General features: G+C 43.5%; 52 protein-coding genes, 3 tRNA genes and 2 pseudogenes (1 of these 57 running past the window's edge). 23 read left to right on the top strand and 34 right to left on the bottom strand.

The annotated features are described in order from the left end of the window. Window positions 1–690 (bottom strand): annotated as a pseudogene (katG, locus tag B3143_RS02325) (catalase/peroxidase HPI); it reaches 1,509 nt to the left of the window's first position. A gap of 298 nt (window positions 691–988) precedes the next feature. Here katG and B3143_RS02320 point away from each other — a divergent pair. Both B3143_RS02320 and B3143_RS02315 read left to right on the top strand, forming a co-directional pair. Beyond that, a pseudogene (locus B3143_RS02320) lies at window positions 989–1,431 on the top strand (thiol-disulfide oxidoreductase DCC family protein). A gap of 10 nt (window positions 1,432–1,441) precedes the next feature. Beyond that, complete coding sequence (locus tag B3143_RS02315; RefSeq protein ID WP_286739396.1) at window positions 1,442–1,831, top strand: DoxX-like family protein; 390 nt, start codon at window positions 1,442–1,444, stop codon at window positions 1,829–1,831. Here B3143_RS02315 and B3143_RS02310 read toward each other — a convergent pair. Further along, a complete protein-coding gene (locus B3143_RS02310) occupies window positions 1,821–2,876 on the bottom strand; it encodes an MBL fold metallo-hydrolase (protein WP_005232384.1) in 1,056 nt (351 codons plus the stop codon). The two genes, B3143_RS02315 and B3143_RS02310, sit on opposite strands and share 11 nt — an antisense overlap. 411 nt (window positions 2,877–3,287) lie before the next feature. Next, complete coding sequence (locus B3143_RS02305; RefSeq protein WP_034169853.1) at window positions 3,288–4,226, bottom strand: cation diffusion facilitator family transporter; 939 nt, start codon at window positions 4,224–4,226, stop codon at window positions 3,288–3,290. Window positions 4,227–4,357: 131 nt separating this feature from the next. Between B3143_RS02305 and B3143_RS02300 the strand changes: the two genes are divergently transcribed. Beyond that, entirely contained in the window at window positions 4,358–4,795 is a 438-nt protein-coding gene (locus B3143_RS02300) for a GNAT family N-acetyltransferase (RefSeq protein ID WP_261635050.1), read from the top strand. 52 nt (window positions 4,796–4,847) lie between these two features. On the opposite strand, the gene B3143_RS02295 is transcribed toward B3143_RS02300, so the two are convergent. The 7 genes from B3143_RS02295 to hcaE all read right to left on the bottom strand — a co-directional run bounded on the left by B3143_RS02295 (window position 4,848) and on the right by hcaE (window position 11,351). Beyond that, entirely contained in the window at window positions 4,848–5,756 is a 909-nt protein-coding gene (locus B3143_RS02295; protein WP_214001636.1) for a DMT family transporter, read from the bottom strand. 286 nt (window positions 5,757–6,042) lie between these two features. Continuing rightward, entirely contained in the window at window positions 6,043–7,284 is a 1,242-nt protein-coding gene (hcaD, locus tag B3143_RS02290) for a 3-phenylpropionate/cinnamic acid dioxygenase ferredoxin--NAD(+) reductase subunit (protein WP_286739354.1), read from the bottom strand. 4 nt (window positions 7,285–7,288) lie between these two features. After that, entirely contained in the window at window positions 7,289–8,254 is a 966-nt protein-coding gene (locus B3143_RS02285; protein WP_261635545.1) for a 3-carboxyethylcatechol 2,3-dioxygenase, read from the bottom strand. A 70-nt stretch (window positions 8,255–8,324) separates the two neighbouring features. Next, window positions 8,325–9,140, bottom strand: coding sequence for a 3-phenylpropionate-dihydrodiol/cinnamic acid-dihydrodiol dehydrogenase (hcaB, locus tag B3143_RS02280; RefSeq protein ID WP_261635052.1), 816 nt, complete (start codon window positions 9,138–9,140; stop codon window positions 8,325–8,327). A 2-nt stretch (window positions 9,141–9,142) separates the two neighbouring features. Next, the gene (hcaC, locus tag B3143_RS02275) at window positions 9,143–9,469 is read right to left on the bottom strand and encodes a 3-phenylpropionate/cinnamic acid dioxygenase ferredoxin subunit (RefSeq protein ID WP_004781817.1); all 327 of its coding nucleotides are present in this window, start codon (window positions 9,467–9,469) and stop codon (window positions 9,143–9,145) included. Continuing rightward, entirely contained in the window at window positions 9,469–9,987 is a 519-nt protein-coding gene (hcaF, locus tag B3143_RS02270) for a 3-phenylpropionate/cinnamic acid dioxygenase subunit beta (protein WP_261635053.1), read from the bottom strand. Before hcaF ends, hcaC begins: the two co-directional genes overlap by 1 nt. Next, the gene (gene hcaE / locus B3143_RS02265) at window positions 9,984–11,351 is read right to left on the bottom strand and encodes a 3-phenylpropionate/cinnamic acid dioxygenase subunit alpha (protein ID WP_286739351.1); all 1,368 of its coding nucleotides are present in this window, start codon (window positions 11,349–11,351) and stop codon (window positions 9,984–9,986) included. The genes hcaF and hcaE overlap by 4 nt, the downstream gene beginning before the upstream one ends. A gap of 280 nt (window positions 11,352–11,631) precedes the next feature. Between hcaE and hcaR the strand changes: the two genes are divergently transcribed. Continuing rightward, window positions 11,632–12,534 (top strand): DNA-binding transcriptional regulator HcaR, encoded by a 903-nt coding sequence (gene hcaR / locus B3143_RS02260; protein ID WP_261635055.1) that lies wholly within the window; start codon window positions 11,632–11,634, stop codon window positions 12,532–12,534. Window positions 12,535–12,928: 394 nt separating this feature from the next. Here hcaR and B3143_RS02255 read toward each other — a convergent pair whose 3' ends face one another. From B3143_RS02255 to B3143_RS02220, 8 genes are all read right to left on the bottom strand, one after another. After that, complete coding sequence (locus tag B3143_RS02255) at window positions 12,929–13,789, bottom strand: alpha/beta fold hydrolase (RefSeq protein ID WP_261635056.1); 861 nt, start codon at window positions 13,787–13,789, stop codon at window positions 12,929–12,931. Window positions 13,790–14,070: 281 nt separating this feature from the next. Beyond that, a complete protein-coding gene (locus tag B3143_RS02250; RefSeq protein ID WP_261635057.1) occupies window positions 14,071–15,342 on the bottom strand; it encodes an OprD family porin in 1,272 nt (423 codons plus the stop codon). A 430-nt stretch (window positions 15,343–15,772) separates the two neighbouring features. Further along, window positions 15,773–16,792: a 4-hydroxy-2-oxovalerate aldolase gene (gene dmpG, locus B3143_RS02245; protein ID WP_261635058.1), complete on the bottom strand. Its 1,020-nt coding sequence runs from the start codon at window positions 16,790–16,792 to the stop codon at window positions 15,773–15,775. Between the two features lie 11 nt (window positions 16,793–16,803). Beyond that, on the bottom strand, window positions 16,804–17,700 hold the full coding sequence (locus B3143_RS02240; protein ID WP_261635059.1) for an acetaldehyde dehydrogenase (acetylating): 897 nt from the start codon (window positions 17,698–17,700) through the stop codon (window positions 16,804–16,806). A 22-nt stretch (window positions 17,701–17,722) separates the two neighbouring features. Next, window positions 17,723–18,520, bottom strand: a complete 798-nt coding sequence (locus B3143_RS02235; RefSeq protein WP_261635061.1) for a 2-keto-4-pentenoate hydratase — start codon at window positions 18,518–18,520, stop codon at window positions 17,723–17,725. A gap of 408 nt (window positions 18,521–18,928) precedes the next feature. After that, window positions 18,929–19,597 (bottom strand): HAD-IIIA family hydrolase, encoded by a 669-nt coding sequence (locus B3143_RS02230; RefSeq protein ID WP_261635062.1) that lies wholly within the window; start codon window positions 19,595–19,597, stop codon window positions 18,929–18,931. 506 nt (window positions 19,598–20,103) lie between these two features. Further along, window positions 20,104–21,072, bottom strand: a complete 969-nt coding sequence (locus B3143_RS02225) for an RluA family pseudouridine synthase (RefSeq protein ID WP_261635063.1) — start codon at window positions 21,070–21,072, stop codon at window positions 20,104–20,106. 519 nt (window positions 21,073–21,591) lie between these two features. Beyond that, a complete protein-coding gene (locus B3143_RS02220; RefSeq protein ID WP_180018640.1) occupies window positions 21,592–21,741 on the bottom strand; it encodes a hypothetical protein in 150 nt (49 codons plus the stop codon). A 99-nt stretch (window positions 21,742–21,840) separates the two neighbouring features. Here B3143_RS02220 and B3143_RS02215 point away from each other — a divergent pair, with 99 nt between their 5' ends. The 5 genes from B3143_RS02215 to B3143_RS02195 all read left to right on the top strand — a co-directional run bounded on the left by B3143_RS02215 (window position 21,841) and on the right by B3143_RS02195 (window position 27,786). Next, the gene (locus B3143_RS02215; RefSeq protein ID WP_261635064.1) at window positions 21,841–25,266 is read left to right on the top strand and encodes an Rne/Rng family ribonuclease; all 3,426 of its coding nucleotides are present in this window, start codon (window positions 21,841–21,843) and stop codon (window positions 25,264–25,266) included. A 174-nt stretch (window positions 25,267–25,440) separates the two neighbouring features. Beyond that, window positions 25,441–27,282 carry a long-chain-acyl-CoA synthetase gene (locus B3143_RS02210; RefSeq protein ID WP_286739340.1) on the top strand — a complete coding sequence of 614 codons (1,842 nt, stop codon included), beginning with the start codon at window positions 25,441–25,443 and terminating at the stop codon, window positions 27,280–27,282. A 198-nt stretch (window positions 27,283–27,480) separates the two neighbouring features. Next, window positions 27,481–27,556: transfer RNA gene (locus B3143_RS02205), tRNA-Lys, on the top strand. A 21-nt stretch (window positions 27,557–27,577) separates the two neighbouring features. Then, window positions 27,578–27,653, top strand: a tRNA-Lys gene (locus tag B3143_RS02200). Between the two features lie 57 nt (window positions 27,654–27,710). After that, window positions 27,711–27,786 (top strand) — tRNA-Lys (locus B3143_RS02195). Window positions 27,787–27,944: 158 nt separating this feature from the next. Here B3143_RS02195 and B3143_RS02190 read toward each other — a convergent pair. Next, window positions 27,945–28,631 (bottom strand): hypothetical protein, encoded by a 687-nt coding sequence (locus tag B3143_RS02190; RefSeq protein ID WP_286739339.1) that lies wholly within the window; start codon window positions 28,629–28,631, stop codon window positions 27,945–27,947. A 251-nt stretch (window positions 28,632–28,882) separates the two neighbouring features. Here B3143_RS02190 and B3143_RS02185 point away from each other — a divergent pair, with 251 nt between their 5' ends. From B3143_RS02185 to B3143_RS02175, 3 genes are all read left to right on the top strand, one after another. Next, entirely contained in the window at window positions 28,883–29,155 is a 273-nt protein-coding gene (locus tag B3143_RS02185) for a PspC domain-containing protein (protein WP_034169835.1), read from the top strand. A gap of 181 nt (window positions 29,156–29,336) precedes the next feature. Continuing rightward, a complete protein-coding gene (locus B3143_RS02180; RefSeq protein ID WP_034169834.1) occupies window positions 29,337–30,119 on the top strand; it encodes a sulfite exporter TauE/SafE family protein in 783 nt (260 codons plus the stop codon). Between the two features lie 84 nt (window positions 30,120–30,203). Continuing rightward, window positions 30,204–31,613 carry an SLC13 family permease gene (locus B3143_RS02175; protein WP_286739337.1) on the top strand — a complete coding sequence of 470 codons (1,410 nt, stop codon included), beginning with the start codon at window positions 30,204–30,206 and terminating at the stop codon, window positions 31,611–31,613. A 74-nt stretch (window positions 31,614–31,687) separates the two neighbouring features. Here B3143_RS02175 and B3143_RS02170 read toward each other — a convergent pair whose 3' ends face one another. Together B3143_RS02170 and B3143_RS02165 are read right to left on the bottom strand one after the other, a co-directional pair. Next, window positions 31,688–32,797 (bottom strand): HPP family protein, encoded by a 1,110-nt coding sequence (locus B3143_RS02170; protein WP_104426653.1) that lies wholly within the window; start codon window positions 32,795–32,797, stop codon window positions 31,688–31,690. A gap of 198 nt (window positions 32,798–32,995) precedes the next feature. Next, window positions 32,996–33,823, bottom strand: coding sequence for a transglutaminase-like domain-containing protein (locus B3143_RS02165; RefSeq protein WP_104426654.1), 828 nt, complete (start codon window positions 33,821–33,823; stop codon window positions 32,996–32,998). A 314-nt stretch (window positions 33,824–34,137) separates the two neighbouring features. On the opposite strand from B3143_RS02165, the gene glyQ reads away from it, so the two are divergent. The 6 genes from glyQ (at window position 34,138) to B3143_RS02135 (ending at window position 39,645) form a co-directional block, all read left to right on the top strand. Then, on the top strand, window positions 34,138–35,127 hold the full coding sequence (gene glyQ, locus B3143_RS02160; RefSeq protein ID WP_005232423.1) for a glycine--tRNA ligase subunit alpha: 990 nt from the start codon (window positions 34,138–34,140) through the stop codon (window positions 35,125–35,127). Then, a complete protein-coding gene (glyS, locus tag B3143_RS02155; protein ID WP_104426655.1) occupies window positions 35,127–37,196 on the top strand; it encodes a glycine--tRNA ligase subunit beta in 2,070 nt (689 codons plus the stop codon). The genes glyQ and glyS overlap by 1 nt, the downstream gene beginning before the upstream one ends. A gap of 68 nt (window positions 37,197–37,264) precedes the next feature. Next, window positions 37,265–38,134, top strand: coding sequence for a hypothetical protein (locus tag B3143_RS02150; RefSeq protein ID WP_104426656.1), 870 nt, complete (start codon window positions 37,265–37,267; stop codon window positions 38,132–38,134). 88 nt (window positions 38,135–38,222) lie between these two features. Then, complete coding sequence (locus B3143_RS02145) at window positions 38,223–38,612, top strand: hypothetical protein (protein WP_104426657.1); 390 nt, start codon at window positions 38,223–38,225, stop codon at window positions 38,610–38,612. A gap of 232 nt (window positions 38,613–38,844) precedes the next feature. Further along, a complete protein-coding gene (locus B3143_RS02140; protein WP_104426658.1) occupies window positions 38,845–39,324 on the top strand; it encodes a hypothetical protein in 480 nt (159 codons plus the stop codon). Window positions 39,325–39,432: 108 nt separating this feature from the next. Next, on the top strand, window positions 39,433–39,645 hold the full coding sequence (locus B3143_RS02135) for a hypothetical protein (RefSeq protein WP_228203548.1): 213 nt from the start codon (window positions 39,433–39,435) through the stop codon (window positions 39,643–39,645). Between the two features lie 344 nt (window positions 39,646–39,989). Here the strand turns inward: B3143_RS02135 and B3143_RS02130 are convergent, their stop codons facing one another. The 3 genes from B3143_RS02130 to B3143_RS02120 all read right to left on the bottom strand — a co-directional run bounded on the left by B3143_RS02130 (window position 39,990) and on the right by B3143_RS02120 (window position 42,623). Next, on the bottom strand, window positions 39,990–40,943 hold the full coding sequence (locus tag B3143_RS02130; RefSeq protein WP_104426659.1) for a 2-hydroxyacid dehydrogenase: 954 nt from the start codon (window positions 40,941–40,943) through the stop codon (window positions 39,990–39,992). A 92-nt stretch (window positions 40,944–41,035) separates the two neighbouring features. Then, window positions 41,036–41,230, bottom strand: coding sequence for a hypothetical protein (locus B3143_RS02125; protein ID WP_034169824.1), 195 nt, complete (start codon window positions 41,228–41,230; stop codon window positions 41,036–41,038). Window positions 41,231–41,351: 121 nt separating this feature from the next. Next, the gene (locus B3143_RS02120; RefSeq protein ID WP_104426660.1) at window positions 41,352–42,623 is read right to left on the bottom strand and encodes a hypothetical protein; all 1,272 of its coding nucleotides are present in this window, start codon (window positions 42,621–42,623) and stop codon (window positions 41,352–41,354) included. 113 nt (window positions 42,624–42,736) lie between these two features. Here B3143_RS02120 and B3143_RS02115 point away from each other — a divergent pair, with 113 nt between their 5' ends. Both B3143_RS02115 and B3143_RS02110 read left to right on the top strand, forming a co-directional pair. Further along, the gene (locus tag B3143_RS02115; protein WP_104426661.1) at window positions 42,737–43,513 is read left to right on the top strand and encodes a class I SAM-dependent methyltransferase; all 777 of its coding nucleotides are present in this window, start codon (window positions 42,737–42,739) and stop codon (window positions 43,511–43,513) included. 15 nt (window positions 43,514–43,528) lie between these two features. Continuing rightward, window positions 43,529–44,107 carry a hypothetical protein gene (locus B3143_RS02110; protein ID WP_104426662.1) on the top strand — a complete coding sequence of 193 codons (579 nt, stop codon included), beginning with the start codon at window positions 43,529–43,531 and terminating at the stop codon, window positions 44,105–44,107. A gap of 83 nt (window positions 44,108–44,190) precedes the next feature. Here B3143_RS02110 and B3143_RS02105 read toward each other — a convergent pair whose 3' ends face one another. Both B3143_RS02105 and B3143_RS02100 read right to left on the bottom strand, forming a co-directional pair. Further along, on the bottom strand, window positions 44,191–45,393 hold the full coding sequence (locus B3143_RS02105) for a TIGR03862 family flavoprotein (RefSeq protein WP_104426663.1): 1,203 nt from the start codon (window positions 45,391–45,393) through the stop codon (window positions 44,191–44,193). Between the two features lie 3 nt (window positions 45,394–45,396). Continuing rightward, window positions 45,397–46,041 carry an SAM-dependent methyltransferase gene (locus tag B3143_RS02100; protein WP_286739394.1) on the bottom strand — a complete coding sequence of 215 codons (645 nt, stop codon included), beginning with the start codon at window positions 46,039–46,041 and terminating at the stop codon, window positions 45,397–45,399. Between the two features lie 84 nt (window positions 46,042–46,125). Here B3143_RS02100 and B3143_RS02095 point away from each other — a divergent pair, with 84 nt between their 5' ends. After that, a complete protein-coding gene (locus B3143_RS02095) occupies window positions 46,126–46,302 on the top strand; it encodes a DNA gyrase inhibitor YacG (RefSeq protein WP_104426665.1) in 177 nt (58 codons plus the stop codon). A gap of 154 nt (window positions 46,303–46,456) precedes the next feature. After that, window positions 46,457–46,639 carry a hypothetical protein gene (locus B3143_RS02090; RefSeq protein WP_104426666.1) on the top strand — a complete coding sequence of 61 codons (183 nt, stop codon included), beginning with the start codon at window positions 46,457–46,459 and terminating at the stop codon, window positions 46,637–46,639. 32 nt (window positions 46,640–46,671) lie between these two features. Here the strand turns inward: B3143_RS02090 and B3143_RS02085 are convergent, their stop codons facing one another. The 5 genes from B3143_RS02085 to B3143_RS02065 all read right to left on the bottom strand — a co-directional run bounded on the left by B3143_RS02085 (window position 46,672) and on the right by B3143_RS02065 (window position 51,100). Then, the gene (locus tag B3143_RS02085; RefSeq protein ID WP_208462492.1) at window positions 46,672–47,316 is read right to left on the bottom strand and encodes an MBL fold metallo-hydrolase; all 645 of its coding nucleotides are present in this window, start codon (window positions 47,314–47,316) and stop codon (window positions 46,672–46,674) included. 21 nt (window positions 47,317–47,337) lie between these two features. Continuing rightward, window positions 47,338–48,351 (bottom strand): ferrochelatase, encoded by a 1,014-nt coding sequence (gene hemH, locus B3143_RS02080; RefSeq protein WP_004781761.1) that lies wholly within the window; start codon window positions 48,349–48,351, stop codon window positions 47,338–47,340. Window positions 48,352–48,416: 65 nt separating this feature from the next. Next, window positions 48,417–49,445 carry a DUF4062 domain-containing protein gene (locus tag B3143_RS02075; protein WP_004781759.1) on the bottom strand — a complete coding sequence of 343 codons (1,029 nt, stop codon included), beginning with the start codon at window positions 49,443–49,445 and terminating at the stop codon, window positions 48,417–48,419. 115 nt (window positions 49,446–49,560) lie between these two features. Then, window positions 49,561–50,439, bottom strand: a complete 879-nt coding sequence (gene murI, locus B3143_RS02070; protein WP_034169818.1) for a glutamate racemase — start codon at window positions 50,437–50,439, stop codon at window positions 49,561–49,563. A 49-nt stretch (window positions 50,440–50,488) separates the two neighbouring features. Next, window positions 50,489–51,100 (bottom strand): DUF1285 domain-containing protein, encoded by a 612-nt coding sequence (locus B3143_RS02065; protein WP_004781755.1) that lies wholly within the window; start codon window positions 51,098–51,100, stop codon window positions 50,489–50,491. Window positions 51,101–51,287: 187 nt separating this feature from the next. Between B3143_RS02065 and B3143_RS02060 the strand changes: the two genes are divergently transcribed. After that, on the top strand, window positions 51,288–53,000 hold the full coding sequence (locus tag B3143_RS02060; RefSeq protein ID WP_004781753.1) for an electron transfer flavoprotein-ubiquinone oxidoreductase: 1,713 nt from the start codon (window positions 51,288–51,290) through the stop codon (window positions 52,998–53,000). A 111-nt stretch (window positions 53,001–53,111) separates the two neighbouring features. On the opposite strand, the gene B3143_RS02055 is transcribed toward B3143_RS02060, so the two are convergent. From B3143_RS02055 to B3143_RS02045, 3 genes are read right to left on the bottom strand one after another with little or no spacing between them, the layout of a single operon-like run. Further along, the gene (locus B3143_RS02055; protein WP_004781752.1) at window positions 53,112–53,540 is read right to left on the bottom strand and encodes a hypothetical protein; all 429 of its coding nucleotides are present in this window, start codon (window positions 53,538–53,540) and stop codon (window positions 53,112–53,114) included. An 18-nt stretch (window positions 53,541–53,558) separates the two neighbouring features. Next, window positions 53,559–54,677 (bottom strand): hypothetical protein, encoded by a 1,119-nt coding sequence (locus B3143_RS02050; RefSeq protein WP_286739318.1) that lies wholly within the window; start codon window positions 54,675–54,677, stop codon window positions 53,559–53,561. Further along, on the bottom strand, window positions 54,674–57,463 hold the full coding sequence (locus B3143_RS02045) for a type VI secretion system Vgr family protein (protein ID WP_286739316.1): 2,790 nt from the start codon (window positions 57,461–57,463) through the stop codon (window positions 54,674–54,676). The genes B3143_RS02050 and B3143_RS02045 overlap by 4 nt, the downstream gene beginning before the upstream one ends. Window positions 57,464–57,671 lie beyond the last annotated feature (208 nt).

Genomic DNA, 57,671 nt, shown 5'->3' with positions numbered 1-57,671 from the left:
GTCCACCCCTTCCGGATTGACATAAACCAGTCCCATTTGTACTACAGCAAGAGGATTTTCCAGCGTATTCCGGTCTTCTTCATTGTTATAACGTTCGCGGGTCGCATCCAGCCATTTATGCTCTGCACCCCAGTAAATATCTTTTTCTGGATGCCAGATATCTTCACGCCCACCGGCATAACCAAAGGTTTTTAACCCGGCAACTTCATATGCGACCGTACCAGCCAGAATAATCAAATCTCCCAGGAAATTTTATTGCCATATTTCTTTTTCACTGGCCATAACAGACGGCGGCCTCTGTCGGTATTGACGTTATCTGGCCAGCTATTCAATGGCGCAAAACGTTGATTACCGGTATTCGCACACCCACGTCCATCCTGCTTACGGTAGGTTCCGGCCAGATACCAGGCGGTACGCACCATCATGCCAATATAGCTGCCCCAGTCCGCGGGCCACCAGTCCTGACTGGAGGTTATCAGTTCCCTGTTTAACTGCTTCCAGATCTAGTTTGCTAAAGGCTTTAGCGTAGTCAAAATCAGGGTCCATGGGGTTCGTTTTGCGGTCATGCTGATGCAAAATATCCAGATTCAGTGCATTGGGCCACCAGTCTATATTCGAGCTACCTGCGGCAGTATGTGCGCCTTGATAAAAGGGGCATTTACCTGTGCCAGGTTGTGTAGGCTTATTCATGAGGGCTTCTCCAGCTTTATAGTTAACCTGCTTGTTTTTCCAAGCTATTTCCATTATGAGCTATTTCACCTTACTGGCTTTTTTACAGAGCTTAAAGATAGACTCACCAAACACTATAATCCTGATACCAAGCCATAATATTGTAGTAGCCATCCAATTAAGAAAAGTTGATCACTCCCATTTTTATTTTCAAATGAGCCAAAGAATTTAAAGTGACGAACATCCTTGTTAAGAAGTTTTATATTGATGCTTGTAGCACTACACTATCAAAGCTATATCACAAAAAAGAAGTATAACGATGAGCAAAAATATTGAAGATATCATTCAAAGCCATGACATCATTTTATTTGATCCAGTTTGTGTGATTTGTAATGGCTGGGCAAAATTTCTGATTAAATACGATAAAAAATCCAGTTTAAACTGGTCTCTGCACAATCGGAGCTGGGCACTGCCCTGCTTAAGTACTACCAGATGTCGACAGAGCATTACACCACCATGGTAGTCATTAAGGATGGCAAACTTTATACCGAATCTACTGCTTTACTGAAGGTGATGCAGCATCTCGGTTTTCCATTTTCTTTGATGAATGCTGGCTATTTCATTCCACGTTTTATTCGCGATTTTCTATATCGTCTGGTGGCTTTAAACCGCTATAAGCTATTTGGCAAAACTGATTCTTGTCTGATTCCTTCTCACGAAAATAAACGCCACTTTCTGGAAGAGGCTGTCCGTGAATTCTGATTCTGTATTAATGCAACCGCTGCGTACAATCCAGTTTGCCTTAGCTGCACTCTGGCTGTATCAGGGCTTGGTTCCAAAAATTCTGTTCCAATCTACTGCTGAACTGCAAATCTGGCAAAATATGGGGGTTAGCCTACTGCTCGCTAAAAGCTTAGTAGGCTTATCTGGGTTGTGTGAAATACTGTTTGGTTTGTGCTTTTTAAAATGGAACAGATCCCTTCTATTACATGGTTTGAATATTGCTGGACTGGGTGGATTATTACTGCTGATCGTACTCACCGACCCTTTACAGCTTATAGCCGCCTTTAATCCTGTAGTAATGAATATCGCGATGCTGATGCTTTTTGTTATCGCCATTCAAATAATTCAACAAGAACAAAGAGAAGCCCTTAGACAATAATCCGTTTGCCTTCACGAATACAGTAAAACGGGTTAATCAGCTTGGATGAATGCTGGATAATATGCTGCAGTTCATTTTCAGGCTGGTCACGTGCTTCATCGGTGAGCTGGAAGGTCCGATAATGGATCGCCATTGAACAACGTGCCATTAAGTCCTGATGGGCATGAAAAGCATCTTCCGGATTCATGTGAATATTGCGCATCAATTCACGTGGTTCATAGGCACCGATCGGCAACAGCGCAATTCGTGGTGGCCCAAGGCGTTTTCGAATTTCCTTGAAATGCGGCGCATAACCGCTATCCCCAGCAAAATAGCAATGATCCTTGCCATTCAATAAGGAAAAACCGCCCCATAATGCACAGTTCTGATCGCGCATTCCACGTCCTGAAGCGTGCTGTGCTGGCGAATAGACAATCTGGATATCTTCAAAAAATGCATTTTCCCACCAGTCCATTTCAATGACATTATAGTCTTTAGGCAGGTACCAGCCATTGCCAAGACCAGTATAGATCGGCATTTGATAGGTTTGATGCAGCCAGGCCAAGGTCGCCAGATCCATATGATCATAATGGTTATGGCTGAGCAATACGGCATCAATATGCGGCAGCTCATCCAGGGCAATGCCAGCAGGAATAACGCGCTGTGGCCCTCGGGATGCAAAAGGACTGGCATATTCACACCAGACTGGATCAGTCAGAAAATTATACGGCCCGATCTGGATCAGAGCGGTGGCATGCCCAATAAACCAGATTTGCCAGTCATCTAAAGTGGCTTCCGGCCGGTTTTGTGGCAAGGCACGCGGACGTGAAAAAAACTCGGCACGTTCCTGTTCCAGATTCACTTCCCAGGTGCTGGATTTTCTGGTGAATAACCATTTATACAAGTCAAAGCGACTCTGCTCGAGCGAATGATGCTCCAGGTTCTTAAACCGCTCACCATCAAAATGATCGGAATGTAGATAATCAAATACCGGCTTGGACCAGAGATGTTTCCAACTGGACTCAGTCTCAAGCTGAAATTTTTTAGTCTTGAAAAGATCTTGCATAAATATCCACTATTTATTATTTGTTATATGCAAGACAGCATCCACCTGGAATTTTCAAACGGAGCATCTCTTTAAATCGCATACAAACTTATATACTTCGGTATTCCAGCATAGTATGAAATACGTGCCTAAGATTCATTTATGTTTTTGTTATTTTTAGCAAAACATCGAGCCAATGGAAAGACCAAAACCGATGAAAATCTTCTAAAAAAATAAATACTGGTGATCAAGTTTGTGCCCATTCTGCTTTCTAAAAAGACAGGAGAATGATCGATATTCATCCGATAATTCTCACTCCATACCTGACTGTACATGATTTCATGACCTAAATTTTTATCCCGTATTCACGTAATCACGCTTGATGCCCTTCTGACTATCCGACGAAAGTTAACTGCTGAAAACTTCATTTCCTTAAATACGACCTTGAGTCCGTTCCAGCCATACCGCTTTGGTTTGAGGTTTCACAAATAGAGTAATAATTTCTGGGTGTAGCTGTTTGATTTGCGCTTCAATCCGGTTAACGCAAGCTTCAATTTCATCAGAAGTCAGATCGTCTTTGAATTCCAGACTTAAGGAGGCAATTACCTGATGTGCACCCATTTGCTCGGTTAATACACCATTGGCGCTATAGACCGCAGCATCCTGCTGGGCAATGTTAAGTACATTTTCACGCAGTCTAGGATCTGCTGTTTCACCCAGCAATAAGCCTTTGGTTTCACGTGCCAGTAACCAGGCTGATACCGCCAACACGACACCAATCAGAATAGAGGCAGCACCATCCAGTTCAGGAATATTCAGTTGATGAGCCAAGAAAATCCCGATCAGGGCAATAAAAAGACCTACTAGCGCAGCAGTATCTTCAAATAATACGGTAAAGGTGGTCGGATCTTTACTACGTCTAAAGGCTTCGAAATAGCCCATCTTGCCTTTCATTTTACGGAAGGTTCTTAAAGCCACTGTCCAGGAGAATCCTTCACACAGAATCGCAATACCCAAGACAATATAGTTGATCATCGGATCCTGCATTTCTTCAGGATGAATGATGTGCAGGATGCCTTGATAGATGGATACAATCGCACCCAGTGCAAAGACCATCAAGGCCACAATAAAGGCCCAGAAATACAGTTCACGGCCATAGCCAAAAGGATGGTGGGCATCTGGGCGCTGCTCTGCCTTTTTCATGCCGTAAAGAAGCAGAATTTCATTTAGAGTATCGACCACCGAGTGAATCGCTTCACTGAGCATCGCAGAACTATTGGTAATATAGGCTGCGACGAATTTAACCAGTGCAATAGCGAGGTTGCCAAATAACGCTGCATAGACCACAATTTTATTAGATTCAGATGACATTCAAAGTTGTCCTAGTTTTTCCTCAAACAGATGGATCTATTTGATTTTTCATTTTATCTCTTTGCATCTTAATAAACTGCTGACATAAATTGTTTATTGTTTTGTTGTTCTCATTTTTAGTCGGAAACTTAATGGCTGTGATTGTCCTTACTTCTGTCGATCGGCATCCTCAGCTCCTAGAACTGTGGGAGCAATCTGTCCGGGCTTCGCATCATTTTCTGAATGACGAGCAAATCCTGAAGATTCGCCAGCAGATTATCCAGCATGGTTATTTTGATCAGGTGCAACTGTTCCATGTGGAACATCAGCAGCAGATTCTGGGTTTTATGGGCATTGCAGGCAGCAAACTGGAAATGCTGTTTATTTTCCCTTTGGCCTTCCGGCAAGGTATTGGCAGCCAGTTATTGCAACATGCGCTTACTCTGAGTGTGAATGAAGTTGATGTGAATGAGCAGAACCCCAATGCGACTGCTTTCTATTTAAAACATGGCTTCGAGATGATCAGCCGATCAAAAACCGATAGCGAAGGGAATCCCTACCCGATTCTGCATCTACAGTTGAAAAACTAAAAAGGAAGCCATGGCTTCCTTTTATGTATGAATTTACCCTAAATAATTAATCTTAAGATTTAGAAAAATACTGCTCGCGCCATTCTTTCCAGAAGTACATCACGATCCCGAACATCACTACCGCAATACCGGCAAAGGCATGACTGCTGATGATTTCATTATTCAAGGTTGCGCCGAGAATCAGGGCAATGATTGGCGTCATCACATTACTGAGGGATACGGTGGATGCGGCTAAACGGCGAATCAGCCAGAAGTAACACAGCATCGCCACAATCGAAGACAGGATCATGGTAAAACCAAAGCCGAATAGCGCCTGCATACTTGGCATTTGTGTTGGGAAAGATTGCCAGATAAATGGAATGATTAGCAATGATCCCAATGAAGAAACAATCAAAGAACCGGTGGCTTGGGACATCAGTTTTAACGGCGCATTGATCTGTTTCACCCAGAAAATCGAGCTGATATAAGACACCATACTAATCAGCATCAGGATCACGCCCCACGGATTCACTTTACTATCTGCTGACTCCGCAAAGACAAAACTTAAACCACCGACGGCAACAGCTATACCGAGCCATTGCAACCAGATTAGGTGGTTAGTTTTCAGGATGACATGCCCAATCAGGCCAGCAACCAGTGGTGAGAAACCGAAAATTAAAGCCATTAATCCAGAGGTCAAATAATTCGCCGCCAGATAGATAAATAACTGTGCACCGATCAGGTTTAGACTGCCTGCTACATAACTCATCATTGAGGTTCGATCGAATGGCAATGGATTACGCATGGCAGCCAAGATCACCAAAGCCAGCACAGAAGCACCGAAATAACGAATGATCAGCACCCACATCGGATGAACTTCTGCAACGCTCCAGACGATCGCCAATGGCGTCGCTGCCCAGATCAGCACCAGCAAGGCATAAATACTTGCCGTCACCAGCATGGGAGATGAATTTGAATTCATAAAGGACTCAATTAAATTTTAATCAGAAAGAATTGAACTAACTTCTCGCTCAAATTCACAATCAACAATACTGATGGAGGCAGGGACGCCGCCGCTAAACTGGGATATAGGGATATATCCTCAGTTTAGCAAAAGATTTTTGTTACTTTTCATCTTTGAAAAGTAAGCCAAACCTACACAAAGCCATTTCAAATCACAATGGAATGTAAGGTCATGACAGCACAATCTGACAGACATAAAAAAGCAGACCCAGGTTGCCCGAGGTCTGCCCTTTTGTAAACTCAGATTACTTCACAAGTTTACGAAGATCCTGGCTGAGATCTAAATATTTATCTGCTTCAAACGCTGCATTCTTGCTGATCAGTTTTTTCAGGTGACGCATTTCTTTTGCCGCATTTACAGTGATACCGCCAACAATAACGCCATCAGTCACACCAAACATCACGAATGATGATTCAGCGCGAAGCTCTGGATTGACTTCACCACGAACTTGCCATTCAGCAGCCGCCATGTCACCCACGAACTGGTAGTTGATGTCCAACTGATCTGTCCAGAACCAAGCTGGATTAGGCGTCGGATGTTCAACGCCCATCACATGGCGCGCAAAGATCTCTGCTTGCAGGTTGGCATTTTCCCAAGTTTCTACACGACGGTGGTTACCACAGTTACGTAATTGAGTTGCTACGTCACCCGCTGCATAAATATCTGCATTTGAAGTCTGGCAGTTTTCATTCACTTTAATCGCGAAATCAACATCCAAGCCAGCTTCTACAGCCAATTGTGCATTTGGCACGATACCGATACCATAAACTACAGCATCAGCACGAAGCTCTTCACCACCCTCCAGGGTAATCACAACTTCTTCACCGTCTTGATCTTGTTCAAGTCGGCAGTCTGCAATCTTGGTTTCCAGACGAACATCGATACCTGCCAAACGTTGTTGTTCTAACAGGAACTCGCTCAGAATACGTGGTGAACAACGGCCCATGACCATAGGCCCCATTTCGATCACAGTTACTTGGCATTCTTTGAAACGTGCAGAACAAGCCAGTTCCAGACCGATCACGCCACCACCAATCAAGACAATACGACGGCCTGATTGCAATACAGGCACCAGTGCTTGCGAATCTTCCAGGTTACGCAGCGTATAAACGTGTTTACCCAGCGCATCGAAGTTTGGCAGACGACGTGCTGCGCCGCCAGTGGCAAGCAACAGTTTGTCATAAGCAACAACGTCCCCATTTTGAAGTTCAACCGTTTTCGCTTCAGCGTTGATTTTTGTCACGCCATTACCACGAATGGTTTCTACACCAAGTTCAGCCAGTTTTTCTTCTGACAGAATTTCAATCTTGGTTTCTTCAGGTTTTAGAATCATGTCTTTAGACAGTGGTGGACGCTCATAAGGAAGATGCGTTTCATCACCGATCAGAATGATTTTACCTTCGTATTTATTGCCACGAAGTTCTAAAATCGCGCTTGCACCTGCCTGGCCAGCACCTACAATTACGATGGTTTCGATGTTGCTCATGTCTTTAACCTTTTAACTCTGCAGATACGATGCCGAAGCCCGCAATCCATTCACTGATTTCTTCATAACAGTGCGTTGTCATTTCGTACTCGCCCATTTCGCTTAAGGCAGCAAAAGCAGCCATCCACGAACGGACTTCCTGACCACCACGACCACCATCTCGACGAATTTCAGCTTCGGTCATGGCTTCCATAGCTGCAAAGTCTGCCTGTTTGAATTTTTCAAGCAAGGCAATATCCCATTCAGGGCTGAGCGGCACAGCCACAGAGGTATCGCCTGCGGCAAGTTTCTGACCGACTGCAATCACTTTGGCCTGACGTGCATGACGTGCTTCAGGAGTCGGGTTACGACCCGCAATCAGGAATTCTTCCACTTCTGGTGGTATAGAACCCATTTGTGGTGTTGGTGGATCATGAGAAAGACCGCCTGTACCCAGGACAAGTACACGCCCATTTTCAAGGTTCAGAGATTTAATGAACTGGCCTACAGCACGACCTAAAGCGATGGTACGCTTGGTGGTCGGCATCGGTGCTGCAGCACCATTAATAAAAACTGGGATCGTTGGATAACGATCAAGTTTGCCGTTGCACAGGAAGTGCAATGGCTGAGTCACACCGTGGTCGGCTTGCATGCAATAAGAATATGCAACGTCCACACCCTCATCGAGTACACGGCGAACCAAAGCCAGTGCTTTGTCTTCAGGTACATCAATGTGGTCATTGTCTTTACCGTAGTCCCAGTCCCCTGCAGCTTTGGCGCGGATTCCCACACAGAAACTTGGCATCAGGTCATAGAAGAAACCATTGAAATGGTCAGGACCAAAAGTAATGATCAGGGTTGGGTCGTAAGCTTTTACTTCAGCAGACAATTTTTCAAAAGCATCACGAACTTTTTGTTCTTGTGCTTTGTCTTGCGGTGAAGCAAATTCCATTAAAGGACTGTGCGATGCACAAATAAGTTTAACGGCTATGAGAGACTCCTTAAAAGGAAGGCAGCCAAGAGGAGGCTGCCGGTAAGTCTATTTGATTTAGACTAGATTTTTATTCGTCAAAGAAACCGGCACGTGGTTGACGTAAACCACGAATCCCCAGACCACATTCTGCATTGATCAGAACACCAGTCAGTGGACGGTTATTTTGACGAGATGCCAAGAGCACATATGAACCCGTCATATCTTCCGGCTCAGGTAAGAAATTCAGTGGCATACCACGGGCGATTTTCTCAGGATCACGTGCATCAAGCAGACCAAGATTTTCCTGACCTAAAGATGCAGCACCTTTGATATTCACATTCATACCTGATGGCGCAACGGCGTTCACTCGTACTTTAGGCGCAAGCTCGTAGTCCAGTTCTTTCATAATACCTACCCCGGCATGCTTAGATGCAGTATACACAGGGCCTCCGCCAGCGGAGTACAGTGCCGAATTAGACAGTGTGAAAATGATTGAACCTTCAGATTTTACTAACTCCTCAAGCGCAGCTTTGGCACCTGAGATCAGAGATTTAGTGTTAATCCCCATAATCTCATCAAAGGCTTTTTCCAGCTGCTCGCCTGAAGTATTGACGATATCAGCGTAGTGATCCCAGATACCAGCATTACCCACGAAACAGTCGAGTTTACCGTAACGCTCTACAGTCGCTTTAACAGCACGGACGTTGTCTTCATAGCTGGCCACATCACCTGCGATTGCCAGCACGCGATCACCAAAATGCGCGTTCAGTGCATCGACTTTAGACTGTGAACGTTGAAGAACGGCCACTTGTGCGCCCTCTTCCAGGAAACGTTCTACCAGTGCCCAACCGAGACCTGAACCACCACCAGTGATCAGTGCAACTTCGCCTTGTAGCCAACCCATGATTACTCTCCTGCCATCTCTACGTATAACGCACCATCTTCAAGTACAACTGGGAATGTTTGAATCGGGTCAGTTGCTGGTAAGCAAAGTGCCTGACCTGTTTTCAAACAGAAGCGAGCTGCATGAAGTGGACATTCCACTGTACCGTCGTCTTCAAGGTAGCCTTCAGACATAGAAGCATTACCGTGTGAACAGCGGTCGTTCATTGCGAAGAATTCGCCACCGTTGTTGAATACTGCAAGCGCTTCGATACCGTTTACGCCGCAATCCACTTTTAACGCTTCGCCTTCGTCTAATTCGTCAACTTGGCAAACAAAAATCTTATTCATTAGAAGAACACACTCAAGTTATGTGAGTTATAGGTAACTTGGTCAAGCATGATCTTACGGTTGAAAATCTGGAAGCCTAGGCCACCTTCAACTTTACGGATCTTGTCATGACGTTTACCACAGTAGATAACCACGTCTTTCTCTTTTTGCGTACGGTACAATAAATATGTCACGTACACGTCGTATTCGCCTTCAACCCCAGTTGCTTCAACAATCACGTTAGACACCATGTGTGTTGTACGTGATGGAGGCTCTTCAGCCCAAGCCATACCGGTTTCCAGACGCGCTACACGACGCTCTAAAAGATCTTTCGTATCGTTGAACACCCAAGTTGTTGGTGGTTCAACTGAACGACGACGGTCACGAGTTTGTGCGTTTGGCGTGGTACGTAGCGTGTAAGAAATATCTTCAGCTAACGTGTCTAACCATTCGCGGAATTTCCAGTCATCAAGCAATTTCGCTTCACGATAGAGGAACTGACTAATCTGGTGATGAAGTTCTAAGCTGATTTGACTCATTTCATAAGCTCCTTCTCATATTCGTCAGCCGCTTTTTCCACGTCTTCCCATTTTTCATGAATCAATAAATCTGCCCAACGGCGGTACATACCACGTGCTGCAGTTTCAGAGAAAATGTAGTTGGTGATACCCGGGATACCATCTTCACGTACTTTTTCGTTGCCTTTACCCATCTCAACGATCAATTTGTTTTGACGTGCTTTGTAACCACGTAAAACTTTTTGGATTTCGATCCAGTTTTCAGAGTCATCTTGCTCCAGGAAGCCTGCAGGACCGAAGGCACGAGTTGCAGAACGTTCAAATGCTGCTTGTACATCTTCTGGTGCGTCCGCATCACAGATACAGAATGCCCAAACTTCAGTTTTGTTTGGACCACGTGGGTGCCATACACGAAGAGTCGCAGTACCGTTCAACCAAGACAATGTAGGGAACATGGTGTTGTGACCCGCTAAACGAAGCGCACGAGTTTCACCTAGGCGTTCTTTCACTTCTTCGTAAGTTTCACGGAAGTAGTTCGCTACTTCACCGTCCACCCATACGTTTGCGTCTGGTTTCTCTGTGAAGAAGAAGCCTGAACCGTGACCACGTGAACCGTATTGAAGTGCATCTTTCGCAGTTTCCCATACAGGACGAGCCGTTTGAGCAGCACCTAATTTCTTAGAAGATTCATCATCTGGTTTCTCGCCAAGCACCTGAATCGCAGAAGCGTGAGAGAACAGTGCGTGGTATTGGTCAGATGCGAACTGTTCCGCTGCAAATTTCCAGTTACACTCGATTTCCCACTTGTGTACACCACCGATGATTTCAGTACCACCCGGACGACGGTCAACAACACCATCGAGGTACCAAGCGATATCGCCCATGTATTCTTCTAGGTCAGGAGTCGTTTCATCCCAGCAACCGAAGATCAGGCCTTTGTATGATTTAACACGATTAACTTCAACCAGACCCCATTGCTCTTTACATGCACCATGTGGGTAAGCACGCTCTTCAAGCGGAATGTCTTTTAGAAAACCGTCAATACCGTATGACCAGCCGTGGTACGGGCAAGTGAATGCACGTGTATTACCACAGTCAGCGAAACTCACACGCATAGAACGGTGACGGCACTGGTTTAAGAATGCTTTGATTGAGCCGTCTTTTTGGCGTGCCACGATGATTGGATCTTCACCCATATAGGTATTGAAGAAGTCACCGGCCTTAGGAATCTGGCTTTCATGGCAAAGGAATAACCATGTACGACCGAAGACACGTTCAAGTTCTAATTCGTAAATGTCAGGATCTGTATAGATAGATGGCGTGATACGTCCATTTTGTGCATCGACTAAAGCGTCGATTTCGCGCACATCAATTTTTCCACTCATGAAAAGCTCTCCTGTGACCAGATATGGCACAAAGTAATAGACTCAACTTTTCAACGATGATGGATTTTTGAGTGAATTTGCGGAAATATTTTTTTTTGTTTTGATTAATAGATTTCACCAATTAATCACTTGGCGATATTCTCCATTAAAACACTTTTTTGATGACACATTCGTTTACTTTGTGAATGGTAAAATAAGCTTCACCATATAGTTGCTTATGCACTATACTGCCTGAAAATTATAGTAATACATTTTTTGGATTACTCGGCGGGCTAGTTTTATGGAATTACGACATCTTCGTTACTTTATTACCGTTGCTGAAGAACTGAACTTTAGTAAGGCGGCACTTAAACTTTATACGGCACAGCCTTCTTTGAGTCAGCAAATCAAAGATTTGGAAGAAGATGTCGGTGTCAAACTGCTACACCGTACCAAGCGTAAAGTCGAACTGACCGAAGAAGGAGCTGTATTCCTTGAACAGGCCCGCCTAACGCTGGCACAAGCCGACAAGGCGATTGCCATGGCGCGTCAGGTCTCACAAGCCAAGCAGCAGATGTTGCGCATCGGTTTCGTCCCTGTCGCGGAGATGAAAATCTTCCCGTATATTTTGCCGAATTTGCGCGTGCAAAACCCTGATTTAAAAATTGAATTGCTCAGTCTGAATAATAATGAGCAAATGCGATTATTGAAGAAAGGAGAACTGGATCTGACCTTTACTCGTCACAATTTCCATAGTGATGAAATCGAAAGCCAGTTTGTGATTCGTGAGCCATTGATCTTCATTCTTCCGAAAGATCATCCACTTGCGAAATATGACCGTATTCCGGTGAAAGCCCTTAATGGCATTGATTTTATTATTCCTTCAGCAGAGCAGTCATTGACCCTGCACAATGCTATCCTGGACTTCGCTAAAACCAATGGTATTGAATTTAATATTGTGCAGAAAGCAGACAATATTCTGTTTAACATCAACTCGATCGGGATTGGTTTAGGTTGTACCATTCTGCCCGGCTATATTGCGCCACTGACCATGAACAATACAGTGATTCGCCCCTTAGACGTGGAGCTACCTTATCTGGGCCTGTATGTCAGCTATCGTAAAGATGGCAACTCGGTTGCAGTAAAGAAATTCCTTGAATTACTGACACGTGTATTCTATCTCGATATTAATCGCGATCAGTAACAATAAGTCTTTAACTGAGTCCTGACGCGCTTACTGACCAGCTCAGAGGCGCGTTTTTTATTTCCCTCAATTCAAGTGTGTATTTTTCCATCAAACAAAAATATCTGTATTTAACGTTTTAATCTATATTTCAGCCAGCTGCTGTATTAAGAAAATCTATCAAAATCTCCAAATTGATCATTTAACATTCAATCCACCCCCTACTTTTACAACTTAAGTCTAATGCGATTTTAAGGGGAAGAAAAAAGAATTTAGACGCCAAAGATATTGTGAAAATTATGTTTAAATCTAAATCGGCAATGAATGAGAATCATCCTCATTGAAAGCCTTTAAGTTCATTTTTGCAGGTATAAAAAAAGATGGCTTCAGCCATCCTTTTTCACCGAGCTACGACTTATTTTACGCCGTGAACAGCCAGGTAGTTTTTAATTACAGTATTGAATTCATCAGCTTTTTCAACTTGAGACCAGTGGCCACATTGACTGAAAATGTGTGCATCAGCATTTGGAACAACGTTCAAAATATCCCAAGTACGTGATACTGGAATCACCACGTCTTGAGTACCGTGAATCAAAAGTACAGGAACAGTGATGTCTTTCATTTTGTCGAAGTCTAACGGGAATTCGAAACGGTCACGGTCACGTGCGCCCACTACATCCATCAAACGGTTTGATGCATAGTCATTTGCAGCAGAAGCAAAACGTACTTTAACCAGTTCGTCAGTGATCAGGTCTTTGTTCACCACGAACATAGACAGGGTTTTCTTGATACCTTCTTCAGTCAGAACAGGGTTTGCGTGTGCTTTCAGTGCAGCAGTCTGTTTTGCACCGCCCGTACCCATAGACACGATACCCAAAATGCGATCTGGATAATCCAATGCCATCTGGAATGCTAACCAGCCACCCAGAGAGTTACCGACCAACCAGGTTTTTTCGATACCCAAAGCGTCTAGTGTACGAATCGCATGATCTACCCAGGCACGGATACCATATTCAGTACCCGGTGCAACCACAGTTTGGCCATAACCAATGGTATCAATCGCGATACAACGTGCCTGCTCACCAATTTGTGGCAGGTTTAACCACCAGTTTGCCGCAGCCGATACACCCGTACCTGAACCGTGTAAAAATAGAATAGGCGTACCTTCACCAATTTCGTGGTAATGGGTCAACTCGCCTTCAGCGGTTTCAATCCATTTGTCTTCTAAGCCAAAGAATGGATCTGTTTGATAGTCAGGGATTTGAACAGTGCTCATATTGCTTCCTCTTACAGTCTTTCGCTTGCGTGTCCCTCTATTTTCAAGAATTCGACGTCAAGTTGACTCATTCAACATTACTTTTACAGGCTTATATTACCTGTTCACACGGCATCAACTGATACAAATTTACGATCACAACCTACAAAAAAACGATTAAACAACTCTTTGAATTTTATAAATTTAATAAAATAAAAGTCTTAATTTATATAAGGTATTTATTCAGTAAATATTAAAAAAAAAGAGCGATTATAAAAAGCCGCTCTAATTTTTATCTAGCTTTAGACTTTATAAGTGTAAGTCGTGGCGATACGGTGTTCTTCTAAGTCATTCGCAAAGTTAAAATTGGTATCGATGAACATATAATTAAAGCCTAAACCTTTAAGCTTACCTTCTGGCACAACATAGTTCACAATGACGTTATTTTCGTTTTCTTTACCTTCTGGCTTGCCTGCGCCCAAATCGATATTGTCACCGCGGAAATGACGTACTGTCGCTGTTAAACCAGGAGCACCCACATCAGCAAAATTATAGGTATAACCCAAACTCCAAGAACGCTCATCTTTACGAATGAAGCTCGCCACAGACCAGTTGTCTAAGTAAGGCTGCGGCACCCACCCGCACAAGGTCGGGAACATTGGGGCTTTTGTACCGTGCTCACCAAACATTTGTTGATAACCTAACTGTACAGTGTGCATCCCATGATTCACTTTTGCACCAGCAGACACGGCTTGGCTGTCAATATTGCCATACAGCTTGTCACCCGATTCGCTGTTGTCAAAATAGCGTACATGGGTATCCAGCTTAGTTTTTTCAGCCAAAGTCGTTTTATAGTTTGCAGCGACATAATGTTGTTGATAGATGTTGGTTACATCCGCATACCAATAACTTCCACCTACTTTAGGGGTAAATTGATGATCTACTCCCACAAGATACATACCATCATCTGTGCTTAATTTATTCGCTTCTGCAACAGAAAAATTATTTTGAGGGAACAACGTAAAATCTTGGTATTGGTTATCATAACGTGCATTAATACCATCAATATAAGCCAAGGTCAGTTTAGTGTCTTTGATATCTTTAGATTCTAACCATGCACCGCTATAAGTCGTTAACAATTGACGCGATGGGTCAAAGAACACCACAGGTGACATTGGCAATAAGTCACCTACTTTTAATTCAGTTTCAGAAAATTTAACTTTTAGAGTTGCACCGACCTTACCAAAATGATCTTTTGACTCTTTACCATCATGCGGCAAAACCCAGTCTGCATTTTTATCACGACCATTGAGTTTTACTGCGTGTTGAACCAGAAGATCAGCACCCACCTGAATTACGCCTAAATCGTGATAACCCGATTTAGCATCCAAGGTGACTGCTTGTGACCATGAACCAAAGTTCCCCGCAGGGTTGTCTTTAATTTGACGATCTAAATAAAAATTCTTAAATTTAAGTTGAACATTGCTGTCGTCAATAAAATCTGCCTGAGTTGCAGTTGTCCCTATAGTTGCTGTCGCAGCAAAAAGTGCTATCCATAAATTGTGACGATGCATGCGTTTTTCCTATTCATCCAATAAGCGAATCTGGGCATCATGCAAAACTCTTGTCATGAAAAAAATCCGACCACAGTATTAAGCTTTTCTACAAATTCAGCACTTTCTGTATCGAGCAGCTTTTTTCCAAGTTTTTTAATTCTTTTTAACGATAAAAAAATTACGCCCTAAATCCTCACCAGATGAATTTTTATTTGAATTCACTTCTTAATTTAGGCGAAAAACGCTGTTATTTTTTGCACCATGTGAAGGATTAATCTTTTTTAACTTTAAACCCATGTGTTAGCGTTATTTTTTATAAAGCCAATTTATAAGAAAAACATTTTAATTCAGCACAAATTTCAGTATGTTTTTACATCTTTCACAGCATAAAAAAAGCACCCCAAACGCATTTGAAGTGCTTAATTCAAGCCTGCTTTATATTAAAAACTTAGGCTTGCATTTCACGTGCTTTAGACATGGTCAATGCCAAGTCTTCAATCATATCTTCCTGACCACCAACGGTACCACGACGACCAAGCTCAAGCAGAATTTCACGAGCAGATACGCCATATTTTGCTTCAGCACGTTTAGCAAACAGCAGGAATGAAGAGTAAACACCCGCATAACCTAAAGTTGCAGCATCACGGTCAGCACGGATCTGATGAGTCATCATTGGGATGATCAGATCTTCTGCAACGTCTTGTACTTTAAACAGGTCAACACCAGTTTCCATTTGCATACGGTTTGCAACCGCAACAAACAGTTCAAGTGGAGTATTACCCGCACCAGCCCCTAGACCAGCTGATGCCAAGTCAACACGTGTTGCACCTGCTTGTACAGCAGAAACAGAGTTTGCAACGCCCATGCCCAAGTTATGGTGACCATGGAAACCAATTTCGATGTCTGAACCGAGGTTGGCACGTAAAATACCTACGCGATCAGTCACGTCTTGCGGAAGCATGTAACCAGCAGAGTCAGTGACATAGATACAGTTAGCACCGTAAGACACCATTTTTTGTGCTTCTTCAAGTAATTTTTCTGGAGAAGCCATGTGCGCCATCATCAGGAAGCCCACAGTGTCCATACCCAGTTTACGAGCAGCAGTAATGTGCTGTTCAGACACGTCTGCTTCAGTAGAGTGAGTTGCAACACGGATAGTTGCTACACCTACATCATGCGCCATTTTCAGGTGATCAACAGTACCAATACCAGGAAGTAAAAGTGCAGAAACTTTGGCTTGTTTCAGGTTTGGAATCACTGCTTTCAGGTATTCTTCATCAGTTGCAGCTGCGAAACCGTAGTTTACAGAGTTACCGCCAAGGCCGTCACCGTGTGTGACTTCGATTAAAGGTACACCTGCACCATCCAAAGCAGTTGCAATCGCAACCATTTGCTCAGGTGTAGTTTGATGGCGCATTGGATGCATACCATCACGTAAAGTCATATCATTAATAATAATCTTAGACATGAAGGTGCTCCTTAAGCTTCAACTGTATTTAAAACACGTTCTGCGAACATTTCTGCGGTACGTGCAGCTGCTGCAGTCATAATGTCGAGGTTACCTGCATATTTAGGCAGGAAGTCCCCCAGACCTTCAACTTCAAGGAAGATCGATACGCGGTTGCCATCAAATACTGGACCATTCACCAGTTTGTAACTTGGTACGTATTTCTGAACTTCTTTGATCATCGCGTGTACAGATTCAGTGATTGCCGCTTGATCTGGTTCACCTTCAACTAGACAGTGAACAGTGTCGCGCATCATCAGTGGTGGCTCAGCAGGGTTAATGATGATGATCGCTTTACCTTGTTTTGCACCACCCACTTTTTCAATCGCACCAGCAGTAGTACGCGTGAATTCGTCGATGTTTTTACGTGTACCTGGACCTACTGATTTAGTAGATACAGTCGCGATGATTTCACCATAGTTCACAGGCTGAACGCGAGAAATCGCTGCAACCATAGGAATAGTAGCCTGACCACCACAAGTTACCATGTTTACGTTTGGTACTTCACCTTGTTCAAGTAAAGCTTCAAGGTTTACTGGTGGTACACAGTAAGGGCCGATTGCAGCAGGAGTCAAGTCAATCATTAACACGCCAAGCTCGTTCAGCTTACGGCTGTTTTCAGCATGTACATAAGCAGAAGTTGCATCAAATGCAATTTTGATATCGTCTTCAACAACATGAGGAAGCAGACCGTCTACACCTTCAGCCGTAGTTTTTAAACCCATTTTCGCTGCACGTGCCAGACCTCCAGAAGTCGGGTCGTTCCCCACCATCCATACTGGTTCTAACCATTCGCTGCGTTGCAGTTTATAAAGCAAGTCAGTACCAATGTTACCTGGACCGATCAATGCACATTTAATCTTTTTCATGAATGTACTCTCTTGTATTCCCTTATTCAGCAGCAAAAGCAGCTGTTACTGAACCAAAGCCTTCAATTTCAACTTTGAATTCATCGCCCGGCTGAGCCACGACCATTGGACCTAAAGCACCAGTCAAAATAATGTCGCCTTTTAATAATGGACGGCCACGGCGTACCATTTCGTCTGCCAGCCATACCGCAGCATTTAATGGATTTGCCAGACATGCTTTACCCACGCCTTGAGAAACCACTTCGTCGCCACGTGTCATGACCATCTTGCAGTTCACAAGATCAAGGTTTTCCAGTTTGACAGGCTTAGAGCCCAGAACGAATGCAGCAGAAGATGCGTTATCAGCCACAGTATCGATCAGGCTGATTTTCCAGTTTTCGATACGGCTATCGACCACTTCTACAGCAGGAAGTGCATAGTCAGTTGCACTAATGATGTCTGCATAGGTGTGTTTTGCTTTAGTCAGATCTTCTTTGATGACCAATGCGATTTCAGCTTCAACTTTCGGTTGAATCAGCAAACCTACAGAGATTGCTTCACCATCGCCATAGGCCATGTCGGCAAACAGCATACCGAAGTCAGGCTGATCTACGCCAAGCTGTGCTTGAACCACTTTCGATGTCAAACCAATTTTACGACCTACCAGACGGCGACCTTCCGCCAGAGCACGCTCGGTATTTACTTCCTGAACGGCATAGGCAATATCTACGTCAGCACTTTCACCACCAAGTTCCGGGCGAATCGGTGCGATCGCAGTTTTTGAGAGGTCAGCAGTACGTAATGCTTGTGCAACTGATTCAACAACAGCAGAATTCGACATCAATGTTTCCTTAAACTGCAAAAATGAGGCTTATGCCGAGAACTAAGACAGGCAAAATGTTCTGGTCTGATCATTTCGATCATTCCAATAAACAATTGCGCCTAGTATGGGCATATGAATAAACAGTTTTAGGATGAGAAAAATACGACGTGAATGCCAATAGTTATTTTATTTTTTGCAATAGCTATTATCTATAAATTAAATTTATAAAAATCAATTAAAAACATAATCTTATAATTATGAATTAAGTTATATCCAACTAAATAGCTCAACAATCATGACAGAACAAAACCACTGTAATCACAACTTTAGACTAAAAGATAAGACCAGTTGTTCAAATCTACAGCATTGATCCGCATCTTCTATTTCAGAAAATGCCGGATCTTGAATAATGACTAAGATACTGAATTAAATGGCTTCTTTCCATTGGACTTTAGCCAATAAAAAGTCATGCAAACTGCTGACATCGTTGACAATCGATAGCGGATTAAACTGCGCCAAGGTTTCCGGTGTATGCACGCCATAAGTCACACCCACACTTGGCATGGCAATATTCATCGCCATTTCCAGATCATAAGAAGTGTCACCGACCATAATCGCTTCATGCGCACTAATACCAGTTTCAGACAGGATTTCAGCCAGCATTAAAGGATCAGGTTTAGAGCGGGTTTCACTGGCAGCACGAGTGGCATGAAACAGATCCATACTCTTGGTTTGCTTTAATACACGATCTAAACCTTTACGACTTTTACCGGTAGCGACTGCTAATTTAATGCCTTCATCCTTTAATGCATAGAGCATTTCAGACACGCCATCGAACCAGGCATCTTCAACAGAGTTCGCCACATAATGATCTGAATAAGCCTGCAAAATATCGGCATGTAATTCTGGTACAGTTGGGAATAGTCGCTGTGCGACTTCTGGCAAACCTAATCCGATAATGCTTTTGGCGTCGGCATCGGTCAACGGTTGCTGAAACTGCTGTGCGGCAAACTGCAGGCTCGACACGATCTGCCCCACTGAATCAAATAAAGTGCCATCCCAATCAAAAATGACCAGTTTTAGAGGTGAATTCATATAAGGTTCCTAGTATTTGATTCAGTGTTAATCCACCCCGACCCTCCTTTTTCAAAGGAGGGAGAGTTTCATCACAAAATAACTTTTATTGTGATATCACAACAGCTATTGGCTATCCAATAGCGACATGGATGTCGCCGTTGATCTGTGGCATAGGGAGGTGCAATCAGATCAACAGAAGGGGTTTTGTTACTTTTGCCCCCTCAAAAGTAAAACACTGCCTACGCGATAAAATTTGATTTTATAACTACAAAACTCGGCTGTGCTTTACTTTTACCTCACCCCAGCCCTCTCCTAAAAGGAGAGGGAGAATTCATTACTGAACAACGTACAGTAACTAAATAATAAAGATAAATTCTTAGCTATTTTGACTTATCACTAGCACATGCGAACTCAACGTTCCCTCTCCTGAGCGAATTTTAAAGCATTGCTTTTAAAATTCGTGCAAGAAAGGAGACTTGCGCAGCAGTGCTGCTCAGGGAGAGGGTTAACTTAAAAGCTAAAAATTACTCGTCATCTTCCGCAGGCGTTACCACCTTATCTGCCTTTTGCGCACGAAGCTGAGCCACAAGACTCTGCATATCTTCAGGCAAAGGCGCTTCAATGGTCGGATAACCTGGAATTTCCAGACGCATCGCATGCAGACATAAGCGGCGTGGCTTTGGCCCACGATATTCAGTCTCGTGACCATATTTCTCATCACCTACCAGCGGATGACCGATGCTGAGACCATGTACACGAATCTGATGGGTACGACCAGACAATGGAGAAGCATACACCAGTGTCGCATGCATAAAACGCTCTGCTACATTCCACTGGGTTTTAGACTCTTTGCCTTCTTTAGAGACACGTACACGACGCTCACCATTAGAAAGTTCATAACGGTGTAAAGGCGCGTCAATGAGTTGTTTATCTAGCGTTACATGTCCTTTCACGACAGCGGCATAAGTTTTTTTAATCTTATGTTCACGTAATAAATCTTGTAGCGTTTTTAAGGTACTACGCTTTTTCGAGATCATCACCAAACCAGAGGTGTCACGGTCAATACGGTGAATCAGTTCCAGGTATTTTTTACCTGTTGCAGCACGCAGGCCCTCAATTAGGCCATACGCCACACCGCTACCGCCATGCACGGCAATACCCGATGGTTTATTGACGACCATCAAGCCTTCATCTTCATATACCACACGGGACAGAAGACCTTGGGCCACCTTGTCCGAAATCGGCGCTTCTGATTCATCTTTTTGCTCATAACGAATCGGTGCCACACGAATCTGGTCGCCAATCGCCAGTTTGGTTTCGGCCTTAATGCGTTTTTTATTGACGCGAACCTGTCCTTCACGAATCAGACGATAAATCCGACTTTTAGGCACCCCTTTCAGACGACTGAACAGGAAATTATCGATTCGCTGTCCATCTTGATGTTCATCCACTTCAAACCAAGTGACGCTTTGCCATTGTTGTGTAGAATTCATACAGTTACTATGACCCAAAAATACTAAAATTGATTAAAAACTGATCACTTAGGTTATGCTTTACACAAGAAACATAAGCTTAGCCCATAGGCAGATGATGCAAGGTTTGGTATAGTCAGCGCACGGAAACCATCGTTTGTGAGTAAAAGTTGAAGCATTTCAGATTTCTCTGAACTTGATTATTCAATTAAAGACTCACATGATACGGGAAGGTCCCAAAAGAATTATGCCGACGCCGAAGGCTTATTATATCGGCAAACAAAGCAAACTGTTGCGTTTAATTGTACCTCAGGTACATAAATCAGTTTGTCTGAAAAAATATGTCGCCAACCTAGTTGGTTTTTAAACGTAAACTGATACACATCAGATTAGTCGCACCCTGAAGACGACTTCAGGCTACAGCGTTTGATGCATTGGATCTGCACAGTTTGTAAAGATACGACGACAATTCCGTATCAAGACACTTTCTATAAAGAAGGGATGATCTTCGAGCAATGTGACAGTGAAAGTTACTCACATCTAATGCACCGCTTGTCCGCCAGTGAAACGTTCAGGTGACTTTAATCGTTTAAAGATTGAAGCCGTATTGCCATCATCAATACGTGAATCAAAATACCGAAGCTGATCTATATTCAAGTAGACGCCGGGAATAAAAGACTCAGACCACAATGAAACTCATTGGAGATCTGGGCCATTGATCCGTGATGTGTGATGTTCGCTACGTGAATAGCGATTTTTTGCTGTGTATCACTATAAGGTGTTACACCCATGAAACGTATGTTGATTAATGCAACACATGCCGAAGAAATTCGCGTTGCACTTGTCACTGGTCAGCGTCTTTACGATTTCGATTTAGAGAATCGTACCCGTGAACAAAAAAAATCGAATATCTATAAAGGTCACGTGACTCGCGTTGAACCTTCTTTAGAAGCTGTATTCGTTGAATACGGCGCAGGTCGCCAAGGCTTCCTGTCTATGCGTGAAATCGCAAACTCTTACTACAAAGCCGATCCTCGTCAAACTTCAAATATCCGTGAACTGATTACTGAAGGCACTGAACTTCTGGTTCAGGTGGAAAAAGAAGAGCGCGGCAATAAAGGCGCTGCCCTTTCAACTTTCATCTCTTTAGCTGGTCGTTATCTGGTTCTGATGCCAAACAACCCGAAAGGTGGCGGTATCAGCCGTCAGATTTCCGGTTCAGTACGTGAAGAACTGAAAGAAATGCTGGCTTCTTTAAATGTGCCACGTGGTATGAGCGTCATTGTTCGTACAGCAGGCATTGGCCGTTCTCAAGAAGAACTACAGCTTGATCTGCAACATTTACTAGACCTTTGGGCACAAATCCAAAGCACTGCAAATTCAGGCCCATCGCCTATGCTGGTCCATCAGGAAGCAGGTGTAGTAACTCGTGCGATCCGTGATTACCTGCGTGATGATGTAGCAGAAATCCTGATTGATTCTGAGCAAGCCTATAACGAAGCATATAACTTTGTTAAAGCAGTAATGCCGCTTCAGTTAGACAAACTGAAAACTTATACATTGAATGAGCCTTTGTTTGCGCATTTCGGTATCGAAAGCCAAATCCAAACTGCTTATGAACGTGAAGTGAAACTGCCTTCAGGCGGTTCGATCGTGATCGACCAAACTGAAGCTTTAGTTTCAATCGATATTAACTCAGCAAAATCAACTCGTGGTCAGGACGTTGAAGATACAGCGTTAAATACCAACCTTGAAGCTGCTGAAGAAATTGCTCGTCAATTACGTTTACGTGATATCGGTGGCTTAGTTGTTATCGACTTCATCGACATGACCAAAGACCGCAACCAGCGTATGGTAGAAGCGAAACTACGTGAAGCGACTCAAAGCGACCGCGCACGTATCCAGTTTGGCCAACTGTCTCGTTTCGGCCTGATGGAAATGAGTCGTCAACGTCTGCGTCCATCATTAGAAGAAGCGACTGGTTATGTCTGCCCACGCTGTCATGGTACCGGTATGGTGCGTGACTTACGTTCTCTCTCACTTTCAATTATGCGTAAAGTGGAAGAAATCGCGCTACGTGAACGTCATGGTGAAGTTCAGGTTGAAGTACCAGTAGAAATTGCAGCATTCATGCTGAATGAAAAACGTCACAGCCTGGTATATCTGGAACAAACTTCAAATACACGTGTGACTGTACTTCCACATCCACACCTGGAAACGCCTCACTACGAAATTTCGTATAACCCTGAAGGTTTCGCACCAACCAGTTACGAGCGTACTGAAGCAACCCGTTCAAGCGAAAAAGAACTGGGTTATGAGTCTTCTGAGTGGCATTTAGAAGAAGAACATACGCATACTGCTGCACCAGCACCTGCTCAGCAGCAAAACAACGGCAAAAACAATAAACGCCGCAATAACCAAAATCAGCAAAACGTACAGCAAGCACCTGTTGCACAACAGGCACCTGCTCAAGTTGCAGCACCTGCAGCCAGCCCATGTGCATGGTTAGAAAACCTGTTTGTACAAAAACAGGCAACTACTGTTGATCAGTCTCGCACAGCGAACAATGCTGCTGCTGCCATCGAACAGATGGTGAATGGCGGGGCAGTGAGTCGTGGTCAGTTCGGCCAGGTTGCTCCTGTAACACCAGCAGTATCTGCACAGCCAGCAGCTGTTGTAGCACCGGCAACTACCGGCAATGCTTATCTGGCGCCTTCGACTGTGGCACATAAACCAGAGCGTGATCAGTCTGAAAAAACTGAACGTGAAGAGAAATCACAGCGTCATAACAAAAAAGCACGTAGCAACAAGCACAAAGAGCCACGTGAACAGGCGCAGTCTGATAATGTATCACAACATCAGATGCATGAAGAAGTGGTTCAGGTTTCTCGTCAGGAAGCGCGTGAAAACAAACGCAACTCTCGCCGTCAGCACCACAACGAGTCTGCACAGCAAAGCGATACTCACGGCAATGAGCAACAGCAAAACGTGCCACGTCGTGACCGTCGCAACCAGCAACGTCCAGAACGTCCAAATCGCCACCGCGATCCAAGTGTTCTGAATGAGCAAGGTGTACCTCAAGCACCTGCTGCCGTTGAAGCTCCAGCAGTCAATGAAAAGCAAGTGCGTGTAGAACTGGTCGATGCTCCTCGTAAAGAAGTGATGCCAACAGCAATGGTGGTGAATATTGACGAGGCGAAAAGCGAAATTGTGGCATTGAATGACACTGCTCCAGTCGCAAAACCTGCTGTTGAAGTGACTGCCCCTGCCGATGCTCCTGTAGAAGCACCAGCTGCGGAAGAGTTCCTGGCTGAAGTGACTGCATCTGCTCCTGCAGAGAAAGCACCGGAAGCTCAGTCATCATCAAAACAGCGTGCCAGCAATGACCCACGTCAACGTCGTCGTGACCGCCGTCGTGCTGCACAAGGCCAACAGGCGAAAACTCAGCAATTGACACCATCACAGGTGCCAACACTTGGCCAATACACCATTGGCAGTCTGATTCGCCATGTTTATGGCGAAGACTGTTCAGTCCTGATTGAACAGTTTGGTCTGTTGCCAACGTTTAACCGCGCATTGCAAAAGTTCACGCAGGAATATAATGCGACTTTAGCAACGGTTTCCACCGCGACCACAGAGAAAAAACCTGTAACTCGTGATGTAGAAGTCAGCAAAGCACAACCTGAAGCAGAACCTGCACCTGTGCTGGATTTAACTCCGCCTGCACCGGTTTCAGAGAAACGTGTGGCGAATGATCCACGTGAGCGTCGTCGTCTCGCTAAACTGGCTGCCGAGCAAGCATTACAGCAGGCTAAACAGCAAGCACAAGCTGAAGCAGAATCTACTGCAGCTGAACCTGCTGCAGAAGCAACGGCTCCAGCGGAAGAGGCGAAAGCTGAAAATACTGAAGCTGCACCTGCTGAAGCTCCGGTAGCCGCAGTAGAAAGTGCTGATACAACTGAAGCGACTCAAACTCCTGAGCCAGCTGCTGAAGCGCCTGTAGAAACTGCGAACGCTGAACAGATTCCAGCTGAAGAAGTCACTGAAACGGCTACAGCTGAAGCAACTCCAGCAGAAAACGAAGCTGCGCCTACTGAAACTCCGGAAGCCGATAAAGCTGAAGAAACTGTAACAAAAGCTGAAAAACCGGCTGCCCGCCCACGTCGTCCACGTGGCCGTCCACCGAAAAAAACTAATACTGCAACTGAGTCATAATTCACCCAATTGCAGTTAACTAAAAAAACCTAGTCATTTCGGTGGCTAGGTTTTTTTTGCTAGATTTTGTCAGAATAGGTTGATTACTCTAGTTTCAACACGCTAAAAGATGGCTATCATCCGTTTATTGCATATAAATTAAACGCATTGGATACGAAAAATGATAGGACGCCCATGACCCAGACGAACCAACCCGATCTTATTGGCATTGCAGATGTCGCAGCCAAAATCCCTGCCTTCATCAGTAAGGTCCCTAATCTGCTGAACGGACTGCGACAGGCTTATTTACGTACTCCCAATACGCCCGCAGGCCTGGGTTTAGCTTTTGAAAAAGCAACACAGCGTAATCCTGAAGGTATTGCATTACGTTTTGAGGATCAGTCCTATACCTATGCTCACCTAAATGGCTGGGCGAACCAGATCGCACATTTCTACCTCTCTCTCGGTGCACAGAAAGGTGATGTGGTGGCCGTGATGGTCGAGAACCGTCCGGAGTTTATTGCCAGTGTGATTGGTCTAGCCAAGCTGGGCATCACAATTGCGCTGGTGAATACTTCTCAGGTCGGCAAAGTCCTGACACATAGTATTAATCTGGTGAAACCGATTGCAGTCATTGTCGGTGAAGAGTGCCGTGCTGCCGTTGATGAAATCCGCAATAATCTCAATATTGCCGCTGACCGTTTCCACTGGTTTGCCGATCAGAACATACAAGAAAATACCGGACAAGCACCTGAAGGGTTTATCAACCTAGCAGAGCAGATTGACCAGTTCCCGAAATTCAATACACCGACTACGCATTCGGTACAAGGCAAAGACGGCCTGTTCTATATCTATACTTCAGGTACTACCGGCTTACCTAAAGCGGTGATCTTTACCAATAGCCGCTGGACACTCGCCTATGGCACCTATGGCCATGTCCTGAACCTGAATAAAGATGACGTGATGTACTGCACCCTGCCGCTTTATCATGCGACAGGTATTGTGGTGTGCTGGTGTGGGGTGATTGCCGGAAGCAGTACTTTTGCCATCCGCCGTAAATTCTCCACCTCTTCCTTCTGGAAAGATGTCAAAAAATTTGATGCTTCAGCGATTGGTTATGTCGGTGAACTTTGCCGCTACCTGATGGATGCCCCACCGTCTGAACTGGAAAAAGGCCATCGTGTCACCAAGATGATTGGTAATGGCATGCGCCCGAATATCTGGGATAAATTCAAATCCCGTTTTGGCATCAAGGAAGTACTGGAACTGTATGCCTCAAGTGAAGGTAATGCCGGTTTCAGCAATGTCTTTAACTTTGACAATACTGTCGGTTTCTCACCAACACCTTATGCCATTATCGAATTTGATAAAGATAAAAATGAGCCTGTGCGTGATGCCAAAGGTCGCTGCAAACGGGTAAAAAAAGGTGAAACCGGTTTATTGATTGGTAAAATTACCCGCCGCTCCCCTTTCGATGGCTATACCGATCCGGAAAAGAACAAGGCAGTCATCATGCATGACGTGTTCGGCAAAGGTGATTCCTACTTCAATACCGGCGATCTGGTACGTAATATCGGTTTCCGTCATGCCCAGTTTGTTGACCGTCTCGGCGATACCTTCCGCTGGAAAGGTGAAAATGTTTCAACGACTGAAGTCGAAAACATGCTGACCGAGTATGACAAAATTATCGAAGCTGTGGTTTATGGCGTAGAAATTCCGAATACTAATGGCCGTGCTGGCATGGCTGCAATTACCCTGCAACCGGGAAGCACCCTGGATGAGCAAGACCTAAAAAATATGGTCAGCACCTTTAAACGCTGTCTGCCTGCATATGCAGTTCCGGTTTTTCTGCGCATTCAAGAGCAGGTAGAAACGACCGGTACCTTCAAATATCAGAAAAACAAACTGAAAGAACAGGCTTTTGATCCAAATAAAACCGATGAACGCCTGCTGGTTTTATTGCCAGGGAGCGATGCGTATTGTGAGCTGACTCAAGAAATTTTTGAGAACATTCAAGCCTATCAATATCGTTTCTAAGTGCTGAAGTTGCCTATTTTTTGTTTAGATAAAGCAGAATTGTTGTATTTATAATCAAACATAGGCAACTTTGTTATTTTTTACTTGCGCTGCAATGAGATCTTGCTACAATACGCTCCATCAAACAAAGTGGTGCTTTTAGAACTTTTTTAGTTTCTCTTGCACTGCACAATTAAGTCTTGCTTAATTGTTGGTTCAGGGCCGTTAGCTCAGTTGGTAGAGCAGTGGACTTTTAATCCATTGGTCCCGCGTTCGAGTCGCGGACGGCCCACCATTAAATTTGATATCCCCTGATGGGCCGTTAGCTCAGTTGGTAGAGCAGTGGACTTTTAATCCATTGGTCCCGCGTTCGAGTCGCGGACGGCCCACCATCATTTCTAAAATCTCTTTTTAGAAAATTCAATCAAAGCTACTTTGATTACCCGAATGGGCCGTTAGCTCAGTTGGTAGAGCAGTGGACTTTTAATCCATTGGTCCCGCGTTCGAGTCGCGGACGGCCCACCATTCTCCCCTCTATATTCATTTTCTTCTTTCAATATTCTTATAATATTTCCTATATTATTCAGTTCATTCTTTTTATTTAAGCACAGTTCATCCTGACAATTTTAAAATCGCCATTTTCATTTATGCTGTTTTTAAATTCTTTAGAGACTTTATCGCTTTTATTCAGTGATTTTAAATTCAGAATCTTTGACCAGCTCATACGCTTTAGAAGGTGCAGGATAACCCTGATCAAATAATTGCTGGTTTGCCCGTTCTTTTTCGTCATAAATTTTTTCCAGATTCATGACCAGATGCGTTGGGCTTTTAATCATATAGTAGAACTTTGCTCCTTCTTTATGGTCCACGATCAGTTCAGTTTGTTCTGGATTAATCGTCCAGCGGTCCTTACGATAGGTCACATTGCTTTCAGTCTGAACCCGTCTGGAATTATTCACAAAGACTTTGCCATAATGCACAATACTGCGATGCACTGTACCATCTGGCAATAAAGTCAAAATAAATACCGACTTCCCTTCCGTACAAGGCGCAAACCGCCCGTCACAATCAATCTGGGTAAGATAACGCCCGACATAGCTTTTGGCATAATCCGGTACAGGTTTAGGATCGACATTTGGTTCTACAGGCAATGCATTATAGGTTGCAGTCTGGGTGAGCGATTTAGCATTACGGGTGTCATAACTTTCATTGGCGGCGGAGATGACTACGCCATCTTGTGCCAAAGTTTTCGTAGTATCAGGTAAGGGTTTGCTTTGATGATCATCACAGGCAATCAGTCCTGCAACACTTCCCAGCACAAATCCAAGCCGGCATAAACCACTTAAATGATGCGATACATTCGATTTCATTTTAAAAATATACCTGAAGGGGTGCACATCTATATAGGCAGACGACTCACTGAAAACTTATAAGTTTTAATAATGAATTCAATGGAATTTTTATGATCTTAGTGATTTTTTAAGGATTATTTAATCTCCCGTAACATTACTTAACGAATTTATTTTCAATAGATACTTTAAAAATTCAGATAAAACTCCATTCTTATAAATATGAGTCATTTTTTAGACTCAATCTTATTTTTTTCTATCAGGAGACTTGGATGGCCAATGTTGGTTTATATCGCTCTAACCGCTCAAACATGATTGCAGGTGTAATGGGTGGTATTGCTGAACGTTTTGGTTGGAACGCAAATTTATTACGCTTGATCTTCGTGATTATTTCGGTCATGAGTGCTGCTTTCCCGGGTATCTTAGTTTATCTGGTTCTATGGTTAGTGATGCCAAAAAAGAATTCTATGCCTGATTATGCTGCGAGCAGAACTGATTATGAACGTCCTGTGCGTACCGTGAATCAGGATAAAGACTACCGATAAAATCGTTTCCTCTTTCACCTAAATATTCATATGGTGAAATTTTTATGCCACGGTCCTTCCCCCAAAAGATCGTGGTTTTTTTTTGCCTGATTTTTAGGTTTTGGTCTTATTACTATTTTACGCTTTACCCTGCTCGCCTATTCAGGATAAGTTGATACTTTCTACTTGAAATGGATTTCAGATGACGCAGGCAGAATGGGTTGTACTTTGGCTGTGTGCGATCGCGGCATTACTGCATGGGGTCAGTGGTTTTGGCTTTCCTATGCTAAGTACGGCTGCCTTATCCAGTGAATATGCCTTAAGTACAGCAGTCACCTTGGTGATTCTCCCCTGCCTGTTACTGAACCTTTGGATGCTCAATAGCGATCCAAAATATAGCCTGTTGCAGAGCATTCGCTATTATGTCTCACGCTATTGGCCACTTATGCTCAGCAGTCTGGTCGGTAGTGTGCTGGGGGTCAAATTACTCATTTGGATCAATGAAGGCTATCTTAAATTATTACTGGGTCTGGTGATTATTTTCTATGTACTGGATCAGTTACGCTCTACTCCGCTTCGAGTCAGTAGCAGTCAGCTTAGTATGCTGGGATTCGGTTTACTGGCCGGCATGATTGGAGGTGCAACCAATGCCATGGCACCCTTCCTGATGATGTATCTGCTTAGCTGTCAGCTCTCCAAAACTGATATCGTCATCATCAGTAATCTTAACTTTATTGCCAGCAAACTGGTGCAGTTGACCTTACTCTTCCCGATTCTCATTTCTTTGCAAACCCATCAGCGACATATCCTGCTTGGAATCACGTTATTTGCTCTCATCGGTGTCTGGTTAGGGGGGAAAATACGTCATCGACTTTCCCAGCAACATTTCAAATATCTAGTGCTGTTTTTTCTATTTGGACTGGGGATTTACGCACTTTGGCAAAGTGTGGGATTATTACAACACTCTACTATACTGTTTAAATAACATCTTTTTTAATCAAACCACATATTTACTTTTATAAGAATTTCAAAAACGCCTTTAAATAAAAAAGTTGAGCAAGGAGGTTGTATGAACGACCCTTTACGCACCCCGACTGATGCCATGCCAAAAGGAATTCGAAAGGGCTGGATTTTAATTGTGATCGCTGCAGTGGTCTCTTATGGCTTGTATCATATTTTGCCTTATGACGAAAATGCCAATAAGGGATTGGCCTTACTGACCTTTATCGCCATTTTATGGCTGACCGAAGCGATTCATATCACCATTACTGCCCTGCTGATACCTATACTGGCCGTCGTCCTCGCCATGCCCATGGCCAAAGGCGATGAACTGGAACCAATTACCACACAAGCAGCACTCACCACTTTCGCAGATCCCACCATCTTCTTGTTTTTTGGTGGTTTTGCCCTGGCCTCGGCGTTGCATATCCAGAAACTGGACAAGAAAATTGCCACGTGGATTATCTCGCTTTCCGGTGGACATCTCGGTGCGTCAGTACTGGCTATCTTTTTAGTGACTGCTGCACTGTCGATGTGGATTTCCAATACCGCCACCGCAGCCATGATGTTGCCCCTAGCGCTGGGTTTACTTTCGCATCTGGATGTTGAAAAAGATCGTAAAACCTTTGTGTTTATTCTGCTTGGGATTGCCTATTCGGCCAGTATTGGTGGCTTGGGCACTATCGTTGGTTCTCCACCAAATGCGATTGCAGCCAAAGCCCTCGGTTATGACTTTGCTGACTGGATGAAAGTCGGCCTGCCAATGATGTTCATTATCCTGCCAGCAATGTTGATCAGTCTGTATCTGGTGTTGCGTCCAAAACTAAATCATAAGGTGAATTTTGTCACCGAAAATATTCCCTGGACCACGACCCGTATTGCCACCATGATTTTATTCCTTTGTACCGCGACTGCCTGGATTTTCAGCAAAAAATTGACTGAAAATTTCGGCATTTCACAGCCCGATACTTGGATCGCGATTCTGGCGGCCTGCATGGTAGTGATTCTGGGTACGGCTACATGGAAACAGGTTGCTGAAAATACCGATTGGGGTGTGCTCTACCTGTTTGGTGGCGGCTTGACCTTAAGTGCTGTCTTGAAGGATTCAGGGAGTTCTCTGGTCTTAGGTCAGACGCTGGCGAATGCTTTCGGTGACTCCTCTCCTCTCGTGATTATCTTTGTGGTGGCAACCTTCATCATCTTCCTGACTGAATTTACCAGTAATACTGCCTCGGCTGCCTTACTGGTTCCGGTCTTTGCCGCCATTGCCGACCAGATGGGTATGCCTAAAGAGATTCTGGTGATTGTGATCGGGATCGGTGCTTCTTGTGCCTTTATGCTACCTGTGGCGACACCACCGAATGCCATTGTATTTGGGACTGGTCATATTCAGCAAAGTGAAATGATGAAAGTCGGCTTTGTCCTGAATATCATGTGTATTTTCTTGGTTTCCCTGTTTATTTACTGGTTCTTTATCTAAGTTGAGATAAATCCAGATTCCAAATAAAAAAGCACCCAAGGGTGCTTTTTTCAGAATTATTTATATAAGAGTTCTTAAGTTCTCATTTTAAAATGGTTCAGTTCCTGATTCAGGGCAGCGATGATATCTGCGCGGCTAATAATTCCGACCAGACGCTGTTCACTCACCACCGGAATATAGTTAAAGGAACGCTCCACAAAATAGGGCACCAGATCCTGAATCGGCTGTAATGGCTGCACAGTAACTACCTTGCGGGTCATAATATGTTTGACCTGATGTTCCCAGCTGCTGCGCACATCTGCAGCACGTTTAAACCATTCTACCACCTGATACATGGCCAGCGTCCCCACCAGCTTGCCTTCCGCATTAACCACTGGCAGGCTCATCAGGTTCATTTGCTTAAACTTGTCCAGTGCATGCTGAATATCATCATTGGCATGCAGGGTCACCACGTCTTTGGTCATAATGTCCTGACAGGTAAACTGGTTGACCGCACGGGCATTGGCTCGGTCCTGCGCTTCCAGAATAATCTTTTGCAGGTCATATTCACTAATGTCCAGCAGCTCGGTTTGCTGATCCAGTACTTCCTGAATATCCTGTGGCTGAATGGTGACTTTCTGGGTCGGGGTCGGATCTTTGGAACGGGTATTTAATTGCGCCTGCTGCGGATAATGCTTGCCAATCATTCGGTTAAAGACGATAGCAATCACCATCAATAAAATCGAATTCAGCAGCACCGGATAGAAAACAAAAGCATAGCCGAGTTCATGCACCGCATTGCCGCCGAGTACCGCTGTAATAGCCACAGCACCACTCGGTGGATGCAGGGAATCTGTGGTCATCATTAAAATGATTGCTAATGCCACTGCCAGACTAAAAGCTTCGGTCGGACTGGCAATAAACAAGGCACAGGTCACACCCACCACAGCAGCAATAGTATTACCTACCAGAATATTCCAGGGCTGTGCCAAGGGACTGGCCGGAACCGCAAACAGCAGCACAGATGACGCCCCCATCGGCGCGATATACCAGGCTTCAAAATCCCCCAGAATCCATAAACTCAGTAATGACGATACCGTGAGACCCAGTAGTGCCCCAATACCGCAGAGTAAACGGTCTTTGAGTGGAAGAACTTTAAAATTCGGTTTTAAGGTATTGAGCCAGTCGAGATTGGAATGGAACACGGCGCGCCTGATTTTAATGTTTACAGATTTTGCGCATTATAAAACTAGTCGCTTTAAAGATGTATTCATTTTATATCTTTTAATTACACTTAAATGGATGCTGTTTAAAAATCTAAATCTCTCTCTAGGCGACAGCCATCCATCTAGTCCTCTTTTACGGTTCAATCCCTCATAGAATTTTCAATGAGATAATTCATGTCAGGTGATTTTAGCCTTAGCTTCGCTATGAGAATCAGGTTTAATCAGAGGTTCGATTTTGAGCAGTTCGACCTGACCATAATAGGTTGAGAAGGCCACATCTCCGGCATCTACCCCGGTGCCAATGCGAATCAGCTCGTCAACCGGAGCCAAACGGGTCGGATCAAACTGCACCCATCCTCCTTCCAGATAGGCTTCAAAAATGGCATGAAAATCGGGTAAAAATTTTTCAATTTCCACATAACCGACCACCATGCGTGCCGGAATTCCTAAAGCACGGCATAGTGCAATACCTAAATGGGCAAAGTCACGGCATACCCCTGCCCGGTGGACCAGTACATCTGTTGCAGTCGTAAACTGGTCAGAGCAGCCAGAGACATAAAAAATATTGTTATAAATCCACTGTTCAATGGCTTTTACACGCGTATAGCCGGGTGTCATCCAGCCAAATGAACGTTTCGCCATTTCAAGTATTAAATCTGAATTGCAATAGCGGCTGGCCAGCAAATAAGGTAGTACTTCATCCGGCAGGTCTGGAATTTTGACTTCATTCAGATTTTGCCTCAGATCAACCGGAATGCACGGCTGACGGGTAACTGTCGCGCTATAATTCAGTTCAAATGCTTCACAGGGCTCGAGTTGCAACCGGATATGGCGGTTTTGATGCTGAGCATCCCGAAATTGATGCCACTTGACCGGCATATTCATGGTGAGCTGTTCTTCGAGAATATTCTGATCGGGATGATGGGCGACCTGAACCATAAAAATAAATTCGGTAGGTTGCACAATCTTGTATTTTAAATGGCACTGAATTTGGTAAGTGGCCATGAAGTTCCTTATTATTAGGCATTATTATATTGTGTGAAGATTAAACTAATTCTAAGACCCCAATCGTATGAGATCAGTTTAACTTTATTGCGCTTCAGTGACCAGGATGCTATACATCTGATTTATTCCTGATTTTTAGATCTCACCCCATTGCTATTCCAGCATAAAATTGCAGCAAAGCCGCGCAAAATCTGGCATGAATGAAGACCATTTTAATTTTTTCCAAAATATTTTCAGCGTATTAACCCTTTGCCACTCCCCTGTAAAATCCTTATAATCAAGCACAATTTTTCTCTAATTTTAAGTGGATGACCATGAGTCGCGCCATATCGCATATTGATACCTTCCAAGGCTTAATTCTTGCCTTACAAAACTACTGGGCGGAGCAAGGCTGCGTCGTGTTACAGCCTTACGACATGGAAATGGGTGCAGGGACATTCCACACTGCAACATTCCTTCGTGCACTAGGTCCTGAAACCTGGAATGCCGCTTATGTTCAGCCATCACGCCGTCCGAAAGATGGCCGTTATGGTGAGAACCCGAACCGTCTGCAACACTACTACCAGTTCCAGGTTGTGCTTAAGCCAAACCCGGACAATATCCAGCAGTTGTACCTGGATTCCTTAAAGGCAATCGGTATTGATCCTTTAGTTCACGACATCCGTTTCGTGGAAGATAACTGGGAATCTCCAACACTGGGCGCGTGGGGTCTAGGCTGGGAAGTTTGGCTAAACGGTATGGAAGTGACTCAGTTCACTTACTTCCAGCAAGTCGGTGGTGTTGAATGCTACCCAGTTACTGGTGAAATCACTTACGGTCTGGAACGTCTGGCCATGTACCTGCAAGGTGTAGACTCGGTTTATGACTTGGTTTGGACCAAAGGTCAGTTCGGTACTGTGACTTATGGCGATGTGTTCCATCAAAATGAAGTAGAACAATCGACTTATAACTTCGAATATGCACCAGTAGAAAAAATGTTCGAACTGTTCGACTTCTACGAAGCTGAAGCAACGCGTTTAATCGAAGCTGAACTGCCATTGCCTGCTTATGAGCAAGTAATTAAAGCATCACACAGCTTTAACCTGCTGGATGCGCGTGGTGCGATCTCTGTGACTGAACGTCAGCGTTATATCCTGCGTGTTCGTACTCTGGCACGTTCAATCGCGACTAGCTATGTGGCTGCACGTGCGAAACTTGGTTTCCCAATGGCAGAACCTCACCTACGTGACGAAGTCCTGGCTCAGCTTAAAGCACAAGTTGAAGCAGAAGCGGCTCAAGCAGAAAAATCAGCGGAGAACAAATAATGTCTAAACATACAGTTTTATTTGAACTTGGCTGTGAAGAACTTCCACCAAAAAGCCTGAAAAAATTACGTGACGCTTTAAAAGCTGAAACTGAAAAAGGCTTAAAAGATGCCGGTCTTGCTTTCGACGCAATCGAAGCTTATGCAGCACCGCGTCGTCTGGCACTAAAAATCATCAACGTTGATGCTGCTCAAGCAGATACGCAAAAACGTTTTGACGGCCCTGCTGTTCAAGCTGCTTATGATGCTGAAGGTAAACCGACTAAAGCGCTTGAAGGCTTTATGCGCGGTCAAGGCATTACGGTTGATCAGGTTTCTACTTTCCAAGCCGGTAAAGTTGAAAAAGTCTGCTACCTGAAAGATGTCAAAGGCCAAAGTCTGGACGTTTTACTGCCACAAATCCTGCAACATGCTCTGGATCAATTGCCAATCGCAAAACGCATGCGTTCTGCTGCTAGCCGTACCGAATTTGTTCGTCCGGTGAAATGGGTTGTGTTGTTAAAAGACAGCAATGTGATTGATGCAAACATTCAGGATCACAAAGCAGGTAACGTGACTTATGGTCACCGTTTCCATGCGCCTGAAGCGATTATCCTGACCAATGCAGATGCGTATCTGGATGCCCTTCGCGCTGCGAAAGTGATTGCATCTTTTGAGGAGCGTCAAGCGATCATTGATCAGCAAGTAAAAGCATTAGCAGATGAAGTGAATGCGATTGCGATTGTTCCTGCTGATCTTCGCGACGAGGTCACTGCTCTGGTTGAATGGCCGGTAGCTTTACGTGCCAGCTTTGAAGAACGCTTCCTTACCGTTCCTCAAGAAGCCCTGATCACTACCATGCAGGATAACCAGAAGTATTTCTGTCTGGTGAATGCTGAAAACAAATTACAGCCTTACTTCATTACCGTTTCAAACATTGAGTCTAAAGATCCGACTCAAATTATTGAAGGTAACGAGAAAGTGGTTCGTCCGCGTCTGTCAGATGCTGAGTTCTTCTTCCTGCAAGACCAGAAACAGCCATTAGCTTCTCGTAAAGAGAAACTGGCAAACATGGTATTCCAGGCACAACTGGGTACTTTGTGGAACAAGTCTGAACGTATTGCCAAACTGGCTGTCGCACTTGCTCCGATTACGGGAGCAAAAGATGAAGATGCTAAAAAAGCGGCTCTTCTCGCTAAATGTGACTTAACTTCTGAGCTGGTGGGTGAATTCCCAGAACTTCAAGGCATCGCGGGTACTTACTACGCACGTCTTGAAGGCGAAAATGATGAAGTGGCTGAATCTTTAGGTGAGCAATACTTACCTAAATTCGCAGGTGACGTTCTGCCTAAAACCAAAACTGGTACAACGATTGCGCTTGCGGATCGTCTAGATACTTTAACTGGTATTTTCGGTATTGGTCAGGCACCTACAGGTTCTAAAGACCCGTTTGCGCTACGTCGTTCTGCGATTGGTATCCTGCGTCTGGTCACTGAAAACGAACTTGATGTATCAATTGAAGATCTAATTAAGCTTGCTCTAGCTGCGTATGGCGATGTATTGAAAGACCACGACAAGACTCTGGCAGATGCGGTTACCTTCCTTGAAGGTCGTTACCGTGCGAAATACGAAGACCAAGGCGTTGATGTTGACGTGATTCAAGCAGTTCAAGCGTTATCACCAAAATCTCCACTTGATTTTGACAAACGTGTAAATGCGGTAAATCACTTCCGTGCATTGCCTGAAGCTGCTGCACTTGCTGCTGCGAATAAGCGTGTGGCGAATATTCTTGCAAAAGAAGCTGCACCTGAAGGTGCTGTGGTTGAAGCCAATCTGGTGGAAGATGCTGAAAAAGCATTGTTCGCTGAACTGCAAAAAATCACACCGGTGGTTGAGCCGCTGTTTGCTTCTAAAGATTACACTGCTGCGCTGTCTGCATTGGCTGCCCTGCGTGCGCCAGTAGATGCATTCTTTGACGGCGTAATGGTGATGGCTGATGATGCTGAACTAAAAGTAAACCGTTTACGTCTACTTGCTCAGTTGCGTGATCTGTTCACTAAAGTTGCAGATATTTCAGTGTTACAGCACTAAGTTATAACTTCTTGTAAGTTAATGAAAACCTCGCTATAAATTAGTGGGGTTTTCTTTTTAAAAATCATATGAAAAAAATTAATAAATCTTGCCTAATATGTTTCTCAAATAACAACAATATACGACAGGCTATTACAAACTTAAGGTTTGTCCTTGAATCTATCGAAGAATTAGAACATATAGCTCTTTGGTCAAGGCTAGCCTCAGCATTAACAGATATCAAATTTGACAGTTATGAACATCAAGAACTAGAAACTTATCTATGCGATCTATATGAATTCAACAGAGAAGATGATAAATATTATGAAAAGTATATGCTGGAACTTACGCGCTTCATGTATTTATATAACATTCTAGAATACATAGCTCCTAAAAAAGAAAATCAATATCAACCTGACATACCTAAGTTCAGAAACAATATAGAAAAATACTCAATAGATAGCTATCCAATATATACGGAAAAATATTGTGAAAAATACATAGCTGTTATAAAAAGAGGATTACAGCTAAATTACTTAAACGATCAAAAGATTGAAAAATTTATTAATAATAAGGAAGCCTCAAATCATGTATCAACATCTTTTTATCTTTTGACAAATATTAGAAACTTATTAGCTCATGGTAAAATAAAAGTAGTTCCCAATCCGGATTTTACAGGAGATCATGAAGAAGCCTTATACTTTTCAACTCTCTTTAGAGCCTCCACAATTATTGTAGTCATTTATATTCAATTATATATTTTAAATAATTATAAAAAATTTAATTCAGAGCATATTAATGCTTACCGCTCTGATTATGACATTTTTCCATTAGATGAAAAATTTATAAGTCTGATTAAGACTAATCATTTACTATCAAATTCTCCCCTAATAAGTTTAGGGATTCTTGAAGAAGAAAATACTTTTGACGAAGTGAATCACTATTTAGTAACTCAGTAATGAATCTAATACTAGAATCAATTGCTATAGGCATATCCCTATATATTTCATATACTCACCCTAACAACACTCAACAAGAAAGAAGCGCATGAAATTTCAAACACTCATTATGACGACTCTTGCGGGTATCGCACTTACAGCATGTACATCTCAACCCACCATTCCACAACTGGAACTGGGTGTATTACAGGAAGTACAAAATCTCGAAGTTATTCCAGAAACAACCAACAATAAGGCGAAACTGACCAAATTCCTCGACAAATGCGTGATTGAATTTACTGGCGACATCGGCAACAACCGTTCAGTTGAACAATGGTCATTTAAAGGACTGACCCTGATTGATGCCGGTTCAGCCACTTTCCAACGCGACGGAACCAGCACAGCACAAAAATTTGACCTGCATGATGCGGCGGTACAAAAGAACTTTGTGACTCTGCGCAATCATTTTGCTAAAGATGCCCTGACACAATGTGACTAAATAGATCGCCCTGTTTTTTTGAAAATGGGGCTATTTATTTGAATGAATAGAAATTTAATCTTTCTTCTGATTTGACCTATTTCTTCTTCCCCTTAAAAATTATAAAATCCTCGCATCATACTACGCTGAACCTATACTCTCTTCACAGCTTATTCATTGTTTTTGGCTGATTATCCGTTACACTGAAAACCAAACTCAGACCGCTCTTTGACGAATTCGAGGTCGATCCATAATGAATATCAAAACCCCAATTATTTTAACGACAGCTTTAATGTTCTGCGCACCTGTATTTGCACAGACCGAAACCACTCAGACCACCAAACCGATTGCGCCTTATGGTGAGAATCCGAACCTGCTGCATGTGTTTGCCTATAAAGCACAGGAAGGTGTCATCAATACCGCTGAAAAAGTAGGTGAAGTCACTGAAAAAGGCATTGCCAAAATCAAACCGGGTGTAGACCGTGCCTGGGGCAATACCAAGTCTGTGGCATCAGATACCATCCAGAAAGTAGATGAGGGTGCGACTCAGGCAGCACAGCAAACGGGTCAGAAAATTCAGCAAACTCGGGAAGTCTGGCGCGGCAATTCACAACAGGCGCCGATCGTGCAGCAACCTTTGAGTCAGCCATCTACCGCAACTCAAAATTCATCGGTATCACAACCCCAATCAAGTTCCGATGCAGCGACCAGTTATGCAGTAGATGATCTCTAAATCATCGCATTGAAAAAAGCCCATTACGGGCTTTTTCTTTTAAGCATTGAAGATAGTTGAGCCTTTCTTTAGACTGAGCTCAAATAAAATCATAAGAAGATAATAAAAATGAGAAAAATTCTTTTCAGCTTTATCGTCGGCATTCTGTGTGGCGTAGCCATCCTGTACATCACTTTACTGGTTTCAGGTGAAACCGTGACCTCAATTGCTGCGATTGATGATGAATTATCTTCCATCCCGAGCCTGTCTAGGGCTGCCTCTTATAACCACAAAACCGAAGGCGAAAAAATCCAGCATATTCAAAACCTTGATCAAGCATAATTTAGACCCGCCTCTGGCAATAATGCCGACCTGTATCGGATCAAGGATATGTGTAAATTAAGAATCGGGGCTCAGGGAGATGATATTTATAGCTATCGAACTACCTATTTCTCGCAGAATCATCTGATTTATATGTTTGAAACCCATTATCGAACATCTTATGACAAGCGTCCCGATGAACGGGTACCCGAATTTAAGCGCGTCTATCAGGAAATTATATTTAACCCCCGGTCTGCACTGGTTCAGAGTGAATTTTTAAAACTATTAGATAAATATATTACGCCAGAAAACCGAAAAAAATGCTGATCGAATTCGATCAGCATTTAGTTTTTATTTAATAATTTTTAATTTACCTGACGGATGGGCTGACCTTGCTTAAAGGCTGCTACATTTTCCACCATCTGATCCACAATGCGTTGACGCGCATCGACACTGCCCCAGGCATTGTGCGGTGTAACAATCAGGTTAGAAATTGAGGCGTCGAGCAATACATTGCCCTCTTTCGGAGGCTCCACGGTAAGCACATCCGTCGCAGCACCGGCAATTTTGCCTTCGCGTAAGGCCTGAGCCAACGCCTGTTCATCGACAATTCCACCACGTGCACAGTTAATTAAAAATGCGCTTGGTTTCATCGCATCCAGTTCAGCATGACTGATTAAATGACGGGTATCTTCCGTTAAAGGGCAATGTAGGCTTAAAAAATCCACTTGTGGCAATAAATCGGCAAATGGAATACGTGAGTCATCTGCCGGACGGTTGGGCAAAGCGGCAACTAATACTTTCATGCCAAAGGCTTCTGCCAGTCTGGCAACAGCATGACCTAGTTCACCATAACCAACAATACCTAAGGTCTTACCTGCCAATTCTACAATTGGCGCACCTAATAGACAGAACTGGCTGGCCTTTTGCCATTCACCCTGCTGTACTGCACGCTGATAAGTCAGAAATGAAGTGGCCAGAGTGAGCATCAGCATAAGGGTATGCTGAGCGACAGCAGAGGTACCATAAGCCTGACAGTTACACACCACAATACCACGTGCCTTGGCCGCAGCCAGATCGACATTATTAGTGCCTGTGGCAGAAATCAGGATCAGTTTCAGTTGAGGACATTGCTGGATGGTTGCCGCGTCAATCATGACTTTGTTGGTAATGATGACATCGACATCGGCCACAAGGGACTGAATCTCTGTAGCCGATGTGGCCGGGTATAAGAGCAGCTGATCAAATACTGCATGAAGTGCCTGAAAGTCCAAATCCTGTTGGTCTAAAGAAGCATAATCTAAATAAGCGGCTTTCATGGCGCTACCCTCAACCTTGTTTGACAATTTATTTTGATTGCCATTTAAAACAAGTCCTGCAGGGTTTTCAAGCAACTTACTGTCAGAAGTGGTTAATCTACAGACTTATCAATATGGTTACGCAAAGAACGGCGCACCTTATAAATCACATATACACTGAGAAAGATCAGAAAAATAAGAGAAGAACTGAGCAAGATCATTGCAGGATGCACACTTTCCGCGTGTGCAAAATTAGGCAGCATCAGTCCAAGAATAAAACAAATACTCGTAACTCGTATGGATTGCATATATTTACTCCCTTGTCATATAAACAACCGGGAGCGGTGTGACTATTTATCATACCGCCTAAGACCATATTAGCCTTTAGCAAACATAAGTCAAGTATTTGTTTTTTAGAAAAATTTTTCGTTAGTTCATTTCACTTCGTGTCACAAACTGTGTATTTTTGTCACTTGCGTCAACGAAACCGGAAGCGCCGTATTCATCTGTATGCAAATTTAGATGCTTATAGCTGAACATATAAAAATCAGCATAGCGTTTCATGATAATCGGATGCATGCCTACATTTAATTCATCCTGCTCCTTGACCAGTTTCATGATATGCCGGTCATTCATCACTACTAGATAGCGCTCATCATTTAGGTTAATGGTCAGCAAGCCATTACCTTTGGCATAAATCGGAATCAGGAATTTATGGTTCAGTGCAATCGCATCACCGGTATAGCTTTCGATCTTGTTGCTGATGACATTAAAGACCAGCGCATGACCATAGGCATCCAGCAATAACTGACGCTTTTCCTGCGGCAGATTGACGTGAATCCCAAGCTTGAGCAGATCCTGCTGATCGACCTGTTTATTACTCAGCAATTCACGCAAAATCACCTGTTTTTGCGCTGCATCAAAAAACTGGGTATCCAGCAGCAGATCATTATTTTTCAGGATACGTCCTAAAGCAAAACGATGCCTCGGCAAGATATTCTCAATCACCTTGCGATAATAGAACTTGCTGTTTTTCTTGACCCGACGCATTTTCTGGTAGAAATAACTTTCATCATATTCATGCAATAAAAAGTCATACAGCAGCTCGGAGCTGGCCAGAACAGCGATGGCATCATGGCCAGTAAATGGCAGATGCAGTACATGATGCTGCGGAAGTACGGCTTCCAGTTTCAGGTAATGTGCCCGGTCTTCGGTACAATACGGGTCATAAACCAGAATATATTCCCGTTCCGGACTGACATCTTCTGCCTCAATCCGCATGCCCTCATTTAGCTCGGGCTGGTAAAACATGTTGTAGCGGGCATCTTCGACATCTTCCGGATCGATCGAATATTGCGGCACCATCGCGACCACACGCTGAACATTCAGCAGATTGGAATATTTAATCGCGGCATAGCCACCCATAGAACCACCATAGGCAATGCGCTGCTGAAACGGCGCAATCAGCTCAGCAATCGCTTGCAACATGTTCCACATGGAACTTTTGGGAAACCAGGATTTCTGTTTGGGCATGATTCCCAAAACATTAAATTCAAATTTCGCTAATGATTTTTCGGCATTGATGCTCAAGCCCTTGGCACGGGTAATCAAATCTCCAAATGAAAAAATCAATTCTGAAGATGACCCCGGCATAAAAATTGCGCGTATATGCTCATCTTCAAAAACAATCTGCTTATCCATAACTTTCCCGTGCTGGTGAATCTAACTTTTCGGCAACAATTCACTCAATGAATAGGGCCGAAAAAGTGAATATGCTATTTTATATCGATGAAAAAGATTAAAAAGCGCAAAATATGACACAATCACTGCATCCTGCAGCTCAACAGGGGTTTAGTGCAGCGGCTGAGCTTTATCAGCAGGTACGCCCTGACTATCCGGCAGATCTTAGCCCATGGCTTGCCGAGACACTGTCATTGCCTGTAGATGCAGATCTTGTCGATTTGGGAACAGGAACAGGTAAATTTATTCCCTATTTGCTTCCACTCAGCAGCCACATCACCGCCATTGATCCTGTCCCTGAAATGCTGGCCCAGTTAAAACTGGCACATCCGGATATTCATACCCTAGAAGGGATGAGCCACCAGCTTCCCCTGCCCGATCATAGCGTGAATGCCGTGTTTTGTGCACAGTCATTTCACTGGTTTTCCAATCTGGAAACCTTAAAGGAGCTAGATCGGGTACTTAAACCTCAAGGCTTTCTGGTACTGGTCTGGAACCAACGAGATATTACAGTCGACTGGGTCAAAGCCCTGGCAGATTATATTGCACCACTGGAAGGCGATACACCACGCTATCATAGTGGTGCCTGGCGTAAAGTATTTGAAGAACAGAATCTCTTTCAGCCTTATGCTGAAACGCAAATGCGCCAGCTGCAGCATGGCCCTGTCGAGCAGGTAGTTTCCAAACGCTTATTGTCAACCAGCTTTATTGCCGCACTACCAAAAGAACAGCAACAGCAGCTCAAGCAGCAATTCGAACAAATTATCAAAAACTATACGGACAAGGGTGCAGAAGATATGATTAATTTCCCTTATATTACCTATGTTTATGTATTCAAGAAAAATAATTAGGAACAGGATTCAATCATGCACACCATTCAATTGATGTCACGAACTGCACTTTTCACTGCTGCCATGTTTTTGATGGCCTGTGACCAGAAAAGTTCACAATCTGTAGAACAGCAAGCAACAGAAGACTCTGCATCAGAGGAAATCATGCAGGAATTGAAAACTGGACCCGTGAAAAACTTCCCTAAAACGGAAGATGATCCCCATGATATTGCTGTCTTGAATGACTATGAAGAACGTTTTCAGGAAATGAGCGCGGATCTGGAAGCTGAGCTCAATGGCATGCGCAATGATGACAATCTGACTCCGGAATTTGTCCAGCAACGTCAACGCGATCATGTCCAGTCTTCGCTAAATATGCTCAAAGATCTGGAGCTGAAAACTGAACAGGGCCGTTATATTCAGGGTTTAATGTATCAATACTGGGAACATCAGGAAAAACTGGTGAATAGTTCGAAATCTCAGGTCACTACTGTGAATGAAGCCAGTGAAAATGTAAAAGGTCTAGGCAAATATCTACATGCCCAGGAGCAACTGGAACGCTGGCGTTCGCAATATCCAGAGATGACTACCGCAAATAAAGCCCCAGCACAATAAATAATACAGTTCAGGAAGCAGACGCTTCCTGAAATTTTATATGCAGTTCTAAGATTTAACTTTCACTTTCTGAAGAATGCGTATTATTGAGCTTGAACCAGATAGTGCTGCACCCCTTCTGCGGCTGCACGTCCAGTGGCAAAACAGGCAGTGAGTAAATAGCCTCCTGTAGGCGCATCCCAGTCCAGCATCTCACCACATAAGAACACATGGGGATTGGATTTAAGCTGAAGCTGCTCTGACAGAACCTCGCGTTTAACCCCACCTGCACAGCTAATCGCTTCCTGCATAGGACGGAAACCTGTTAATAATATTTTTAGATGCTTCACTTGCTGTGCTAGCTCAGCTGCTTCTTGCCAAAGTGGTTTTGGTACCAGTTCACGCACTAGAGCAGCTTTTGCGCCCTCTAAGCCTGCTTTGCGCCAGATATTATTCAAAGACTGTTTTTTACTTGGCTGTAATTTTTTAGCTAATTGTTCTACGGTTTGATCCGGAAAAAGATCCAGATTCAGCTGCATTGGCTGCCCCTGTTTCAGCTGTTGACGCAGCCCCCGGCCTTGTTTATAGATCAGACCACTTTCCAGACCATAGTGACTGATCACAATATCACCCATAGTCTTGTCACCGCCATCAACCCAAGCTTCGACCCGTTTCAGTGGCTGACCGAATACAGGTTGCATAAACTTGGACCATGGATATTCCACACCCGCATTACTGGCTTGGAAAGGTTCAATCTCGCTGCAATCAAGCCATGCTCGCCATTTGCCATCACTGCCGAGTTTTGACCATGACACTGCACCACAAGCCAAAACAATCGCATCAAAGTTTTCTGTGAATGTGCGATCATTTTTCAAATCATGAATCTGCAGCTGATGATTTTTTAGATCTAGAATTTGATGGCGATAATGAAACTGGATGTCATGCTCGGTCAGACGTTTTAGCCAGGCACGCAATAGTGGAGCGGCCTTCATTTCTGTAGGAAAAACTCGACCTGAAGAACCAATATAAGGTTCAATACCAAGATCTCTCATCCAGTTTTGAATCCATACGGCATCCCAACGTTTGATCCAAGGCGCTAACCAGTCCACTTGATCATAACGTTGCACAAACTGTTCGACTAGCTCGGCATGGGAAATATTTAGACCAGTTTTCCCAGCCATTAGGAATTTGCGTGCAGCCGAAGGCTTTTGTTCAAAAACATGCACCTCATAATCAGACTGACTCAGAACTTCTGCAGCCATCAAGCCTGCCGGGCCAGCACCCACAATTGCAATGCGCTTCGTCATGGCTTATTCCGCTGAACTCGTATTCTGCCCTTGTAGCGGCTGAAACTCATCAAAACGCGTTGTATAGCCTTCCGGTTTACTAATAATCAATTGCTGGCACAACTCACCACGTTCTAGATATTTAATTTCAAAATGAGTTCTTGCCGAGTCTTGGCCAATGACTTCTTTAACGAAAGGCAATTTCCACAGATTTTGAACCTGCTGCTCTGCCTCCTCAATATATTCAGGAATATTACTCGCTAAAGTGATCGTGCCACCAGTTTTTAAACGCGATAATAAAAACTCAAAAAATGGCATATTCAGCCAGTGCTGTGCCGGGTTATGCGGCTCAGGGTTCGGATATAAAATAAAGAACTGTTCGACTTGCGCTGGATAGAGAGCATGCACAATCCAAGGCAAGGCATCAGCATGAACCGTTTGTAAATTCGGCTGTCCTTCCAGCGCATGCTGTTTTTGCATGGCCAAAAATTTCTCTCGAGTTCGCTCGATCGCAATCAGCTTGCTGTTCGGATTGGTCTGAGTGAAGAGCAAAGCATGTTTACCTTTGCCCGCACCGATTTCCACACAAACCGGTTCAAAACTGATACTTTGGAAATCACGAGGCGCATGCATACGCTGTGCTTGAAATTGACGAATCGACATAATCAGATCAAACTAATAAAAACTGTATAAGTCTAACAAGTGCAGTTATATTTGCCTAATCGAAGCTTTATTTTTCTAGGGAGTGCGCTGATGTCGACCACTTTAAAATGTCCACGCTGTGGCAAACTGACCACTTGGGAAAATAATGAATTTCGCCCTTTCTGCTCGGAACGATGCAAAATGATTGACCTTGGCGCTTGGGCCAGCGAAGAATACAAACTGCCAACCCAAGATGCTCCAGCGGTTGAATCTTCTGAAGAAGACTGAACCTTTTAGAAGATCCTATCACATTAAGCATATCCTAAATAATTACATGATTTTTATAAAAGGCTTGTAGAAACCCAACACAAGTTAACAGCACATATGCCAGTTTAATACTATGTTCTTACGCAGAAATATCACATTATTTTAGAGCAAGAATATGGGCTACATTATTCTAAAGATTATTTTAATTGGGGTAGGAATACTTGCGATATTGTCATTAGGAATAGGCATTTTCCAACAGGATGGCTTATTTATTGTTGTTGGAATTCTCCTTGCCATTATGACTTGGCTGATCTACGCACAAACCCGTCAGTCTTTAAATAATCCTTTTAACAAATAAAAAGACCAGCTAGGCTGATCTTTTTATCTACTTTAACCCGCTTTTCCTGCAACGAAAGGGTTATGCTGCTTTTCAAAACCAATATTGCTGATCGGACCATGTCCTGAAATAAATTGGGTTTCATCCGGCAGGCTAAAACATTCGCGCTGGATTGAATCGATTAACTGCTGGTGATCGCCACGCGGGAAATCTGTCCGCCCAATTGAACCTTTAAACAGTACATCCCCTGTCCATAACAAAGCATGATTCTTGTTATAGAACATTACATGACCTGGAGTATGGCCTGGGGCAAAACGTACTTCAAACTCTTCATCACCCAGCTTGAGAACTTCTCCACCTTCCAGCCATTGCGTGACTTCTACTTTTTCCGGAATCGGAAAGCCATAACGGGCAGACACTTCCTGAATCATATCCAGCCAGAATGCATCGTCCTTATGCGGACCAATCACCGGCACATCCCAAACTTTTTTTAAAGCACCAACTGCTCCAGCATGATCGAGATGACCATGAGTCAGCCATAAAGCCTTGACTGTTAAGCCCAGTGCTTCTACTTCCGCTTTTAATTTCTCAGGTTCGCCCCCTGCATCAATCAAAACAGCCTCTTTACTGTCACTATCCCAAAGAATCGAGCAGTTTTGCTGAAATGCAGTCACAGGAACAATTTTGACTTGTAACATAGGATAAGAAACCTCAAAAGATTAATGGGCAAGCGTCTGATTCAATGCTTCAAGATTAGCCTGTAACAGCGTATTGAGCAATTGCACATGATCTTCACGGTTGTTCAAAGCCGGAATATAACTGTAGCTTTCCCCGCCATTGGCCTTGAAGGTCTCCCCATTTTCCATGGCCAGCTCTTCCAGTGTTTCCAGACAGTCAGCCGAAAAAGCCGGACTCATCACCTGAATTGATTTCACGCCCTGTTTGCCCCACTCTTCAATTAAGGCATCCGTATAAGGCTTAACCCACTCCTGTTTACCAAACCGGGACTGGAAACTAATTGCATATTGATCTTCAGATAGACCTAAAGCTTCTGCAACCAGTTTGCCTGTGATCCGGCAACGATCCGCATAAGGATCACCTTTATCGGCATAGGGCTGCGGGATACCATGAAATGACATCAACAGTTTTTCTGGCTGCCCATGAATCGCCTGATAATCCCGAACACTTTGTGCCAGTGACTGGATAAATAAAGGATGCTGATAATAATCGCGGATAATCGACAGACCAGGTAGATTGCGCTGTTTCAGCACCCATTTTGCGACCGCATCATACAGAGGTGCGGTAGAAGTCGCTGAATACTGGGGGAATAACGGAAACAGAATAATATGATCTTGCGGTTGAGCCGAAATCTGATCAAGAACAGCCTGAATATTGGGATTGCCATAGGTCATGGCAGGTACCACATTCAGTTCAAATTGCGGATATTGTTCAATGAGCTTAGCCTTTACTTGACTTACCTGCTGCAGCAGAATCTCACGCATCGGTGAATCCTGGCCCCAGACCTGTGCATAGGCACGGGAAACCCGCTTAGGACGGAACGGTAAAATAAATAAACGCAGGATGAGTTGCCAGATTGGCTTGGGAATTTCAATGACACGCTGATCAGATAAAAACTGCTTCAGGAAATCGCGTACTGCCGGCACAGTCGGTGCATCAGGTGTGCCTAAATTTGCCAATATAATCGTAACTTTCGGTTTAGCTGTAGAAAACATGCAGTACGCCCGTCGTAGTATCAACCTGCTTACTTTAACAGCTTTTTACTTATTCTCTATATGGATTAATACACTGACTTATATTGAAAAGTACGATCTTTATCCAGCAAGTTACTGTCTAGCAGCTTCTGTGCCTTAGGCGTAATCTGCCAAAGCAGACGTTGGCGGTCATCACGGCCCGACGGTATAATCCAGTCATTCTGGCGCATTTGCAATTTCAGGCTATGCAGGGCACGGATATTAATCTGGGCACGGGCTACAGCATGCGCGCGCGGCATTTCCGCTCGTGCATCTGCCAGACCGGTTTCATTCAAATACTCATTCATACGCTTGGAGAAAAATTCCTCCGGCGTTGGATTAATGAATGTAGAACCAAGAATAGCCAGCAATTGTGCCCAGGTCAGTCTTTTCTCAACTTTCAGCTCTTTAAAGTTACCATCCTGATAAGCATGCATACGGTATTCGAAAGAGAAAACTTCATGCATAGACACTTTCGGCAGGCTCAGGAAAGGATCCACTTCACGTGTCCCCCCATCGCGTTCCAGTTGGGCCACTTTGGCTTTGAGCTGGTCAATCTCGTCATGCAAGGCTTGAGTATTCTGCGGACGTACCCAGCCACTTACCGGATAGCGTTCCAGCATTTGCGGCATGTTCAAACGTACCGCCATTTCCAGATCACGCAAGGTGCGATAGCAAAAGACCTGATCAGCTTCCTGCTGCAATAACTGACGAAATTCTTTAAATTTTTCTTGTAATTCAGGTTTCGTATCGTGCAATGAAGGATCACGTGAAGCCGGATCTTCATGCATAAATACAATAATCGGTTTCTGCTTGGTCACAGCATAAATATATTCCAGGTGCATATAACCCACACCGGAAACCGACTGCTCACCATACTGGCTACCCAGCAGAATCACCACATAATCACAGTCATCAATCTGGCGACGCGCAAATGCAGTATTTAAAGGAGTGCGTTGTTCCAGCCCCCAGGAAAAGAAACCCATGCCGACCAAAGTTTGTGACAAGATGATCCGCTCTGGCTGCATTTCTGCACCAGAGGTGGAGATAAACACCTGATAACGTTTATCGAGCATTGATTATCCTCTTTTACTGCGCATTGATCTGGCCGGCTACACCCTGCCCTGACACAATATGACGACCCCAGTATAAAAATATATCTTTGAAAATTATAAGATGAGTGATGGTCGCCTAGCTGACTTCTGTCTCCATATTGCTGACCTGCCATTTAATATCGGCTGGAATCAGATGCCCTAAAATCGGCTGGAGCTGTTCAGCATTTTGACCACTAACCACAAGTCGGATTTTCAGACTGTCCTTGCACTCATGTTCAAATAATAACCCATTTTTAATCAAAATTCGGGCCGTTTGTCTCGCAACCGCGAATCCTGAGTCAATTAATGTCAGCTTTTGACCAAAAATATACTGAATTGACGATTTTAGGAAGGGGTAATGTGTACATCCTAGCACTAAATAATCAGCACCCTGATCAACAACCGGTTGTAAAATCTGAGTTAATGTCGCTAGACACTCAGGACTCATCTGTTGGCCGGCTTCTACAAAAGGCACCAGATCCAGACAGGTCACCGGAATCACTTTGACCTTTGCCGGCTCGGCAAAACGGGTCATGACATCCTTAATCAGCTGGCCACGAAAGGTTGCAGGTGTGGCCAGAACGGCCACCGTTTTGGATTGGGTATTGAGGACTGCAGGTTTTAGCGCTGGCACCAGACCAATGATCGGAAAGTTTTCACCGTAATGCTCACGTAAATAATCCAGGCTAAAAGCAGAAGCGGTATTACAGGCGACGACTGCAACTTTACAGCCTTCACGATACAGCCATTCAATCGCTCGCGCAGTCAGGTCACGGATTTCCTGATCTTTACGCGGTCCGTAAGGTACGTAAGCCGTGTCGGCATAATAAACAAAGCGCTCATTGGGCAAATACCGGGCAATTTCCAAAGCAACCGATAACCCTCCTACACCAGAATCAAAGATCCCGATAGGTGCATCAGCACTGGCTTTAGGCATGGGATCTACTAAGGGATAAATCGGTTGGATAGCGCTCATAACGTTGCTAGTTGCTTGTTTCAAATGACCTTGCGACAAAGCTTAAACCTCAGGTGCTTAAATGCAAGTCTAAATCACCACTTTTCAAGCTTAAAACCGTCTCTCCAGCAGCATTTTCACCGAGCTCGCCCATCTCCACCAGATGTAAAAAAGCAGCCCGCTGAATCAGCGCATTGATTCCAAAACGGACATGCACATAAGGACGCAATTCATCCTGATACTGACGCATAAAGATAGGATGTTCGCTATCGACAATAATGATGTCCTGAGTTGTGGTGGTTAATTGCAGGTAAGTCTTGCCTTCAATCTCGACCTGATCCACCTGATTCACAAACAAAGGTTCATCTTCGACCTCGATTTCAATCATTTCAACCGGCGTTTTTAGATAGAATTTTCCTTCTTCTTTCCAGAGTACCGTTGAAAACAGGTCTATCATCGGCTGACGCTTAATCAATTGACCTTCGTGCCACCATTCTCCATTGGCCAAAACCTTGAGATCCATTGCCCCACAATGCTTTGGCTGCCATTGATCCAAAGGCGGGATTGACCTTTTGTGACTGCCCTGTGCATCTTTTAAGTATTGTGCGATATCCATTAAATTTTTATCATCGCTAGAAGCTACTTTTTTCGTCGGATTTTTCTCGGGTGCTGACTTATTCATATAAAGAAGACCTTGATGACGGAAAAATAATATGTTTCAGCCAATTGGCTTAACCTGGGTTTAAAACTATACTAGCCCAGATGCTTAAAGACACTACTATTTTTGTGTCTAGGAATTCAGAACACTCATGGCAGCACCCAATCATCCGATTATGGTTGCCACCGAATAGAAATATGAGGAGTCCTACATGGAACACATCGAACGTGAATCGATGGAGTTTGACGTTGTGATCGTAGGTGCGGGTCCTGCCGGCCTGTCTGCTGCAATCAAGATCCGTCAACTTGCAATTGAAAACAATTTAAATGATCTGTCCGTTTGTGTCGTAGAAAAAGGCTCCGAAGTCGGTGCACATATTCTTTCAGGTGCTGTGCTTGAACCACGTGCCATGAACGAGCTGTTCCCGAACTGGAAAGAAGAAGGTGCGCCTTTAAATGTGCCAGTCACAGAAGATAAAACTTTCTTCCTTCTTTCAGATGAAAAATCACAAGAAGCCCCGCACTGGATGGTGCCGAAAACCATGCACAATGATGGCAACTATGTCATCTCTCTGGGCAACGTGGTGCGCTGGTTAGGCCAGAAAGCTGAAGAGCTGGAAGTATCGATCTTCCCGGGCTTTGCTGCTTCAGAAATTCTGTATCATGAAGATGGTACGGTGAAAGGTATCCAAACCGGTGACATGGGGATTGGTAAAGATGGCGAACCAACACATAACTTTGCGCCAGGTTATGAGTTGCATGCCAAATACACCATTTTTGCTGAAGGCTGTCGCGGTCACTTAGGCAAACGTCTAATCCAGAAATTCAATCTGGACAAAGATGCTGATCCACAGCACTACGGTATCGGCATTAAAGAACTCTGGGAAATTGATCCTGCCAAGCATAAACCAGGCCTGGTAATGCACGGTGCTGGCTGGCCTTTATCTGAAACTGGTTCTTCAGGTGGCTGGTGGTTATACCATGCTGAAAATAACCAGGTGACGTTAGGCATGATTGTGGATCTTTCTTATGAAAATCCACACATGTATCCATTCATGGAAATGCAGCGCTGGAAAACCCATCCTCTGATTAAACAGTACTTGGAAGGCGGTAAGCGTATTTCTTATGGTGCGCGTGCGGTAACTAAAGGTGGCTTTAACTCTCTGCCGAAATTCACCTTCCCGGGTGGTTCACTCATTGGTGATGATGCGGGCTTCCTGAACTTTGCCAAGATCAAAGGCTCACATACTGCCATGAAATCCGGCATGCTCTGCGGTGAAGCGGTATTTGAAGCGATTGCTGCCGGTGTGGAAAAAGGTGGTGACCTGGCGATTGCACGTGTGACTGAAGGTGAAGACTTCTTTGTAAAAGAGTTGACTGCTTATCCAGACAAGTTCAACAACAGCTGGCTGAAAGAAGAGTTATATAGCGCACGTAACTTTGGCCCGGCAATGCACAAGTTCGGTCAATGGATGGGTGGTGCATTCAACTTCATCGACCAGAACGTGTTTAAAGTGCCATTCACCCTGCATGATCTGGTGCCAGACTTTAAAACTCTGAAAACGGTTGATGCAGTGAACTTCAAGCCGAACTATCCAAAACCGGATGGCAAGCTGACCTTTGACCGTCTGTCTTCTGTGTTTGTATCGAATACGGTGCATGAAGAAAACCAGCCTGCGCATTTAAAACTGACCGATGCTTCGATTCCAGTAGATGTCAACTTGCCAAAATGGGATGAGCCTGCACAGCGCTACTGCCCGGCGGGTGTTTACGAAATCATGGAGAATGATGACGGTTCAAAACGTTTCCAGATCAATGCAGCGAACTGTGTGCACTGCAAGACCTGTGACATCAAAGATCCATCTCAGAATATCACCTGGGTAACACCGGAAGGTGGCGGTGGTCCGAACTACCCGAATATGTAATACTTAGTTAGCTTGCATAAGCCTCTAAAATAATTAATTACTTTAGAGGCTTTTTTTATATTTATAAGATTATGAAATAAACATCATTAAATTTTTTTGTGCAAGAAAAAATTAGTATTTAATAGATTTAAATATTTTATCTGCATCATGGCGCTGCCAAATATGAAATAGGCTGTTATGGGTACCATTCATAGCTTTTAATATTTCTGCTTGGGTTTGAACTGAGTTGTAACCTTCTATTTTTTTATTAAGAACCTCAAAAAATAATTTATCTGTATTATTTAATTCATTCGGTATATCAATAATGTCTTTTATTGTTTGCACAGTCCAGATTGGTTGAGGGAGTAAATCTTCCTCATAAACCATAATAGATATCCTTACTATGTCTATATAAGGTATTTTTATTATTACATCATCTATATTTACACCCACAATCTGATCATGCTCTAGGCTAAAATTTTTAATTTTAGTTTTATAATTATTCGCATCTAAATTTTTATTAGCTTCTTTTCTTACTAACCTTTTAAAAAACTTAAACATACAGGCTACCTACTGGAATTAAAATAAAGTCCATTCTGTAAAAGCTTCCAACTCTTCATCATAAGCTTCAACTAATTTATATGCTCCATACCCTCCCGCTAGACTGCCAATTATTACACCTACTGTTGAACATATGGGAGACCCGGGGCCACAAATTCCTCCTGCAATAGCGCCGCTCACAGCGCCAGCTGCCAATCCTGAGCCTATGGTTGCGACTTCTTTATAAAATTCCTTTTCTTTATTCTCAGCTGAATAAATCTCATACCAAGCATAGGAAATTGAAATAACTACAATTACTCTGCCTAGTGGTTTCATATACTTTGCTGCTTTATCAAAGGTTCCATGGGATGACCCTGATCCTTTAACTACACTATAAAAAACTTTATTTTTATCTGCTGTTGAAAGCGCCTGAAAATATGAATTTCTTGTACCTATTGATGCTTTTACATAATTATCCAAGGTTTGTCTTGACTGATCTTTCAGTTTTTTCCATTTATCAGGATCTTTTAATTTCAATGCATAATATTCTAAGAATTGATCTAAACTTTTAGCCGCTATTTTTTCTTTTTGTGATACTGCTAACGCGATTGGAGAATTCTTTTTCCTAGTCTGTTCTAAAATATCATTTCTTAATGTATGAGCCTCTTTCGAAGCGTCTTTTACAGTCATTCTTCTATTTTCGACATCCTTTAAGTAATCATGACTCATTTTTTTAATTGCTTTCATATAAGCAATTCTTAAGGAGCTATCATGATCTAAAAAGTTATTACTAAAGTAAAGTGCTGTACCATGTAAAGCTTCAAGTGCTATTTCTAATTCATTTTTAACTTTAACAGGTACTTTATTTGATTCTGCTTGTTTTGTTGTACCTGTAGTTGATTTTAATTTATATATCGATTTATTAAATTCGCCATTTTCTAGTGCGGGAACACGCACTCTGGCGATTTTTGAATTATTTAAAATTAACTCTATAAAGATTAAATCTAATTTATTGCAATTATAGATTTTGGTACAACCATTCGGATCAATTTTTCCTCCATAACTTTTTTGAGTTGTCGTATTTAGTAAGGTATAGCTTAATTTTGATAAAAGGTCTTTATTATCACAGAATACTTTTAAACGAGCCGTATAAGTCATTCTTCTAACTCCGATATCTCTGCATCATATTTATGCACCATAACCGTATATTTTTCTTCCTTATTTTCTGAAGTAACTCTAATAATTCCATCTTTGGGAATCTCTCCTGTTCGTACATTCTCCTTAGAATCGATAAGACTAAAAATTGGAGAGCTTTCTAATAATTTATTGTTTATTTTATGTCGCACATCGAACTCTAAAACATAGGAACTATTATGTGAGGCAGGGAGATAGGGAATATCATTTATTACCTTTTCCCCTGATAAAAATTGATGTTGTCCTGCCTTCATCTCAAACTGACCACCTGTCGTCGGCAAAATTCCGGCACTACTGATTTCAATTTGAGAACCGCCCGCAGTTAAAACAATTTCCTTCGCTGCTGTAATTTCGATCTGATCTTCAGTAGAAACAACTTTGATACCTTTACGCGCATTAATATCCATCCCATCATTTTGCGCCTGTAGTTCAACTTTGCCTTTTGCGGCATAAGCTCTTAAGCCTTGTTGGGCTGCAAACAGACTCACTTTAGAAGAGGCATGACCAATAATCTTTTTCTGCGAACTTAGGTTAATACTGTCCGCTGCCTGGTGGCTAATTTGACCTTCCGCAAACAAATGAATATCCTGCTGAGTACTCAGCGCAATGGATTTTGGTGCTGTCAGAATCATGATTGCCTGTTTAAAGGCAGCTGCTTTGTCTTGATCTTGCTGTTCAATTTGCTCAATAAAGCTTTTTAGGGTCTCAAAGATTTCAAGCGGATCAGTTTGCTGGTTTTTAGCAACATCACTCAGTGCTTGGCTCATCTGCAAGCCTGATTCAAGCTGGCTTTTCGCTGGTTCAGCATCCATATGTGAACCATCTGCAGCTTGCTGTTTATGAGCCGAAATCAATAACCCTTCACCTGCACGGACTGCACCTGATTGATCAGTTCTAAGTTCAAAACCTTCACCCCGCCCTTCACTTTCCGCCTGTTCTTTCGGATGACTCAAGTTACCCAGATTGAGCTGACTGGCAGCTTGATTACTATATAACTGTATACTGATCTGGCCAGTCGTATCATCAAAACGTAGCTGGTTAAAGCCTTGCCCCTGTACTTCTTGCGAGCGAATACCACTGAGTTTTTTGGTGTCTGGTAGTTGTCCTTTTTGATCAAACTTCGTCGGAGAACGCTGGCCTTCATGAATCCGACCTACCACAAAAGGCCGATCAATATTGCCATCGAAAAAGTCGACGGCCACAATTTCACCAATGCGTGGCAAGAAACGGACCCCATAACCTATACTTGCCCACGGGGTCAGAACATCTACCCAGGCTGAATCTGTATCACTGTCATTGCTGCCTGCGCCACCATCGTGAGCATGGTCATTCGGACGAGTGAACAGAAAACGGATTTTGATCCGCCCCCATTCATCCACATAAATTTCTTCATCTTCTGGCCCGACTACCTTGGCGCGTTGCGGATAGGCCTGTGGCCGCTGCAATAAAGGCTGGTATTCAGGGACCAAGTGGATATGGCGACGTTGTAAGACTAGCTGGTTGGCCTGACGCTCACCTGCGTCCTTGAATTCTGTCATCTTCCAGCAGCTTTGCTGAATTAAAGCATGGACCTGCTCATTTAAGTCTTTAGGCAAATTATTCTGGTTATAAAATTTCTTGGAGATGATTAAAAATTCTTTATCTACTGCTGGATGCTGGTCAATTTCAGGATGCTGATCCAGCCGAAACCAGTAACCCACTTGGGCATCACGTACTGTGGATGTTGCTAAAAATTGTTTGGCCTGTGCAGCATAGAAATGCTGCAAATTTTGGTTTATTTTTTCGATTTGTGCATCTGAGGCTGGGGTTGCCTGATCTGCATGCCTGAGATCAGTGACCCATGCCGGACTGATGTTCCAGGCCTGTTGCAATGCCAGGCTGGCATTATCCTGAACCTGACTCTGCTGGTGCTTGCTTTGTACTGAACCAACGCCTTCTTCCTGATTCAAGTGGTCCGCATGCCAGCGCTGGATATGTACAGCGGTCGGCTGCAACTGTCGTTTTGCAATAATACTGGTAATGCTATCTTCTTGTTCAGTAGCACTGGAACGATGGAAACGGATCGCCCTGCGGCTTAAAGCTTGGTAGTGGCTATTATCATCAACTAATCTAAGCTTTTGCGCTGCAATCTGTGCAGATGAATGCACGACTATAAACTCAGACTCATCAATCAACCAGTTAATCCCTTCACTACGCCATAAACGGGTTAAAAAGTCATAGTCGCTTTCATTCAATTGCATAGTAAAAGGACGCACATCATAAGTTTGCTGCAAACCGGATAAATCAAGCTTGAGTGCAACCGCAAACAATGGACTCTTACGCTGCCATTCTTTGAATAAGATTTCAGTAATCTCTCGGACACTTTTGTCCATGAACACACGACTATTACGGCGTTTATGCCATAGCGACGTTGCATCTTCTAGGATGAGTTTATAAAGCGTTAATGCGCCATCACTCTGTCCCTGAGTTGCTGCAGTAATAATTCCGGAACTGCGAAATAACTGTCTTTGATCCGTAACCTGATCTATCGCTACTTGAGTTCCAATAAATTCTTTAAGGGGAATCAAGGCATTAGTCGACACACAAATCAGCTCAATCTTTAGTCCCTGATTCAGGGCATGTTGGCCATCAATACGTTGCAGAAAAACTTCGGAATTAAGTTTTTGATGGGAAAACTGAACAAGCAAAGCACGCTTCTGTGCACTAAAACCCAATTGCTCTAATACTTGAGCGATATGATTTTTTATCATTTTTAATTGTTATAAATATTTTTACGGCATTATAGTGAATTATTTATATCCAGCCTAGGTTCATTGGTCTGGCCATGGTTCCGATTCATCACTGTAATTCTGGAAGAGGCTTGAATATCAAATTTTTTATTTTCTGAAAGTCAGGAATTTCAAGCCGATCAAGTATTCAAAAAAATAGTTTTTTTAATTTTAGGGTGTGTTGACACTT

Source organism: Acinetobacter sp. UBA1496, from assembly GCF_002324975.1.
Taxonomy (GTDB): Bacteria; Pseudomonadota; Gammaproteobacteria; order Pseudomonadales; family Moraxellaceae; genus Acinetobacter; species Acinetobacter variabilis.
Note: the sequence above shows the minus strand (reverse complement) of the source record. Positions and strands in the feature narration are given on the sequence as shown.

What these genes read in the sequence shown, in the direction of transcription:
- B3143_RS02315 (WP_286739396.1), top strand. Translation starts at nt 1,442, where the DNA reads ATGCAACCGCTGCGTACAATCCAGTTTGCCTTAGCTGCACTCTGGCTG.
- B3143_RS02310 (WP_005232384.1), bottom strand. Translation starts at nt 2,876, where the DNA reads ATGCAAGATCTTTTCAAGACTAAAAAATTTCAGCTTGAGACTGAGTCC.
- B3143_RS02305 (WP_034169853.1), bottom strand. Translation starts at nt 4,226, where the DNA reads ATGTCATCTGAATCTAATAAAATTGTGGTCTATGCAGCGTTATTTGGC.
- B3143_RS02300 (WP_261635050.1), top strand. Translation starts at nt 4,358, where the DNA reads ATGGCTGTGATTGTCCTTACTTCTGTCGATCGGCATCCTCAGCTCCTA.
- B3143_RS02295 (WP_214001636.1), bottom strand. Translation starts at nt 5,756, where the DNA reads ATGAATTCAAATTCATCTCCCATGCTGGTGACGGCAAGTATTTATGCC.
- hcaD (WP_286739354.1), bottom strand. Translation starts at nt 7,284, where the DNA reads ATGAGCAACATCGAAACCATCGTAATTGTAGGTGCTGGCCAGGCAGGT.
- hcaB (WP_261635052.1), bottom strand. Translation starts at nt 9,140, where the DNA reads ATGGGTTGGCTACAAGGCGAAGTTGCACTGATCACTGGTGGTGGTTCA.
- hcaC (WP_004781817.1), bottom strand. Translation starts at nt 9,469, where the DNA reads ATGAATAAGATTTTTGTTTGCCAAGTTGACGAATTAGACGAAGGCGAA.
- hcaF (WP_261635053.1), bottom strand. Translation starts at nt 9,987, where the DNA reads ATGAGTCAAATCAGCTTAGAACTTCATCACCAGATTAGTCAGTTCCTC.
- hcaE (WP_286739351.1), bottom strand. Translation starts at nt 11,351, where the DNA reads ATGAGTGGAAAAATTGATGTGCGCGAAATCGACGCTTTAGTCGATGCA.
- hcaR (WP_261635055.1), top strand. Translation starts at nt 11,632, where the DNA reads ATGGAATTACGACATCTTCGTTACTTTATTACCGTTGCTGAAGAACTG.
- B3143_RS02255 (WP_261635056.1), bottom strand. Translation starts at nt 13,789, where the DNA reads ATGAGCACTGTTCAAATCCCTGACTATCAAACAGATCCATTCTTTGGC.
- B3143_RS02250 (WP_261635057.1), bottom strand. Translation starts at nt 15,342, where the DNA reads ATGCATCGTCACAATTTATGGATAGCACTTTTTGCTGCGACAGCAACT.
- dmpG (WP_261635058.1), bottom strand. Translation starts at nt 16,792, where the DNA reads ATGTCTAAGATTATTATTAATGATATGACTTTACGTGATGGTATGCAT.
- B3143_RS02240 (WP_261635059.1), bottom strand. Translation starts at nt 17,700, where the DNA reads ATGAAAAAGATTAAATGTGCATTGATCGGTCCAGGTAACATTGGTACT.
- B3143_RS02235 (WP_261635061.1), bottom strand. Translation starts at nt 18,520, where the DNA reads ATGTCGAATTCTGCTGTTGTTGAATCAGTTGCACAAGCATTACGTACT.
- B3143_RS02230 (WP_261635062.1), bottom strand. Translation starts at nt 19,597, where the DNA reads ATGAATTCACCTCTAAAACTGGTCATTTTTGATTGGGATGGCACTTTA.
- B3143_RS02225 (WP_261635063.1), bottom strand. Translation starts at nt 21,072, where the DNA reads ATGAATTCTACACAACAATGGCAAAGCGTCACTTGGTTTGAAGTGGAT.
- B3143_RS02215 (WP_261635064.1), top strand. Translation starts at nt 21,841, where the DNA reads ATGAAACGTATGTTGATTAATGCAACACATGCCGAAGAAATTCGCGTT.
- B3143_RS02210 (WP_286739340.1), top strand. Translation starts at nt 25,441, where the DNA reads ATGACCCAGACGAACCAACCCGATCTTATTGGCATTGCAGATGTCGCA.
- B3143_RS02190 (WP_286739339.1), bottom strand. Translation starts at nt 28,631, where the DNA reads ATGAAATCGAATGTATCGCATCATTTAAGTGGTTTATGCCGGCTTGGA.
- B3143_RS02185 (WP_034169835.1), top strand. Translation starts at nt 28,883, where the DNA reads ATGGCCAATGTTGGTTTATATCGCTCTAACCGCTCAAACATGATTGCA.
- B3143_RS02180 (WP_034169834.1), top strand. Translation starts at nt 29,337, where the DNA reads ATGACGCAGGCAGAATGGGTTGTACTTTGGCTGTGTGCGATCGCGGCA.
- B3143_RS02175 (WP_286739337.1), top strand. Translation starts at nt 30,204, where the DNA reads ATGAACGACCCTTTACGCACCCCGACTGATGCCATGCCAAAAGGAATT.
- B3143_RS02165 (WP_104426654.1), bottom strand. Translation starts at nt 33,823, where the DNA reads ATGGCCACTTACCAAATTCAGTGCCATTTAAAATACAAGATTGTGCAA.
- glyQ (WP_005232423.1), top strand. Translation starts at nt 34,138, where the DNA reads ATGAGTCGCGCCATATCGCATATTGATACCTTCCAAGGCTTAATTCTT.
- glyS (WP_104426655.1), top strand. Translation starts at nt 35,127, where the DNA reads ATGTCTAAACATACAGTTTTATTTGAACTTGGCTGTGAAGAACTTCCA.
- B3143_RS02150 (WP_104426656.1), top strand. Translation starts at nt 37,265, where the DNA reads ATGAAAAAAATTAATAAATCTTGCCTAATATGTTTCTCAAATAACAAC.
- B3143_RS02145 (WP_104426657.1), top strand. Translation starts at nt 38,223, where the DNA reads ATGAAATTTCAAACACTCATTATGACGACTCTTGCGGGTATCGCACTT.
- B3143_RS02140 (WP_104426658.1), top strand. Translation starts at nt 38,845, where the DNA reads ATGAATATCAAAACCCCAATTATTTTAACGACAGCTTTAATGTTCTGC.
- B3143_RS02135 (WP_228203548.1), top strand. Translation starts at nt 39,433, where the DNA reads ATGAGAAAAATTCTTTTCAGCTTTATCGTCGGCATTCTGTGTGGCGTA.
- B3143_RS02130 (WP_104426659.1), bottom strand. Translation starts at nt 40,943, where the DNA reads ATGAAAGCCGCTTATTTAGATTATGCTTCTTTAGACCAACAGGATTTG.
- B3143_RS02125 (WP_034169824.1), bottom strand. Translation starts at nt 41,230, where the DNA reads ATGCAATCCATACGAGTTACGAGTATTTGTTTTATTCTTGGACTGATG.
- B3143_RS02120 (WP_104426660.1), bottom strand. Translation starts at nt 42,623, where the DNA reads ATGGATAAGCAGATTGTTTTTGAAGATGAGCATATACGCGCAATTTTT.
- B3143_RS02115 (WP_104426661.1), top strand. Translation starts at nt 42,737, where the DNA reads ATGACACAATCACTGCATCCTGCAGCTCAACAGGGGTTTAGTGCAGCG.
- B3143_RS02110 (WP_104426662.1), top strand. Translation starts at nt 43,529, where the DNA reads ATGCACACCATTCAATTGATGTCACGAACTGCACTTTTCACTGCTGCC.
- B3143_RS02105 (WP_104426663.1), bottom strand. Translation starts at nt 45,393, where the DNA reads ATGACGAAGCGCATTGCAATTGTGGGTGCTGGCCCGGCAGGCTTGATG.
- B3143_RS02095 (WP_104426665.1), top strand. Translation starts at nt 46,126, where the DNA reads ATGTCGACCACTTTAAAATGTCCACGCTGTGGCAAACTGACCACTTGG.
- B3143_RS02090 (WP_104426666.1), top strand. Translation starts at nt 46,457, where the DNA reads ATGGGCTACATTATTCTAAAGATTATTTTAATTGGGGTAGGAATACTT.
- B3143_RS02085 (WP_208462492.1), bottom strand. Translation starts at nt 47,316, where the DNA reads ATGTTACAAGTCAAAATTGTTCCTGTGACTGCATTTCAGCAAAACTGC.
- hemH (WP_004781761.1), bottom strand. Translation starts at nt 48,351, where the DNA reads ATGTTTTCTACAGCTAAACCGAAAGTTACGATTATATTGGCAAATTTA.
- B3143_RS02075 (WP_004781759.1), bottom strand. Translation starts at nt 49,445, where the DNA reads ATGCTCGATAAACGTTATCAGGTGTTTATCTCCACCTCTGGTGCAGAA.
- murI (WP_034169818.1), bottom strand. Translation starts at nt 50,439, where the DNA reads ATGAGCGCTATCCAACCGATTTATCCCTTAGTAGATCCCATGCCTAAA.
- B3143_RS02065 (WP_004781755.1), bottom strand. Translation starts at nt 51,100, where the DNA reads ATGAATAAGTCAGCACCCGAGAAAAATCCGACGAAAAAAGTAGCTTCT.
- B3143_RS02060 (WP_004781753.1), top strand. Translation starts at nt 51,288, where the DNA reads ATGGAACACATCGAACGTGAATCGATGGAGTTTGACGTTGTGATCGTA.
- B3143_RS02055 (WP_004781752.1), bottom strand. Translation starts at nt 53,540, where the DNA reads ATGTTTAAGTTTTTTAAAAGGTTAGTAAGAAAAGAAGCTAATAAAAAT.
- B3143_RS02050 (WP_286739318.1), bottom strand. Translation starts at nt 54,677, where the DNA reads ATGACTTATACGGCTCGTTTAAAAGTATTCTGTGATAATAAAGACCTT.
- B3143_RS02045 (WP_286739316.1), bottom strand. Translation starts at nt 57,463, where the DNA reads ATGATAAAAAATCATATCGCTCAAGTATTAGAGCAATTGGGTTTTAGT.